Source organism: Streptomyces alfalfae, from assembly GCF_004127445.1.
Lineage (GTDB): Bacteria > Actinomycetota > Actinomycetes > Streptomycetales > Streptomycetaceae > Streptomyces > Streptomyces alfalfae.
The window spans coordinates 113852-170035 of record NZ_QEXM01000038.1 but is presented as its reverse complement, the minus strand read 5'-3'; the positions used below and the strand labels follow the sequence as shown (position 1 = coordinate 170035).

49 protein-coding genes and 3 pseudogenes (2 of these 52 only partly in view) are annotated in these 56184 nt (G+C 73.1%); 27 read left to right on the top strand and 25 right to left on the bottom strand.

Annotation, left to right across the window (positions count from 1 at the left end):
• Both DCW30_RS17240 and DCW30_RS17235 read left to right on the top strand, forming a co-directional pair.
• Positions 1–594, top strand: the 3' portion of a protein-coding gene (locus DCW30_RS17240; protein ID WP_079250250.1) for an SAM-dependent methyltransferase. It extends 267 nt beyond the left edge of the window; 594 of the gene's 861 nt are visible here — the last part of the coding sequence; the start codon falls outside the window, past its left edge; the stop codon is at positions 592–594.
• A gap of 51 nt (positions 595–645) precedes the next feature.
• A complete protein-coding gene (locus tag DCW30_RS17235) occupies positions 646–1464 on the top strand; it encodes a methyltransferase domain-containing protein (protein WP_076687677.1) in 819 nt (272 codons plus the stop codon).
• Positions 1465–1480: 16 nt separating this feature from the next.
• Here DCW30_RS17235 and DCW30_RS17230 read toward each other — a convergent pair whose 3' ends face one another.
• Positions 1481–2227 carry a class I SAM-dependent methyltransferase gene (locus DCW30_RS17230; RefSeq protein WP_211825116.1) on the bottom strand — a complete coding sequence of 249 codons (747 nt, stop codon included), beginning with the start codon at positions 2225–2227 and terminating at the stop codon, positions 1481–1483.
• A 238-nt stretch (positions 2228–2465) separates the two neighbouring features.
• Here DCW30_RS17230 and DCW30_RS17225 point away from each other — a divergent pair, with 238 nt between their 5' ends.
• A complete protein-coding gene (locus tag DCW30_RS17225) occupies positions 2466–3776 on the top strand; it encodes a phthiocerol/phthiodiolone dimycocerosyl transferase family protein (protein WP_076687676.1) in 1311 nt (436 codons plus the stop codon).
• The gene (locus DCW30_RS17220) at positions 3773–5140 is read left to right on the top strand and encodes a cation:proton antiporter domain-containing protein (protein ID WP_076687675.1); all 1368 of its coding nucleotides are present in this window, start codon (positions 3773–3775) and stop codon (positions 5138–5140) included. Before DCW30_RS17225 ends, DCW30_RS17220 begins: the two co-directional genes overlap by 4 nt.
• Here the strand turns inward: DCW30_RS17220 and DCW30_RS17215 are convergent.
• Positions 5043–6559, bottom strand: a pseudogene (locus tag DCW30_RS17215) (MFS transporter). The gene DCW30_RS17220 and the pseudogene DCW30_RS17215 sit on opposite strands and share 98 nt — an antisense overlap.
• Positions 6560–6723: 164 nt before the next feature.
• Entirely contained in the window at positions 6724–7074 is a 351-nt protein-coding gene (locus DCW30_RS17210; RefSeq protein ID WP_062768770.1) for a hypothetical protein, read from the bottom strand.
• 307 nt (positions 7075–7381) lie between these two features.
• On the opposite strand from DCW30_RS17210, the gene DCW30_RS17205 reads away from it, so the two are divergent.
• Positions 7382–8566: a S1 family peptidase gene (locus tag DCW30_RS17205; RefSeq protein ID WP_076687674.1), complete on the top strand. Its 1185-nt coding sequence runs from the start codon at positions 7382–7384 to the stop codon at positions 8564–8566.
• 125 nt (positions 8567–8691) lie between these two features.
• Positions 8692–9678: a helix-turn-helix domain-containing protein gene (locus DCW30_RS17200; protein ID WP_232626584.1), complete on the top strand. Its 987-nt coding sequence runs from the start codon at positions 8692–8694 to the stop codon at positions 9676–9678.
• 32 nt (positions 9679–9710) lie between these two features.
• Here DCW30_RS17200 and DCW30_RS17195 read toward each other — a convergent pair whose 3' ends face one another.
• Positions 9711–10100, bottom strand: coding sequence for a hypothetical protein (locus tag DCW30_RS17195; protein ID WP_076687673.1), 390 nt, complete (start codon positions 10098–10100; stop codon positions 9711–9713).
• A gap of 142 nt (positions 10101–10242) precedes the next feature.
• On the opposite strand from DCW30_RS17195, the gene DCW30_RS17190 reads away from it, so the two are divergent.
• The 5 genes from DCW30_RS17190 to DCW30_RS17170 all read left to right on the top strand — a co-directional run bounded on the left by DCW30_RS17190 (position 10243) and on the right by DCW30_RS17170 (position 18137).
• Positions 10243–11097, top strand: coding sequence for an alpha/beta fold hydrolase (locus tag DCW30_RS17190; protein ID WP_076687672.1), 855 nt, complete (start codon positions 10243–10245; stop codon positions 11095–11097).
• A 364-nt stretch (positions 11098–11461) separates the two neighbouring features.
• Positions 11462–15424, top strand: a complete 3963-nt coding sequence (locus DCW30_RS17185) for a non-ribosomal peptide synthetase (RefSeq protein WP_076687671.1) — start codon at positions 11462–11464, stop codon at positions 15422–15424.
• A 157-nt stretch (positions 15425–15581) separates the two neighbouring features.
• The gene (locus DCW30_RS17180) at positions 15582–15752 is read left to right on the top strand and encodes a hypothetical protein (RefSeq protein ID WP_062768788.1); all 171 of its coding nucleotides are present in this window, start codon (positions 15582–15584) and stop codon (positions 15750–15752) included.
• Between the two features lie 147 nt (positions 15753–15899).
• Positions 15900–16850: an RNA polymerase sigma factor SigJ gene (gene sigJ / locus DCW30_RS17175; protein WP_076687670.1), complete on the top strand. Its 951-nt coding sequence runs from the start codon at positions 15900–15902 to the stop codon at positions 16848–16850.
• Positions 16851–16952: 102 nt separating this feature from the next.
• Positions 16953–18137 (top strand): NAD(P)/FAD-dependent oxidoreductase, encoded by a 1185-nt coding sequence (locus DCW30_RS17170; RefSeq protein WP_076687669.1) that lies wholly within the window; start codon positions 16953–16955, stop codon positions 18135–18137.
• 37 nt (positions 18138–18174) lie between these two features.
• Here DCW30_RS17170 and DCW30_RS17165 read toward each other — a convergent pair whose 3' ends face one another.
• Positions 18175–18540, bottom strand: coding sequence for a darcynin family protein (locus tag DCW30_RS17165; RefSeq protein WP_062768797.1), 366 nt, complete (start codon positions 18538–18540; stop codon positions 18175–18177).
• Positions 18541–18730: 190 nt separating this feature from the next.
• Here DCW30_RS17165 and DCW30_RS17160 point away from each other — a divergent pair, with 190 nt between their 5' ends.
• Positions 18731–19723 carry a LysR family transcriptional regulator gene (locus tag DCW30_RS17160; protein WP_103557553.1) on the top strand — a complete coding sequence of 331 codons (993 nt, stop codon included), beginning with the start codon at positions 18731–18733 and terminating at the stop codon, positions 19721–19723.
• On the opposite strand, the gene DCW30_RS17155 is transcribed toward DCW30_RS17160, so the two are convergent.
• The 3 genes from DCW30_RS17155 to DCW30_RS17145 form a co-directional block, all read right to left on the bottom strand.
• Positions 19695–20087: a VOC family protein gene (locus tag DCW30_RS17155; protein ID WP_076687667.1), complete on the bottom strand. Its 393-nt coding sequence runs from the start codon at positions 20085–20087 to the stop codon at positions 19695–19697. The genes DCW30_RS17160 and DCW30_RS17155 overlap by 29 nt on opposite strands.
• Positions 20084–20386 (bottom strand): ArsR/SmtB family transcription factor, encoded by a 303-nt coding sequence (locus DCW30_RS17150; protein ID WP_076687666.1) that lies wholly within the window; start codon positions 20384–20386, stop codon positions 20084–20086. The genes DCW30_RS17155 and DCW30_RS17150 overlap by 4 nt, the downstream gene beginning before the upstream one ends.
• 111 nt (positions 20387–20497) lie before the next feature.
• Complete coding sequence (locus DCW30_RS17145; protein ID WP_237283474.1) at positions 20498–21178, bottom strand: formylglycine-generating enzyme family protein; 681 nt, start codon at positions 21176–21178, stop codon at positions 20498–20500.
• A gap of 214 nt (positions 21179–21392) precedes the next feature.
• Between DCW30_RS17145 and DCW30_RS17140 the strand changes: the two genes are divergently transcribed.
• Positions 21393–22265 carry a glycoside hydrolase family 16 protein gene (locus DCW30_RS17140; protein WP_076687665.1) on the top strand — a complete coding sequence of 291 codons (873 nt, stop codon included), beginning with the start codon at positions 21393–21395 and terminating at the stop codon, positions 22263–22265.
• A 98-nt stretch (positions 22266–22363) separates the two neighbouring features.
• Here DCW30_RS17140 and DCW30_RS17135 read toward each other — a convergent pair whose 3' ends face one another.
• Entirely contained in the window at positions 22364–22927 is a 564-nt protein-coding gene (locus DCW30_RS17135) for a tellurite resistance TerB family protein (protein ID WP_076687664.1), read from the bottom strand.
• A 193-nt stretch (positions 22928–23120) separates the two neighbouring features.
• Here DCW30_RS17135 and DCW30_RS17130 point away from each other — a divergent pair, with 193 nt between their 5' ends.
• The gene (locus DCW30_RS17130; protein ID WP_062768813.1) at positions 23121–23678 is read left to right on the top strand and encodes a PadR family transcriptional regulator; all 558 of its coding nucleotides are present in this window, start codon (positions 23121–23123) and stop codon (positions 23676–23678) included.
• A gap of 75 nt (positions 23679–23753) precedes the next feature.
• A pseudogene (locus tag DCW30_RS17125) lies at positions 23754–25475 on the top strand (acyl-CoA dehydrogenase family protein).
• 13 nt (positions 25476–25488) lie between these two features.
• Here the strand turns inward: DCW30_RS17125 and DCW30_RS17120 are convergent.
• Positions 25489–28173 carry a discoidin domain-containing protein gene (locus DCW30_RS17120; RefSeq protein WP_076687662.1) on the bottom strand — a complete coding sequence of 895 codons (2685 nt, stop codon included), beginning with the start codon at positions 28171–28173 and terminating at the stop codon, positions 25489–25491.
• Positions 28174–28325: 152 nt separating this feature from the next.
• On the bottom strand, positions 28326–29084 hold the full coding sequence (locus tag DCW30_RS37055) for an HPP family protein (RefSeq protein WP_237283473.1): 759 nt from the start codon (positions 29082–29084) through the stop codon (positions 28326–28328).
• 307 nt (positions 29085–29391) lie between these two features.
• Between DCW30_RS37055 and DCW30_RS17110 the strand changes: the two genes are divergently transcribed.
• The 4 genes and pseudogenes from DCW30_RS17110 (at position 29392) to ligD (ending at position 33509) form a co-directional block, all read left to right on the top strand.
• Complete coding sequence (locus tag DCW30_RS17110; RefSeq protein WP_123985636.1) at positions 29392–29670, top strand: hypothetical protein; 279 nt, start codon at positions 29392–29394, stop codon at positions 29668–29670.
• Positions 29671–29926: 256 nt separating this feature from the next.
• Complete coding sequence (locus DCW30_RS17105; protein ID WP_076687660.1) at positions 29927–31588, top strand: ABC-F family ATP-binding cassette domain-containing protein; 1662 nt, start codon at positions 29927–29929, stop codon at positions 31586–31588.
• A 153-nt stretch (positions 31589–31741) separates the two neighbouring features.
• Positions 31742–32518, top strand: coding sequence for a DNA polymerase ligase N-terminal domain-containing protein (locus tag DCW30_RS17100; protein ID WP_076687659.1), 777 nt, complete (start codon positions 31742–31744; stop codon positions 32516–32518).
• Positions 32515–33509: pseudogene (gene ligD, locus DCW30_RS17095) on the top strand (non-homologous end-joining DNA ligase). The gene DCW30_RS17100 and the pseudogene ligD overlap by 4 nt, the downstream one beginning before the upstream one ends.
• A gap of 229 nt (positions 33510–33738) precedes the next feature.
• Here the strand turns inward: ligD and DCW30_RS17090 are convergent.
• The 3 genes from DCW30_RS17090 to DCW30_RS17080 form a co-directional block, all read right to left on the bottom strand.
• Positions 33739–34719: a hydroxyacid dehydrogenase gene (locus tag DCW30_RS17090; protein WP_076689696.1), complete on the bottom strand. Its 981-nt coding sequence runs from the start codon at positions 34717–34719 to the stop codon at positions 33739–33741.
• An 86-nt stretch (positions 34720–34805) separates the two neighbouring features.
• On the bottom strand, positions 34806–35144 hold the full coding sequence (locus DCW30_RS17085; protein WP_129299902.1) for an ABC transporter permease family protein: 339 nt from the start codon (positions 35142–35144) through the stop codon (positions 34806–34808).
• Between the two features lie 166 nt (positions 35145–35310).
• On the bottom strand, positions 35311–36201 hold the full coding sequence (locus DCW30_RS17080) for an alpha/beta fold hydrolase (RefSeq protein WP_076687657.1): 891 nt from the start codon (positions 36199–36201) through the stop codon (positions 35311–35313).
• Between the two features lie 118 nt (positions 36202–36319).
• On the opposite strand from DCW30_RS17080, the gene DCW30_RS17075 reads away from it, so the two are divergent.
• Positions 36320–38254, top strand: a complete 1935-nt coding sequence (locus DCW30_RS17075; RefSeq protein ID WP_076687656.1) for an AfsR/SARP family transcriptional regulator — start codon at positions 36320–36322, stop codon at positions 38252–38254.
• A 542-nt stretch (positions 38255–38796) separates the two neighbouring features.
• On the opposite strand, the gene DCW30_RS17070 is transcribed toward DCW30_RS17075, so the two are convergent.
• Together DCW30_RS17070 and DCW30_RS17065 are read right to left on the bottom strand one after the other, a co-directional pair.
• On the bottom strand, positions 38797–39528 hold the full coding sequence (locus DCW30_RS17070; protein ID WP_062768847.1) for a DUF7873 family protein: 732 nt from the start codon (positions 39526–39528) through the stop codon (positions 38797–38799).
• Positions 39529–39790: 262 nt separating this feature from the next.
• The gene (locus DCW30_RS17065; RefSeq protein ID WP_242543538.1) at positions 39791–40450 is read right to left on the bottom strand and encodes an ATP-dependent endonuclease; all 660 of its coding nucleotides are present in this window, start codon (positions 40448–40450) and stop codon (positions 39791–39793) included.
• A gap of 78 nt (positions 40451–40528) precedes the next feature.
• Here DCW30_RS17065 and DCW30_RS17060 point away from each other — a divergent pair, with 78 nt between their 5' ends.
• The 3 genes from DCW30_RS17060 (at position 40529) to DCW30_RS17050 (ending at position 44304) form a co-directional block, all read left to right on the top strand.
• A complete protein-coding gene (locus DCW30_RS17060) occupies positions 40529–41158 on the top strand; it encodes an alpha-ketoglutarate-dependent dioxygenase AlkB (RefSeq protein ID WP_076687654.1) in 630 nt (209 codons plus the stop codon).
• Positions 41159–41293: 135 nt separating this feature from the next.
• A complete protein-coding gene (locus DCW30_RS17055; RefSeq protein ID WP_076687653.1) occupies positions 41294–42022 on the top strand; it encodes an ANTAR domain-containing protein in 729 nt (242 codons plus the stop codon).
• A 149-nt stretch (positions 42023–42171) separates the two neighbouring features.
• Positions 42172–44304, top strand: a complete 2133-nt coding sequence (locus DCW30_RS17050) for a SpoIIE family protein phosphatase (RefSeq protein ID WP_076687652.1) — start codon at positions 42172–42174, stop codon at positions 44302–44304.
• 24 nt (positions 44305–44328) lie between these two features.
• Here DCW30_RS17050 and DCW30_RS17045 read toward each other — a convergent pair whose 3' ends face one another.
• Entirely contained in the window at positions 44329–44832 is a 504-nt protein-coding gene (locus tag DCW30_RS17045; protein ID WP_076687651.1) for a MarR family winged helix-turn-helix transcriptional regulator, read from the bottom strand.
• A 116-nt stretch (positions 44833–44948) separates the two neighbouring features.
• On the opposite strand from DCW30_RS17045, the gene DCW30_RS17040 reads away from it, so the two are divergent.
• On the top strand, positions 44949–45371 hold the full coding sequence (locus DCW30_RS17040; protein ID WP_076687650.1) for a RidA family protein: 423 nt from the start codon (positions 44949–44951) through the stop codon (positions 45369–45371).
• Between the two features lie 84 nt (positions 45372–45455).
• Here DCW30_RS17040 and DCW30_RS17035 read toward each other — a convergent pair whose 3' ends face one another.
• Positions 45456–45908, bottom strand: coding sequence for a MarR family winged helix-turn-helix transcriptional regulator (locus tag DCW30_RS17035; RefSeq protein WP_076687649.1), 453 nt, complete (start codon positions 45906–45908; stop codon positions 45456–45458).
• 172 nt (positions 45909–46080) lie between these two features.
• Between DCW30_RS17035 and DCW30_RS17025 the strand changes: the two genes are divergently transcribed.
• Complete coding sequence (locus DCW30_RS17025) at positions 46081–47538, top strand: MFS transporter (RefSeq protein ID WP_076687648.1); 1458 nt, start codon at positions 46081–46083, stop codon at positions 47536–47538.
• Between the two features lie 76 nt (positions 47539–47614).
• Here the strand turns inward: DCW30_RS17025 and DCW30_RS17020 are convergent, their stop codons facing one another.
• The 4 genes from DCW30_RS17020 to DCW30_RS17005 all read right to left on the bottom strand — a co-directional run bounded on the left by DCW30_RS17020 (position 47615) and on the right by DCW30_RS17005 (position 50817).
• A complete protein-coding gene (locus DCW30_RS17020; protein WP_076687647.1) occupies positions 47615–48010 on the bottom strand; it encodes a VOC family protein in 396 nt (131 codons plus the stop codon).
• Entirely contained in the window at positions 48004–48738 is a 735-nt protein-coding gene (locus DCW30_RS17015) for a hypothetical protein (protein ID WP_076687646.1), read from the bottom strand. The genes DCW30_RS17020 and DCW30_RS17015 overlap by 7 nt, the downstream gene beginning before the upstream one ends.
• Positions 48735–49283, bottom strand: coding sequence for a DUF1360 domain-containing protein (locus tag DCW30_RS17010; protein WP_076687645.1), 549 nt, complete (start codon positions 49281–49283; stop codon positions 48735–48737). Before DCW30_RS17010 ends, DCW30_RS17015 begins: the two co-directional genes overlap by 4 nt.
• 121 nt (positions 49284–49404) lie before the next feature.
• Positions 49405–50817, bottom strand: coding sequence for an aminopeptidase P family protein (locus DCW30_RS17005; protein ID WP_076687644.1), 1413 nt, complete (start codon positions 50815–50817; stop codon positions 49405–49407).
• A gap of 182 nt (positions 50818–50999) precedes the next feature.
• Between DCW30_RS17005 and DCW30_RS17000 the strand changes: the two genes are divergently transcribed.
• On the top strand, positions 51000–51983 hold the full coding sequence (locus tag DCW30_RS17000) for a helix-turn-helix domain-containing protein (protein WP_076687643.1): 984 nt from the start codon (positions 51000–51002) through the stop codon (positions 51981–51983).
• A 54-nt stretch (positions 51984–52037) separates the two neighbouring features.
• Here DCW30_RS17000 and DCW30_RS16995 read toward each other — a convergent pair whose 3' ends face one another.
• Both DCW30_RS16995 and DCW30_RS16990 read right to left on the bottom strand, forming a co-directional pair.
• On the bottom strand, positions 52038–52292 hold the full coding sequence (locus DCW30_RS16995; protein WP_079106991.1) for a DUF6332 family protein: 255 nt from the start codon (positions 52290–52292) through the stop codon (positions 52038–52040).
• 36 nt (positions 52293–52328) lie between these two features.
• Positions 52329–53240, bottom strand: coding sequence for a restriction endonuclease (locus DCW30_RS16990; protein ID WP_076687642.1), 912 nt, complete (start codon positions 53238–53240; stop codon positions 52329–52331).
• Between the two features lie 406 nt (positions 53241–53646).
• Between DCW30_RS16990 and DCW30_RS16985 the strand changes: the two genes are divergently transcribed.
• Entirely contained in the window at positions 53647–55026 is a 1380-nt protein-coding gene (locus DCW30_RS16985) for a DEAD/DEAH box helicase (RefSeq protein WP_076687641.1), read from the top strand.
• Between the two features lie 31 nt (positions 55027–55057).
• Here DCW30_RS16985 and DCW30_RS16980 read toward each other — a convergent pair whose 3' ends face one another.
• Positions 55058–56184 carry the 3' portion of an MDR family MFS transporter gene (locus DCW30_RS16980; protein ID WP_079250247.1) on the bottom strand. Its footprint extends 250 nt past the window's final position, so only the last 1127 of its 1377 coding nucleotides appear in the window; its start codon lies off the right edge, out of view — the gene reads right to left on this strand; the stop codon is at positions 55058–55060.

The following is a 56184-nucleotide window of genomic DNA, read 5'->3' as shown; positions in this document are numbered from 1 at the left end:
CGGCAGTACCTCGACATCGGTTCGGGACTGCCCACCGCGGGCAACACCCATCAGATCGCCCGACAGGCCGCGCCCGGAGCACGCGTCGTGTACGTCGACAACGACCCGCGCGCCGTGGCCTACGCCCGCTCCCTCCTCGCCCCCACCGACCCGGAATCCGTCACCTGCCTCCTCGCCGATCTGCGGGAGCCCGACGCGCTCCTGACCGCCGCGTCGCGGACGCTCGACCTGTCGTCACCCGTCGCCCTCGTCCTCAGCGGCATCCTCGGCCATGTGTCCGCCTACGAGGAGGCGTGCGGGATCGTCGCGCGGCTGATGGCCGCGCTGCCCTCCGGCAGCTGCCTGCTCTCCCACGACGTGAGCGACACCGCCGGTGACTGGCGCACCATCCAGGCGCGGCACAACTCCACCGCCGACCTCGCCTACCGCCTGCGCACACCCGAGCAGATCGCCGGCTACTTCCAGGGCCTGCGCCTGGTCGACCCGGGAGTCGTCCCCCTCACCGCGTGGCGGCCCGACACCGACGACCCGTACTCCCGCGAGTGGGCCGGCCTCGTGGCCGACGTCGTGGGCGGGGTCGGCCGCAAGCCCTGAAGACCCGGCCCGTTCCACCGGTTCCCCCGCCCGCACCCCCGGAGGCCCGCCATGCACGCCACCCCCACCTGGGACCCCCAGCGACACCTCGACCACCCCGACCCGCGCACCCGCCCCTTCCACGACCTCCTGGCCCGCGTCCCCGAACTGCCGCGCAGGCCCGCGCGCATCATGGACCTCGGCTGCGGCGCCGGACGCGTCACGGCTCTCCTCGCCGCGCGCTGGCCGGACGCGCACATCACCGGGATCGACAGCTCGGCCGACAGCATCGCCGCCGCCGACGCGGTCGCGGGAGAGACGGCGCAGGGCGGACGCCTCCACTTCCGCCACGGCGACATCGGCCGCTGGGCCCCGGCCGAACCCTTCGACCTCGTCATCTCCAGCGCCGCCCTCCAGTGGGTGGTCGATCACCCCGACCGCTTCGAGGCGTGGGTGAGCGCCCTGACCCCCGGGGGCGTCTTCGCCTTCCAGGTCCCCGACAACACCGCGTCCCGCGCCCACGGCGCCCTGCGGGACCTGTGCGCGAGCCCGCGCTGGCAGGAGCGCCTGGGCACCGGGGTCCTTCCCGACCACCGGGTCCACGACCCGGCCGACTACCTCGGCCGGCTCGCCTCCCTCGGCTGCGCGGTGGACGCCTGGGAGTCGACGTACGCCCATGTCCTGCCGGGCGATGATCCCTTCGCGGACTGGACCACGGGGACGGGGATGCTGCCGCTGCTGAGCGCCCTCGCGGACGAACCCGGGGCCGCGGAGGACTTCCTCGCCGCCTACCGCGAGCGCCTGGCGCAGGTGTACCCCGCCACCGCGTACGGCACGGTCTTCCGGTTCCGCCGCGTCTTCGTCGTGGCCCGCAAGGACGGTGCCGTGTGACGGCGTCCGCGGCGGTTCAGCGGCGGACCGCGTGCAGGTACCAGCCCGGTCCGACGATCCTGCCCTGGTCGTCGACCGCCACCCGCTCCCTGTCGATCGTCACGCCCAGCCGGCGGAAGTCGGCGATGTCCTCGTCGCTGAGGGCGTCGGGGACCACCGCCGTGGTCAGGCTCGTGCGCCTGACCTCCCTGATGTCCCAGTGCGCGCCGACGATGGCGCGGAGGTTGTCCTCGCTCACCACCATGGGCTGCTGCACGCCGGGGGTCCCCGCCGCCCAGCACACCAGATGCAACTGGGCGCCGGGACGGGTGACCCGGCGCAGCGCGGCGAGGTAACGGTGCCGTTCGTCGTCGCCGAGGCAGTGGTACAGCGCGCTGTCGAGGACGGTGGCGAAGCGCCGCCCCGCCAGTTCCTCCAGCCGCGTGGCGTCCGCCTCCACGAACTCCACGTCCACCCCCGCCGTCGCGGCGCGCTCCCTGGCGATCCCGAGCACGGCGGGCGAACTGTCGAACGCGGTGACCCGGCGGCCCCGCAGAGCGAGCATGATCGCGTTGTCCCCCGGCCCGCAGCCCGCGTCGAGGACCGGGTCGTGGAAGTCCACGGTCTGCTCCAGCTCGACGACCGCCGGCTGTGGCTCACCGATGTCCCAGGGCACTTTCGGATAGGGCGCCTCCGCGCCCGCCACGATCGGCTGCCCGAGGTAGAAGGCCTCGTAATCGACGTTCTCCTTGGGGAGCAGCATTTCGGCCGGCTCTTCCGCCATGGTTTTCCCTTCGATTCGGCGGTGGGACAGCGACCATCGTGCGCCCGGGACGTCGCGGCCGGTAGTCATTCCGGTGTCCTCGGCGCCATGTCTACGCGACCGCGCGGCATGGGCCCCGTGCCACCGGCTCACGTCGCGAGAGAACGCGCCATATCCCGTCGCCGCGCGGGTCGTTCGGGGGATGCGCCGCCGAGTGCGGTCACGGGAAGGTCAGCGGCATCTCGTCAAAGGTGGGGAAATGGAACGTTGCCTGTCCGGCCACGAGGCCATGATGATCGCCGGTGACATGCGCGTGGTCACCGTCTGGGAGCTGCGGGGGGACATCGACGCCCGAGCGCTCCGCGGCGCGCTCGGACACCTCGTCCGCCGCTATCCCGTCCTGGGCGGACGACTGTCCCTCCAGGGCGAGAACGCGTACGTACGCCTCACGGACGGCGAGGGCCCCGCCGTCCGGCTCGACCGGGCCACGGACCTGGGGCAGGAGCTGAACGCCGCCACGAACTGGTCCCAGGGCCCCCTGCTGCGCATGGCCCTGATCACGCGGGAGGGGACGCGTGACACACCGGGTCGGACGCACCGGCTCGTCACCACACTGCCGCGGGCCTGCGTGGACGGCACCAGCGTCATCGCCCTGCACCAGGCGTTCTGGTCCCTGTACGCCGACGTCTGCTCGGGGCGGCCGGTCACCACGGAGCCGGTCCAGCCGGTCCTGGCCCCGGCGATCGAGGAGGCGTTCCACCACAAGTACGCGCCGGACGAACTGCGGGAGTACGTGACGCGGCGGGCGGCGACCGATGCCCGTGTCCCCCCGGCCCGCCTGCCCTCGCCGGCGTCGGAGGGTCCGGGGCCGGGACCCGACATGACGTTCGGGGCCGCCCGCGTCAGCGTGGACGCGGCCCGCACCGCCGCGCTCGTGGACATCGCCCACCGTCACGCGCTGTCCGTCAACTCCCTATTGTGTGGGCTGTTCACGGCCGCCGTACGGCCCGCGCTCACACCCGCCCGCGGGCCCGTCCCCGTGTGCTGCGGCGTGGCGGTGGACATGCGCAGGAGGGTGACGCCGCCCATTCCCGAGGAGGTGCTGCAGTCCGCGGCCTCCGGCATGCCGGTCCGGCTCGCCGTCGACGTCCCCGCGGACCCGCTCGCCCTGGGCCGCGAGCTGTCGCGGTCCGTGCGCGAGGGCCTCGCCGGGGGCGTCCCCGAACGGGAGCTGGCGGCCTTCCCGTACATGGCGCGGCAGTGCCCGCCGACCTTCTTCGTCACCAACCTCGGCAGGATCGCCGTGCCGTCCCTGCCGGACGGCCTCGTGGCCACGGGGCTCCGGGTCCTGCCGATGTCCCGCATCCCCACGCTCTTCGTGGTGGTCACCCGCTTCGGCGACGGTCTGCACATCGACCTGCCGATCAGCCGCGCCTGGTACACCGACGCACAGGTCGACGACCTCGCGTCGCGGACGCACGGCGTCGTCGACGAGGTCGTCGCGGCGCACGCCACCCCGGCCGCCGGACCGCCTGCGGCAGGTGCCGGAGGCCGCGGGGCGACGCCATGACCACTGCGGCGCTGCATTCACCCGCCACGGCGGCCGACCTGACGTTCGCCATGGTCGGCGTCGGCCTGGCCGTCATGCTGCTGACCTGTGCCGCGCTGAAACGGCTCGCGCGGCCACTGCGCCAGCCGGCCGTCATGGCCGAGATCGCGGCGGGCATCGCCCTCGGCCCGAGCCTGCTCGGGCTGCTGCCCGGCGACCCCGACCGGATCCTGTTCCCCGAGGAGACCCGACCGCTGCTGTCCGCCGTCGCCCAGGTGGGCCTGCTGCTGTTCATGTTCCTCCTCGGCTGGCACACCGACCCCGTGCTGCTGCGCACCAGCGCCCGTCACGCGGCGTCGGTCTCGCTGTGCGCCCTCACCCTGTCCTTCGGATGCGGCGTCGCGCTGGCCGCCGTCCTCTACGGCCACCACCCGCCGCCCGCCGGGGAGCACATCGGCTTCGGGGTGTTCGCGCTGTTCCTCGGCACGGCGCTGGCCATCACCGCGTTCCCCGTGCTCGCCAGGATCCTCGACGAGAAGGGGCTCACGGGCACCCCCGTCGGGAGCGTCGCGCTGGCCGCCGCCGCCGCGGACGACGTGCTGGCCTGGTGCCTGCTCGCCCTGTGCACCGCACTCGCCACGGCGGGCCACCCCTCGGAAGCCGCGCAGACCCTCGTCCTCGCGGTCGCCTTCGTGTGCCTGCTCGCCGTGCTCGTACGGCCGTTGCTCGCGGTGGCCGTGCGCCGGGCGGCCGCTCGCGGATCGCGGGGAGAGCTGCTGGCCGTCGTCACCGCGGGGCTCTTCCTCTGCTCGTACGCCACGACCTGGATCGGCATCCACGCGATCTTCGGCGCGTTCGCCTTCGGTGTCATCATGCCGCGTGAGTCCGCCGACGCCCTGACGGCGTCGGTGCGGTCCTCGCTGGAGCAGTCGTCCGCGCTCCTGCTGCCCGTCTTCTTCGTCGTCACCGGCATCCACGTGGACCTCGGGGCGCTCACCGGGCGCGGCTGGCTCGAACTGGCCGCCATGGTGGCGCTGGCCTGCGCGGGCAAGCTGGTGGGCACGGCGGTCCCCGCGCTCCTCGGGGGGATGGGCCGGCGGGACACGGTGACGCTCAGCCTGCTGATGAACACCCGCGGGCTGACCGAGATCGTGGTGCTCTCCGCCGGCCGGAGTCTCGGCGTCATCGACGGGCGGATCTTCACCATGGGCGTGCTGATGGCGCTGATCACGACCGTGCCCGGCGGCTTCGTACGGGACGGCCGCGGCACTCCGCGGACCTCGGGCCCTACGAAGGACCGGCCTCGCGGACCGGTGTCCGACGGTGGCCGTCGCCGCCCTCGTCCGCCGACCGCACGGCGGTGGTACGGGGCCGGTGGTCGATGAGCGCGGCGGCGGCCACGCCCACCACCGCGAGGATGCCCGCCGCGCACCACATGGCCGTGGAGTAGCCGTGGACCGTCGCGCGCGCCGTGGCCGTAAGGGCGGTGGCGGGGTCGAGGGGAGGGTGCTCGCGCAGGTGGGCGGCGGTGGCGGTGGCGGCGACGGTGTTGAGCAGGGCGGTGCCGACGGCGCAGCCGATCTGCTGGGCGGTGGTGACCATGGCCGAGGCGACACCGGCGTCGCGCGGCGTGACGGCGTGGGTCGCCAGACCGACGGCGGGCATCAGGACGGTGCCGAGGCCGAGGCCCATGACGAACATGCCGGGCAGGACGACGGTGGTGTAGGAGCCGGTCGGGGTGATCTGGGCGAGGACGACGAGCCCCGAGGCCCCGACCAGGAACCCCGCCGTGATCAGCGGCCGGGCCGGAACGAGCGGCGCCAGACGGGTGCCGATCAGGGTCGCGCCGATCATGATGCCGACGGTCAGCGGCAGAAAGGCCGCTCCGCACACCAACGGGCTGAAGCCCAGGTCGCGTTGGAGGTAGAAGGTGAGGAAGAGGAACAGCCCGAACATGCCGACGAAGACGACGGCGAGACAGAGGTAGGCGCCGCCCCGGTTGCGGTCGAGGACCATGCGCAGCGGCAGCAGCGGTTCCGGCACCCGGGCTTCGAGCACGACGAACACGGCGAGGAGCACGACGGCGCCGCCCAGCAGGGACAGGGTCACCGGCGCGGCCAGCCGTCCGACTCCGCCCTGGTCAGGCCGTAGACGAGGCACACCAGGCCGCCGGTGGCGAGGACGGCGCCCGGGAGGTCGAGGCGGCGGCCACGGCGGCCGGGCCCCCGCTCGTCGGCGACGTAGCGGACCCCCAGGGCGGCGACGGCCGAGAAGGCGATGTTGATGAGCAGGGTCCAGCGCCAGGTCAGGTACTCCGTCAGGACGCCGCCGAGCAGCAGCCCGATGGCCGCTCCGGCGCCCGCGATGGCCCCGTAGACGCCGAACGCCTTGGCGCGCTCGTCGGCCCGGGTGAACATCACCGACAGCAGGGACAGCGCGGCCGGCGCCAACAGCGCGGCGAAGGCGCCCTGGACGGCACGGGACCCCATGAGCATGGCGGTGTTCACGGCCGCGCCGCCCACGGCGGAGGCGGCGGCGAATCCGACGGCGCCCAGGAGGAAGGCGTGCCTGCGGTTCCACAGGTCCGCGACGCGCCCGCCGAACAGGAGGAGTCCGCCGAACGCGAGGGCGTAGGCGGTGACCACCCACTGCCGGTCGGCGTCCGAGAAGTGCAGATCCTGCTGGGCGGAGGGAAGGGCGATGTTCACGATGGTGCCGTCGAGCACGACCATCAGCTCGGCGAGACAGATGAACACCAGGGCTTTCCACCGCCGGGGATCGGGCTCGGCTGCCACGGAGACCATGCGGTTCCGCCTTTCCGGGGTGACGGGAACAGACCTGCGGAACCCGGCGGAGAGTCGTGCCCGCCCTGTTGCCGCTCGCGGTCCTGCCCACCCGGCCGCTCGACGAGACGTGTCCGGCCGCCGCTTCCCCAGAACGAGTGACGGAGAGTCACCCGCCCCCCTGGTCAGTCGCCCTGCGCCCAGGCGGCCACCGGAAGCGACAGGTAGACGCCGAAGTCGTCGAGGCCGGTCGCGGTGCGGATGTCCTCGTGCAGGCGGTCCACCCGCTCCTGCCGGTCGGCGGCCCTGCTCTCGAAGTACTTGGACCGCACCTCGATCACCACGTCGAGCCCGCAGCGGTCGAGCGGCCCCAGACCGCGGAAGCGGATCTCGACGTCTCCCGGCTGGAGATCTCCGTCGTACGGTTCCTCGGGGCATTCCACGGCGACGGACACGAGGTGCGGCAGCACCGAACCCAGTTCCCGGAGCTTCGATTCGGGGACGTCCGGGGCGTGGGTGACTTCTACGAGTGGCATGGGGTCACCCTACGAATACCGTCGGCGTCCGCGCCACGGACGGTCGGCGCCACGGGAGCGCGCCTCGGCGAGCGGCCCTTCGCGGTAAACAGATTCAAAGGAACTCTGTTAAAAACCTCCCCGGTCGCGAACCTTGATGAGCCTCCGGCCGATGGGCGAAAGTCGGGGCGCGGCGAAGCCCCCACTTTCGCCGCCAGGCAAAGGCCCGCCTTCACGGGAAACGCACCCACATCCCCGTCCCTGGAACATCGCTGTCCCGGGACGCAGGAATGACGTGGCCGCTGCCTGCTACCGGAAGGAAACAAGAGTGCGTATTTCGCATAAGTCCGCCCTGATCGCCGCTGCCGGAGCCCTGCTCTCGGTCACCGCCGTGACCGCCCAGGCCCAGGCGAGCGAGGCCGCCCCGAAGTACCAGCCGGAGATGGTGCGGGCGCTCGCCGATTCGCTCGGCGTCAGCGAGAAGGCCGCCGCGGAACGGCTCGACGAGCAGGACGCGCAGCAGAGACGGCTCGCGGGGCTGGCCGAGGACGGCATATCCGGCGACGGCGCCTTCTTCACCGCCGGCGGCGAGCTGACCGTCAACGCCGGTGACGCCGCCGAGGCCAGGAAGATCGAGAAGAGCGGTCTCGACGCCCGGGTCCCCGCCCGCGGCCAGGCCGAGCTGGAGAAGATCAAGGCGAAGCTGGACACCCTCGCCGCCAAGCGCGTCCCCGGCGGCGTCTCCTCGTGGCGCGTCGACCTCGCGTCGGACACGGTCACGGTCGAGGTCAACAGCGGGCGGGGGGCGGCCACCAAGGCGTTCCTGGCCGAGGCGGCGAAGCACGGCAAGGCCGTCAAGATCGTCAAGGGCCAGGAGAAGCTCACCCCGCAGGCCGTGATCTACCCGGGCAGCCGGATGACCTACAACGGCTACCTGTGTTCCGTGGGTTACGGCGCCCACGACAGGAACGGCAAGCAGTTCCTGGTCACCGCGGGCCACTGCGTGGAGGACCTGCCCGTCCTGTCGTACAACAACGTGCGCTTCGCCAAGGCCACGCACACCCGGTTCGCGGTCGGCACGCGCAGCGTAGACATGGGCGTCGCGGCCGTCGACTCCGGCAACTCCATCGCCACCAGCGTCGGCACCTGGGGCAACAGCAGCCCGGTCGCCGTCCAGGGCAGCCGCAGGGCCGCGTCGGGCGCCGCGCTCTGCAAGTCCGGCCAGACCACCGGCTGGACCTGCGGCACGGTCCGCTCGTACAACGTCAGCGTGACCTACACCGACCAGAACGGCGGCCCCGACACCGTCGTCTCCGGCCTCGCCAGCTCCACGGTCTGCACCGAGGGCGGCGACAGCGGTGGCGCCTACATCTCCGGCAACCAGGCGCAGGGCATGACCTCCGGCGGCCCCATCGGCCAGCAGTGCTCCGGGGTGAACTCGGGCGGTTCCTCCTACTTCCAGCCGCTCGATGACGCGCTCAACTACTACGGCCTGACACTGAACACCAACTGACCCCTTTCGTCCCGGGTCACAGGGGCCGTCCACCGGTTACGGTGAACGGCCCCTGCTCGGCGTATGGGTGCGGGCAGACCGGCCCGCCGTGGAACGGCGCCCATACGCCCCCATCGAGAGAAATCATGACGAACGACCTTTTCGCCTCGGGCCCGAACGGGCTCGACGGCCGCGGAGACCACCACGACCTCAGCAGCGCCGGCCTGCGGGGCCTCGACCCGCGTGACCCGGAGGCGACCTTCGCCGACGTCCTGCGCCGGGCGCTGCGGCAGCGCGGCCTCTCCCTGGAGCGGATATGCGACCGCCTCCACGCGCAGGGGATCAGCGTCAGCCCCGCCACGCTCAGCCACTGGCAGCGGGGCCGCAGCCAGCCCGAGCGGCCCCAGTCGCTGCGGGCCATCGACGCCTTGGAGCCGATGCTCGGACTGCTGCCGGGCACCCTGCGCTCCCTGCTGGGACCGCACCGGCCCCGCGGCCGGGCGCTGCCGCACGACCCGGCCGCCGTCCGCGGTGTCTACGGCGAGAGGTCCGACCTCGAACAGGCCCTGGGCGAGGCGTTCCCCTACTTCAACTCCGACACCCAGGCCCTGGTCACCCACGAGACGGTGACGCTGGACGAGCACCGTGCCATCCGTGAGATCACGGTGACGACCGTGCTGCGGGCCGTCCGGGACGGCGCCCGGCAGCTCACCGTGGTCCACTTCCTCGACGCGCCGCCGGACGACGCCGTCGACGTCGTCGTGCGCTCGGGCGAGCTGGCCGACCGGCGCTTCCTGCCCGAACTGCGCAGCGTGCTCGCGGACATCTCCTTCGGCCGCCCGCTGGCCCGCAACGACACTGCGGTGGTCGAGTACACCGTTCACGTCGGCCCGTCGCTCACGACCTCCTACTGCCACGAGCGCCGCATCCGCGAATCCCTCCGGACCTACCTGCTGCACGTGCGCTTCCACCCGCTGGCCACTCCGGCGAGCTGCCACTACTTCTACCGCGAACGCCTCGACGGCGAGGCCCGGCAGCGCCACCGCGTGCTCCTGGACACGTCCCACACCGCCCACCTGCTCCCCGCCAAGTGCCCGCCGGGCGTCTATGGACTCGAATGGCAGTGGGACTGACCTTCACGAGGGGCCCGCGACCGACCCGGCCGTCAGGAGTGGCGCGCGGACGCCGCCTCCAGCAGCGTCCAGCCGTCGATCTCCGTCGCCCGCCGGTCGTCCGGCCACCGGCCGCCGGCCAGCGCCTCGTCGAGCAGGGCCCGCACGGCGCCCGGTTCGTGCAGGTTCAGGGAGCCGCCACGGACGAACCCCACGTCGCCGGAACCGAACGGAGCGCCGCCGGGCACATAGCGGCCGGGGGCCTCGGCGAAGACGATGCGCAGCGGGCCGCCGGAACCGTCCGCCTGCGGATAAAGCGTCAGGGTCTCCCGGCAGTCCTCGGACCGGCCGCTTGCACCCAGGCGATGGTGGTGGCGGAGCGTCCACAGATACGTCCGCCCGTCGGCGACGAGCCGGCGGGGCTTTCGCGATTTCCGGGGCACGGCGCCAAGCGTACGCGGCCGGACCCGCCCGGCGCCGTCTCCCGACCGCCCTCACCGCCTGGCGGCACATGGTTCCTGATGGCCCCGACGATGATCGTAAACCGGTGTTCGAACGCGTACGGGCGCTCTACAGTGACCCCCGATGACACTCCTACACACCCATGATTTTGGGGGCGACGGCCCCCAGTTGGTCCTCCTGCACGGTTTCTCGCGGTCGGTCGCCGACTGGGACACCGCATCCGCCCTCCTCACCCCCGACCACCGGGTCCTCGGCCTCGACCTCCCCGGACACGGCCGCTCCCCCGACATCTCCCCTTGGACCCTGTCCACGGCGGTACGGCTCATCGCGGACACCCTCGACGCGCACGGCGTGTCCGAGGCCGTCGTGGTGGGCCACTCGCTCGGCGGGCTGACCGCGGTCGAGTTCGCCCGTGCGTACCCGGCCCGCACCCGTGCCGCCGTGAACCTGGACGGCTTCTGGTGGGGCCCCGAAGAGCCGGGCGCGGCACGCGTGAACGAGGGGCTGTCGGCGGTGGCCGGGGCCGTCGCGCCCGCCGGGCACATCGAACAGAAGGTCGCCGACGTCGTACGGCTCGGCGTCCCCGCCGACCTCGCGGAGACCGCCGCCCGTGCCGCCGCCCGCCCGCTGCCGGACCGCACGTGGCAGACGCTGCCGGAACGGGCGGCGGCGCTGCAGCTCTTCGACGAACTCCGGAGGGTCGGCGCGCTCGGCGTCACCGGGTGGCTCACCGGTATCGAACCTCCGCTGCTCCTGGCCCAGGCGGGCCGGCAGCTGCCGCCCGCGCCCGGCATGGAGTGGTTCAGCGAGTTCACCGACCGGTTCGCGCGAGGGGTCACCGAGGAGCTGGCCGCGCTCACCCGCGCCCGGCCCACCGTCACGGTCGCCCGGGTCGAGGCCACCCACATCATGCACATGGAGGTGCCGGAGGCGGTGGCGAAGCTGGTGGCCGAGTACGTGCGGGGGCTGCCGGACTGACGCGACCGCCGCGCGCGACCGTGGCGGGCGCGGCGGAAAACCGGGCGGGGCGGACATGCTGTCCCGCCCCGCCCCCTTTCCCTCCCTTTTCCGTCCCTTTTCCGTCCCGCCCCGGCGCGTCTCCCCTGCGCGCCGCACCGCCGTCGACACCGTCCGGAAAGGCCGCCTTCCGTAAGCAGGTTGCCTGATAACCGACACTTCGCCGAGTGCGGCTCGTTGCCCTCTATGGCACATGACCGGATGACCGCCCCGTGCCGAGGGGCGGCGGTGTGAGCGTGCCGAGAGCCGGCGCGAGCGGGCGGTGGCCCTGGCCGTGAGGGAAGTTGACGCGAGAATGGACAGTAGGTTCGACGGTGGCCGCGGGATGCCGCTGAGCGCTGCGCAGACGGGCATGTGGTTCGCCCAGGCCCTTGATCCACGGAGCCCCGCTTTCCGGGCGGCCGAAGTGGTGGAGATCCAGGGCCCGGTGGACGCGGGCGTACTGGAGCGGGCGCTGCGCGAGGCCCTCACCGACGCGGAGGGGCTGCGCGCGCGGTTCGTGACCGACGACGGCGGTGAGGTGCGGCAGATCGTCGAGCCGCTGCGCGACTGGCGGTTGCCGGAAATCGACCTGCGGGGCGAGGACGACCCCACCGCGGCCGCGTACGCGTGGATGCGGGCGGAGCTCGACCGGCCCGTCGACCTCGGCCGCACGCCCACGGCGGTCTTCACGGCCCTCCGGACGGCAGAGGACCGGTGCCTGCTGTACCTCGCCATGCACCACATCACCCTGGACGGCTACGGCGCGGCCCTGTTCATCCAGCGGATCGCCGAGGTCTACACCGCCCTGGACGCCGGGGAGCCCGTGCCGCCGCGCCGCATGGGCACCCTGAGCCAGGTGCTCGCGGACGAGGCCGATTACCACGCCTCGGAGCGGTTCGCGCGCGACCGGGAGTACTGGGCGGCGGAGCTGGCCGACTGGCCGTCCCGGCCGGACTCCGCGCACGAGGTGCCGGACATCCCGCGCGGCTTCGTCCGCGCCACCGGCCACCTCGACGCCGCGGCGACCGACGGGCTGCGGGCCCGGGCCCGCGGAGCGCGTACGGGTCTCGCGACGGCGGCGATGACGGCCCTGTCCCTGTACGTGCACCGGTTCAGCGGCCGCGACCAGGTGACGCTGGACCTGACGGTGACCGGACGCGGCGCGGCGGCGCGCGACGTGCCGACGATGCTCGCCAACATCCTGCCCCTGCGCGTGCGGGTCGACGAGCGAAGCACCCTGGACGACCTGCTGCGCCACACCGTCGACAAGGCCAAGGGAGTGCTGCGCCACCAGCGTTACCCCTACGGGTACATGGCGCGCGAGCTGAAGATCGCCCGGCGTCCCGAGGGCTTCGCGGACGACTGGGGCATCAACATCATGACCCACGACAAGGAGTTGTCCTTCGGCGCGTACGCGGCGGTGCTGCACAACCTCTCCAACGGACCTGTCACGGGTCTGGGCGTGAACGTCTACGACCGGCCCGCCGACGGCTCGCTGCGCATCGACTTCCAGGCCGACCCCGCGCTGTACTCCGCCGCCGACGTCACCGCCCACCACCGGCGCTTCATGGCCCTGCTGCGGACGCTGTCACGGGCCGAACCGCTGGTGCCCCTCAAGGACATCGAGGTCCTGCCCGCCGAGGAGCGCGCCCGCCTGCTGAGCGCGGCGAAGGGCGACGAACACCCCGTCCCCGCCACGACGCTGCCGGAGCTGTTCGAGGCCCATGCCCGCCGAACGCCGGCCGAGACGGCCCTGGTCTGCGGCGGGACGGAGCTGACCTTCGGGGAACTCAACGCCCGCGCCAACCGCCTCGCGCACCTGCTGCTCGCGCGGGGCGCCGCCCCCGAGACGTACGTGGCGGTGCTGCTGCCCCGTACGGCCGACTACGTGGTCGCCCTGCTCGCCGTCCTCAAGACGGGCGCGGCCTGCGTCCCGCTGGACCCGGGGCACCCGGCGGAGCGCATCCGCGCGATGGTGGCCGACGCCCGCCCGCTGTACGTGATCACCGCCTCCGCCGAGGCCCCGCGGCTCGCCCGCGCCACGCCCGCGGTGGTGCTCGACGACGAGGCGACGGTCCTCGGTCTCGGACGCCGGCCGGAGACCGACCCCCGGGCCCCGCACCAGCCGTCGGCCTCGGGGGCGGGACATCCCGCGTACGTCAGTTTCACCTCGGGCACCTCGGGGCGGCCCAAGGGGGTGGTCGTCGAGCACCGCCAGCTGACCAACCTCTTCTTCGACCACGAGCGCGACCTGATCGCGCCGGGCGTCGCCGCGGCGGGGCGCCGGCTGCGGGCCGCGCTCACCGCCTCGTTCTCGTTCGACACGGCGTGGGTGGGGCTGCTCTTCCTGGCCGCCGGTCAGGAACTGCACCTCATCGAGGAGCCGGTGCGGCTCGACCCCGCCGCCCTCGTCGCCGGCGTCCGCGAGCGGCGCGTCGACTTCCTCGACCTCACGCCCTCGTTCCTCCGCCGGCTCCTCGCCGCCGGCCTGGTCGACGGTGAGGGCCACCATCCGCGGATGGTGATGGTCGGCGGCGAGGCCATCGACGCCGACCTGTGGCAGCGGCTGCGGTCCTGCCCCTCGACCGTCTTCCACAACTACTACGGGCCCACCGAATGCACCGTGGACGCGGTGTACCGCCGCATCGGGAAGGACGCGGAGCGCCCGGTCATCGGGCGTCCCGGCCACAACGTGCGGGCCTACGTGCTCGATCGCGCGCTGCGGCCCGTCCCGGCGACGGTGCCGGGTGAGCTGTATCTGGCCGGCGCACAGGTCACCCGGGGCTATCTCGGGAGGCCCGACCTGACCGCCGAGCGGTTCGTCGCCGACCCCTTCGGCGCGGCCGGGTCCCGCATGTACCGCACCGGTGATCTGGTGCGCCTGACGCACGAGGGCGATCTCGAGTACCTCGGCCGCAACGACCAGCAGGTCAAGGTGCGGGGCGTGCGCGTCGAACTGCCGGAGATCGAGGCCGTCCTCGCCGGTCATCCCGACATCGCCCACGCCGCCGTGACCGTGCACGAGACGGGTCATGGCGCCCGCGCCACGCAGACCCTGACGGCGCACGTCGTGGCCGCCGAGAGCCTCGCCGCCGGCGCCGGCGCCCCGCTGGAAGCCGTCGACCTGCGGTCCTGGGCCTCGGCCCGGCTCCCCTCCCCCATGGTGCCCTCCCGGTTCGTCGTGCACCGGGCGCTGCCGCTGACCGTCCAGGGCAAACTGGACCGCGCCGCCCTCGCCGCCGCGACGGCTCCCGTGGCCCCGGTCGGCGGCCGGCCGGCGGGGAGCCCGCTGGAAAAGGAGCTGTGCGGCATCTTCTGCGACGTGCTCGACGTGCCGGACGTCAGCGTCGACGACGACTTCTTCGCCCTGGGCGGCCACTCGCTGCTCGCCGCGCAGCTCACCGCCCGTGTCCGCGCCGACCTGGGGACCGAGCTGCCGCTCGGCGCGCTGTACCAGGCGCCCACGGTCCTCTCCCTGGCCAGGCTCCTGGAGGCCGACACTCAGCGGGACGCCTTCGAGGTCCTACTGCCGCTGCGCACCACCGGCGCCCGCCCGCCGCTGTTCTGCGTGCACCCGGCGGGCGGCCTCGGCTGGTGCTACGCGACCCTGCCGCCGCATCTGCCGGCAGACGTCCCGGTGTACGCGATCCAGGCCCGCGGGCTGCGCGGCACCGAACAGCCCGCGGCGTCCTTCCGCGAGATGATCACCGACTACACCCGGCACATCCGCTCGGTCCAGCGCAGCGGCCCCTACCACCTGCTCGGCTGGTCCCTCGGCGGAGCGCTGGCCCATGCGATCGCGGTCCAGCTGCAGAGAGAGGGCGAGCGGGTGGACCTGCTGGCCATGCTCGACGCCCAGCCCATCGACCCCTCGGACCGGCTGCGCGTCGAGCAGGACTCACGGCGCACCACGGACCTCCTCCTCGAAGCCGCCGGGCAGCTGCCCCGCCGGGGCGGCTCCGGGCGGGACGCCCTGCCCTCCGAGGCGCTTCGGGCGTCGTACGCCGAGCACGCGCTCGACGAGACCCACCTCAAGGCGGCCACGGCGCTGATCAGCCACCACGCCACCCTGCTGCCAACCTTCACCGAGGGTGTCTTCGACGGCGACCTGGTCTACTTCCACGCCACCCGCGGGAAGCCCGACACCGCCCCCACGGGCCGCGCCTGGCAGCCCTGGGTCACCGGCCGCATCACGTCCCACGACACCGCCTGCACCCACCACGCCATGACCCAGGCGGAGAACATCGCCCTGACCGGCACCGTCCTCACCGACCGCCTGCTGCCCCGCCCCCGCCGCGACGCGTGACAGTGACGCCCGGGAATTCATCACCCCCCGCATGACCTGCGCCGATGCGGGCACACCACAGTGCGGTCACGTTCCCTGCGACGCATGAAAGAAACGCGACTTTTGTGTGTTTGTAAAGTGGAGTTAAGAGCAAACGTTGGCCAGGAGGTTGATACACATGGTTCCCCTGCTTCTGGTTCTTCTGCTGGCCCTGATCCTCTTCGGCGCGGGTTTCGCGCTGAAGGCGCTGTGGTGGATCGCCGTCATCGTGCTGGTGGTGTGGCTGCTCGGCTTCATCATCCGGCCCGCCGCGAGCGGTGGCCGCAAGGGCCGCTGGTACCGGTGGTGAGTCGCGCCGTGAGCTGAACACGGCACGAAGCGCGGCAGCACCCCGACTTCTCGTAGGGTGCGCGCCGAAGGGGTGGGCCCGGCCCGGGACGGCCGGGCCCACCCCTTTTCCCTGGGCGGGTTCCTTGGGCGAGTTAGGATCCCGGGCATGGCTGCGACCCTGCGTGACATCGACCGCTTCGAGGCCGCGAGGCCGCGTCTGCAGGCCATCGCCTACCGCCTCCTCGGGTCCGCCTGCGACGCCGAGGACGCCGTGCAGGACACATTCCTGCGCTGGCAGGCGGCCGACGCCGACCGCGTCGAAGTGCCCGAGGCCTGGCTGACCAAGGTCCTCACCAACCTCTGCCTCAACCAGCTCGCCTCCGCCCGCGCCCGGCGCGAGACCTACGTGGGCCAGTGGCTGCCCGAGCCGCTGCTCGCCGGGGACCCGATGCTCGGCCCCGCCGACACCGCGGAGCAGCGCGAGTCGGTCTCGTACGCCGTGCTCACGCTCATGGAGCGCCTCTCCCCCGCCGAGCGGGCCGTGTACGTGCTGCGTGAGGCCTTCGGTCACACCCACCGCGAGATCGCGGAGATCCTCGACATCACCGAGGCCGCCAGCCAGCAGATCGCGCACCGCGCCAGGAAGCACATCCAGGCGGGCCGGGCGCGCGCCGAGGTCGACGAGGCCGCCGCCCGGCGGGTGATCGAGGAGTTCCTCGCCGCCGCCTCCAGCGGCAGGACCGAGCCGCTGGTGCGGCTGCTCACCGAGGACGCCATCGCGGTCGGCGACGGCGGCGGCAAGGTTCCCGCCCGCGCCAAGGCGTTCGAGGGCGCCGTCGCGGTCGCCCGGTTCATGCGGGGCCTGTTCCTGCCCGGCAAGGCCAAGCGGGACCTCGCAGGCGGCTCGCCCGAGGTGTACACCACGGTCGCCAACGGCGCCCCGGCCCTGGTGGCGGTCGTCGACGGCCGGGTCATCGCCGTCATGTGCCCGGAGATCACCGACGCGGGCATCTGCGCCTTCCGCAGCCAGCTCAACCCCGACAAGCTCGACCGCGCGACCCGGCAGTGGGCCACCACCGGCCATGACCACGGGACACCCCTGGTGCTCACCTTCTGACACGCCCGGGCCCGGTGTGAGCCGAGTCACACCGGCTTCCTGTCAGGAAATCGCGGGCTGTCCGGTTCAGGTGGCGAACCCGCGTGAGACAGGAGCCAGGAAATGCAGCACCGCATCATCGTCCTCGGAGCCGGCTACACCGGAGCGTTCGTCGCCGGACGCCTCGCCAGGCGGCTGCGCCGCGAGGACGTCACCCTCACCCTCGTCGACGCCGAGCCCGACTTCGTCGAGCGCGTACGGATGCACCAGCTGGCGGTCGGCCAGGATCTCAGGCCCCGGCCCTACAGCGAGATGTTCGCGGGCACGGGCGTCGTCCTGAAGGTCGCGAAGGTCACCGGCATCGACGTCGACGGCAGGACCGTCTCCGTGCTCGGCGCGGACGGCGCCGAGGAGCTGGCGTACGACAGCCTCGTGTACGCCCTCGGCAGCGGCTGGAACACCCGGGGCGTCCCCGGCGCCGCCGAGCACGCCCACGACATCGCCGGCCGCCCGGGGGCGCTGCGGCTGCGCGAACGCCTCGCCGCGCTCGACTCCGGGCGGCCCGTGGTCGTCGTGGGCGGTGGGCTCACGGGGATCGAGGCGGCGACCGAGTTCGCCGAGGCCCGCCCCGACCTCGATGTCGCCCTCGTCGCGCGCGGCGGGCTCGGCGACTGGCTGTCGCCCGCGGGCCGCCGCCATCTGCGGAAGGTCTGCGGCAGGCTCGGCATCACGGTGCACGAGCACAGGACGGTGACCGCCGTGGCGGCCGACCGGGTCACCACGGCCGAGGGCGACGCCATCCCGGCGGCGGTCACCGTGTGGACGGCCGGATTCGCGGTCCACCCCCTCGCCGGGGCCACCGCCCTGGACGTCACCGGCACGGGTCAGATCGTGGTCGACGGCACCATGCGCTCCGTCTCGCACCCGGACGTGTACGCCGTCGGTGACGCGGCCATGGTGAGGGGCCCCGGCGGCACACCGCTCCGGATGTCGTGCGCCTCGGGCACCCCCACCGCCTGGCAGGCGGCCGACTCCCTCGCGGCACGCCTGACCGGCGGAAAGCTCCCGAACGTCCCGCTGCGCTACTTCAACCAGTGCGTGTCGCTGGGCCGCGGGGACGGTGTCATCCAGTACGTCACCGCCGACGACCGCGCCCGCCGCGCCGCCCTGACGGGCCGGTTCGCCGCCCTGTACAAGGAGATGATCTGCAGGGCCGCGGCCTGGAGCGTGGCCAACCCGACCTTCGGCATGCCGGTCCGGCGCCGGGCCGCGCTGCGGGACGCGGTCGGGGCCTCGGTCCCCGGGTGACCGAGGGGCGGCGGCGCGCCCCTCGGTGTCGCCGGTGTCAGGTGCTGATGGTGGTGACGGCGTCGAGGCCGTAGGTGCGGGCGTAGCCGTTCTCGGTGCCCACGAGGAGGTCCACGACCTCGAAGTAGCGGTCCCAGAAGGGCGTTTCGCGCAGCACGTCGACGAGGAGCTGGTAGGCGGCGTGGTCGTCCGCCTCCCAGACCCAGACGTCGGTGACGCGGGTGGAGTAGAACTCCGTGTCGTAGAAGCGCGACCGCACACCGGTGGTCCCGGCCTTGACTGCGGGGATGACCTGGGTGGCGAAGGCGTCCACCCTCTCCTCGGGCGTCATCGCGAGCCATTCCGGTGTGGTCTTGATGAGCATGAACGCGGTGACGGGCGGGGTGGTCTGCTCAGCGGGCATGGTGGCGTCTCCAGAACGTGGGTGTGAGTGGGTTCGGCGCCGAACCGCACGGGCCGCGTCGTGCGGCTCGTGTCCTCGTGCGTCATGGGTTCGTGCCGGAATCGGTACGTCACTCATCCTGCGGAGAGGCACGCCATTGCCACAATGGGAACTTCAGCACGCAATGATTGCCTGAAGTGGAATGATGCCGATGAGCAGCGAAGATCCCGTCATCGACGCCCAACTCGCGGTGGCTCTGGACGCCCTGCTGACCGAGCAGAGCGTCTCCCGCGCCGCCGCCCGGTTGCACACCTCGCCCGCCGCCATGAGCCGCACGCTCGCCCGGCTGCGCCGAACCCTCCAGGACCCGCTCCTGGTCCGGGCAGGACAGGCCATGGTCCCCACCCCCCGCGCCCAGGCCCTGCGCGAGGAGGCCGCCGCGGTCGTGCAGCGTCTGGGGGCCCTGCTGAGCCCTGGTTCGCGGGTCGATCCCGCGACCCTGCGGAGCACCTTCACCCTCCAGACGGCGGACCTGGTCGGCGCGGCGCTGGCGCCCGGGCTGCTGCGGCTGGCCCGGCAGGAGGCGCCGGGGGTCTCACTGCGCTTCAGGGCCGAGGAGTTGGAGGCCGGTCCCGGGCTGCGGGACGGGCGGATCGATCTGGAGGTCGGGGCCATCGACCACGTCGACCCCGAGACCCTGGTCGAGGAGTTGCTCACCCTGCGGATGGCGGCGGCCGTGCGGCCCGGTCACCCCCTCACCGAAGGCGCCGTGACCCCGGAGCGGCTCGCCGCAGCCGAACACGTGGCGGTCAGCCGCCGGGGCCGGTTCACCGGGCCGCTGGACACCGCTCTCGCCGAGCGCGGCCTCCGCCGGCACGTCACCGTCGTCCTGCCGAGCCACCTCGCCGCGATGGCGCTCGCCGCCCGCAGCGACGCCGTGTGCCTGGTGCCCGCCACGCCCGACGGCGCCGCGTCGCCCCCGCTCACCGACGCCGCCACCGACCTCGGGCTGCGGCTCCTCGGCATTCCCCTGCCGCTGCCGCCCGTGGTCATCGGCATGGCCTTCCATCCGCGCCACGCGGCCGACGGCGGCCATCACTGGCTGCGGGGCGCCGTCCGCCGGACCCTCGTCGGCGCCCCTGACGGCAGCCGCCCCGCTGCGCCCGCGCCGTCGGCTACTGCGGCTCGGTCGCGATCTGAATGAGGTTGCCGCAGGTGTCGTCGAAGACGGCGGTGGTGACGGGGCCCATCTCCGTGGGCTCCTGGGTGAAGCCGACGCCGAGGCCGCGCAGGCGCTCGTACTCCGCGTGGACGTCGTCGACGGCGAACTGGGCGAGCGGGATGCCGTCCGCGACGAGGGCGTCCCGGTAGGTGACGGCGGCCGGATGGGCGGCGGGCTCAAGGAGGAGTTCGGTGCCTTCGGGCTCGTCCGGCGATACGACGGTCAGCCACCGGTCCTGCCCGCCCACCGGCACGTCGTGCTTCTTCACGAAGCCGAGTACGTCGGTGTAGAAGCGCTCGGCCCTGGCCTGGTCGTCGACGAAGACGCTGGTCAGATGGATTTTCATGAGGTGCTCTCCTGGGGTCCTGACGGGTCGGGCGGGGGCCAGCGCTCGGTTATCAGCCGCAGCGGGGCCGTGTTCAGGTCGTGGAACTTGTAGCGGCCCTCCCGTCTCGTCTCGACGAGCCCGGCGGCCTCCAGCACGGCCAGGTGCTGGGAGACCGCCTGGCGCGACATGCCGAGCTGGTGCTTCATGCTCAGCCGCGAGCAGATCTCGAACAGTGTCTGTCCGGATCGCTCGGCCAGCTCGTCGAGGATCGTGCGGCGGGTGGAGTCGGCCAAGGCTTTAAAGAGGTCATCGGCCACACCCTCAGCATAGGCAAGTGTACGCTTGCCTATCAAGCGGAGGAGCCGCCCGGCGTACGAGCCGGGTCAGCCGGCCGAGGCACGAGCGGGCGAGCCGACCGACACGCCGGGTCAGCCGGCCGGTGTACGCGCGACACGGAAGCCCACGTCATCGACCCGGAACGTCGGGTGGCTGCGGCGTCGCGCCGACGCCCGGCAGCTCCAGTGCTCGTCGAACCAGCCTCCGCCGCGGAGCACCCGGTACGCGCCGTAGACCTCGGCGTCGTAGATGTCCCAGCACCAGTCCCAGGTGTTGCCGAGCATGTCGTACAGACCCCACGGGTTGGGCCGCTTGCCGCCCACGTCGCGCATCCGCTCCCCGGAGTTGCCCCGGTACCAGGCGATCTCGTCGAGTGGCCCGTAGTGCGGTCCACCGGTGCCCGCGCGGCAGGCGTGCTCCCACTCGGCCTCGGTCGGCAGCCGGTAGCCGTCGGCGGCCGCGTCCCACTCGACGCGCTCGACGCCTTCCTCGCCGGGGAGGAGGTGATACGCGGGCGCGTACCCGTCACGCGCGGACAGCGCGTTGCAGAAGCGGACCGCGTCCCACCACGAGACGCTCTCGACCGGTAGCGCGTCGCCCTGGGCCGCGCTCGGGCGCACGCCCGTGACCTGGGCGTACAGCGCCTGGGTGACCGGGAAGGCCGCGAGCCGGTAGGGCGCCAGCCCCACGGTCCACCTGCGCTCGGTCCGTCGGTCCGACAGAGTGACCCGCCCTGCCGGTACGGCGACCATCTGCACTGCGTTCGCGATCATGACCCGATGATCGCAGCAGGAGCCGTGCCCATCCTGGCCATCTTGGTCCGCACCAAGTCCTTGACGTGGCAGGTGATGCTCCCTTAAATCAAGTACTGAACGAACAGCCGGAGTTGATCGCCCGCCGCGTTCAGTTTTCAACATCGGTTTGTCATGCGCATGGCTCGACAGGTACGGCACCCCCACCTTCTCGCCCCCCACGTGAAGCGATGTGATGACAGTGCACACCTCTTGGCGCCGCCGTGCGGCGCTCACCACGGTCGCCCTGGCCTGCTGCGCCTCGGCCCTGGCCGGGCTCCCCGCCGGGGCCCAGGCGGCTCCCCTCTCCCCCGCCGCCTCCGCCGCGGTCACCACCTTCTCCGACGATTTCAACGGGCCCGCCGGGTCCGCGGTCGATGGCGGCAAGTGGCAGATCGAGACGGGCGACAACGTCAACAACCACGAGCGGCAGTACTACACGTCGGGCAACAAGAACGCCGCCCTGGACGGCCAGGGCAACCTGGTCATCACCGCCCGCAAGGAGAACCCCGAGAACTACCAGTGCTGGTACGGGCGTTGTGCGTACACGTCGGCCCGGCTCAACACTTCCGGCACGTTCACGCAGGCGTACGGGCATGTCGAGGCCCGTATGAAGGTGCCGCGCGGGCAGGGCATGTGGCCCGCGTTCTGGATGCTCGGCGCCGACATCGGCAGCGTGGGCTGGCCGAACAGCGGCGAGATCGACGTGATGGAGAACGTCGGCTTCGAACCAGGCACCGTCCACGGCACGCTGCACGGTCCCGGATACTCCGGCTCAGGCGGCATCGGCGCGGGCTACACGCTGCCCGGCGGCGAGGCGTTCGCCGACAAGTTCCACACGTTCGCGGTGGACTGGTCGCCGAACAAGGTCACCTGGTCGGTGGACGGCAACGTCTACCAGACCCGCACCCCCGCCGACCTCAACGGCAACCGGTGGGTCTTCGACAAGCCCTTCTTTCTGATCCTCAACCTCGCGGTCGGCGGCTACTGGCCCGGCGACCCCGACGGCAGCACTCCCTTCCCGAACCAGCTCGTCGTGGACTACGTCCGGGTGACCACCAACGACTGAGCCCGACCCGCGAACCGGCCCGCCTCACGCGACGCCGGTTCGCCCCGGCCTCCGGCATCGCCGGGGCCGCCCCGTCCGGCGGCCCCGGCCGATGACGTCTAGAGGCCGAACTCCTGCGGCGAGACGTTGAGCGCCATGCACGCCTCCCGCAGGACCTGCTCCTCGGCCGGGGCGATGTAACCGTCCGCGCCGGCGACGACGAAGCCGGTCTGGACGACCGCCTTCGCCTCCATCGGCTTCTTCGCCGCCTTGGCGATCTCCTGCATGACCTCGGTCTTGCCCTGCTGGAAGTTGAACGACAGCTGGTCGACGTGCTTGTTGAACCGCTGCCGGAGCTGCTCGGGCGGGAAGTTCTGCAGGACGTCGTTCTGCAGGATCAGGGACTCCACGTGCTGGCGCTCGGCCGGGTCGACCGAGCCGTCCGCGGCCGCGACCAGGGCGCACATGGCCATGCTGGCGTCGCGGTAGGCGCCGCTCTTCAGCTCCGTCTTGAGGGAGGCGAGCTGGGTCTTGAGCACGCCCACGAGCTGCGCCTTCGATCCTCCGCCGCTCCCGGAACCGGACCCCGGCCCCGGACGCCCATGGCCGCCGGAGCTCCGTCCGCCCTGTGATTGCTGCTGCAGACCCTTGGCCTGGTCCTTGATCCGGTCCCACATCGCCATGCGTGCCCCTCGGCTACCCGTTTACCTGTCCGCGCGTAACCGCGCGTCCTCCTGCCAACGCCCTCCGGCTCTTTGAAGTTCCTTGACCAACGCGATTCCCGTACCGGGCGAACACCCGTACGGCCGGGTGAGCCGTGTCTCACCCGGTCCGTGCCACTTGTCCATGCAACTCGTTGCATAGCAGGATCGCGCTATGGCGCTAGAGCACGCGATCCTCGTCTCACTGCTCGAACAGCCCGGGTCCGGCTACGAGCTGGCCCGGCGGTTCGAGCGGTCCATCGGCTACTTCTGGGCCGCCACCCACCAGCAGATCTACCGCGTGCTCAAACGCATGGAGAGCGACGGCTGGATCGACGCGCGCGCCGTGGCGCAGCAGGCACGGCCGGACAAGAAGGAGTACTCGGTGGCCGCCGCGGGGCGCGACGCCCTCTCGCGGTGGCTGGACGAGCCCATCGAGCCCGAGAGCGTCCGCCACGAGCTGGCCGTGAAGATCCGCGGCGCGGCCTTCGGTGATCCGGCCGCGCTGATCCGCGAGGTCGAGCGGTACCGCGAGGCGCACACCGAACGCCTCACCCGCTATCTCGCGGGCGAGCGGCGCGACTTCCCCCCGGTCGAGACGGCCGGGGCGCCGGACGCCGGGCGGGAGTTGCAGCACGTCGTGCTGCGCGGCGGCATCGCGTACGAGCGGATGACGCTCGCCTGGCTCGACGACGTGCTCGCGACCCTGCACCGGCTGGCCTCGCGAGCCTGAGCGCCTCACCCCCGCGGTCCCAGCACCCGCACCCGACCCTCACCCCCCCTGCCCGGAAAGGCGAACCGAACCCCCATGGCCGACGCGCTGCTGTTCCACCCGCACACCTACGACCCGACCCACTTCGACCCCGAGACCCGCAGGCTGCTGCGCGCGACCGTGGACTGGTTCGAGAGCCGCGGCAAGCGCCGACTGATCCAGGACTACCGCGAGCGTGCCTGGCTCGCCGACTTCCTGGAGTTCGCGGGCAAGGAGGGGCTTTTCGCCATCTTCCTGACCCCGGCCGCCGCGGCGGAGGGGCAGCCGGACAAGCGCTGGGACACCGCGCGGATCGCGGCCCTGAACGAGATCTTCGGCTTCTACGGGCTCGACTACTGGTACGCCTGGCAGGTCACCATCCTCGGCCTCGGCCCGGTCTGGCAGAGCGAGAACGCCGCGGCCCGCGAGCGTGCCGCGGAACTGCTGTCGCAGGGCGAGGTGTTCGCCTTCGGCCTGTCGGAGAAGGCGCACGGCGCCGACATCTACTCCACCGACATGCTGCTCGAACCCGCCCCCGACGGCGGCTTCCTGGCCAGCGGCTCAAAGTACTACATCGGCAACGGCAACGCCGCCGGACTGGTCTCCGTCTTCGGCCGCCGCACCGACGTCGAGGGTCCCGAGGGGTACGTCTTCTTCGCCGCCGACTCGCGCCACCCGGCGTACCACCTGGTGAAGAACGTCGTCGACTCGTCCAAGTACGTCAGCGAGTTCCGCCTCGACGCCTACCCCGTCGCCGCCGACGACGTGCTGCACACCGGCCGCGCCGCCTTCGACGCCGCGCTCAACACGGTGAACGTGGGCAAGTTCAACCTCTGCACCGCCTCCATCGGCATCTGCGAGCACGCGATGTACGAGGCCGTCACCCACGCCCACCAGCGCATCCTCTACGGCCGCCCGGTCACCGCCTTCCCGCACGTGCGCCGGGAGCTGACCGACGCCTAGGTGCGCCTCGTCGGCATGAAGCTCTTCAGCGACCGCGCCGTGGACTACTTCCGCTCCGCCGGTCCCGACGACCGCCGTTACCTCCTCTTCAACCCCATGACGAAGATGAAGGTGACCACCGAGGGCGAGAAGGTCATCGACCTGATGTGGGACGTCATCGCAGCCAAGGGCTTCGAGAAGGACAACTACTTCGCCCAGGCCGCCGTGGAGATCCGCTCACTGCCGAAGCTGGAGGGCACCGTCCACGTCAACCTCGCCCTCATCCTGAAGTTCATGCGCAACCACCTGCTCGACCCGGCCGAGTACGCGCCCGTGCCCACCCGCGCCGAGGCCGGTGACGACGCCTTCCTCTTCGCACAGGGCCCCGCCCGCGGTCTCGGCTCGGTGCGCTTCCACGACTGGCGTCCCGCCTTCGACGCGTACGCCGACGTCCCCAACGTCGCCCGCTTCCGCGAACAGGCCGACGCGCTCTGCGAGTTCGTCACCACCGCCGCGCCCGACGAGGAGCAGAGCCGTGACCTCGACCTCCTCCTCTCCGTCGGCCAGCTCTTCGCGCTGGTCGTGCACGGGCAACTCATTTTGGAGCAGGCGCGCCTGACCGGCCTCGACCAGGACGTGCTCGACGAGCTCTTCGCCGTCCTCGTACGCGACTTCTCCGCGCACGCCGTCGAGCTGCACGGCAAGGGCTCCGCGACGGCGACGCAGCAGAGCTGGGCGCTGGGCGCGGTGCGGCGCCCCGTCGTCGACGAGGCCCGCACCGCGCGGGTCTGGGAGACCGTGGAGTCGCTCGCGGGCTCCTACGAGATGGCTCCCTGACGAGGGTGAGCGTCTACCGTGTGACGGTCAGCTCCCTGACGCCCGCCGGCTTCTCGGCGTCGGCGGAGCGGACCGTCACACGGACGTAGCGGGCCACTCCCCCGCCCTCGCGGGCGCTCCGCCAGTGCCGGCCGTCCAGGGACGTCCGCACGTCGTACGAGGCCGGCCGCACGTCGGTCCAGCGCGGGGTGATCCCGGAGATCCGCGCGGGACTGCCGAGGTCCGCCGTCAGGTCCGCGCGCCGGGTGCCGGGCACCCAGGCGGTGGCGGCGCTGCCGTCGAGGGCGGCGTCCGCGTACTGCCCCGGCTGCTCCGACGTCGCCGTCGCCGTGCGGCACCTGGCGAGGTTGTCGGTGGGCTCCAGGTCCGGGCGGCGGGTCTTGAGGTGCGCGGGCGCGCCCCGGCCGACGATCTGCCGGCCCTGCGGCGACTCGATCGCGAACGGCTCACCCCGGGTGAGCCGCACGCTCGTGTCGTGGGCGCCGACGGTGATGTCGTACGTACGCCCCTGCCAGCGCAGCCCCGTGAGCTTCACGCCGCGGGAGAGCTGGGGCGGCAGCATCGGGTCGAGCCGCAGGTGGTCCTCCCGCAGCCGCTGCCCGGTCAGTCCGTGGGTGAACACCTGGAGGAAGCCCCCCTGGCCGGTCGTGAAGTTCTGGGCGGGCGAACCCGACAGGGGGTCGGAGGCACCGGCCTTGTCGCCGCGCGCCTCGGAGAACAGCTCGAACGGGCCACGGGCGAAGGGGCGGATGGACCGCGTCAGGTAGGTGTACGTGGAGCAGCCGGCCTCGCCGTTGGCCGCGGCGTCGATGGCGTGCACCGAGTCGGTCATGGCGGGTCCGTCGGGGTCGGTGCGCTCGGCGTAGTAGTCGAGGGTGTTGGTGGCGGCCTGCTTCGACATCGGCCACTCCAGCGGGTACATCAGGAGCACGGTGTCCGCCTGTTTGATGACGGAGCCCTGGTAGCCGTCGTACTGCTGGAAGACCTGTTTTTCCTCGTCGTAGGGGATGCGCAGCTTGTCGGCGACGGTGTTCCAGCCGGCGGGCGGCTTCTCGCCCAGGAGGCGGGCGACGCGGGTGGCGGTGCGCAGGGTGGTGGCGGCGCCCGCGTTGGTGAAGACGCCGTCGTCGACGCCGTTGCTGTACTCGTCGGGACCCGCGACGTTCTTGATGGAGTAGCTGCCGTCGGCGTTCTCCGTGGCGCGGTGGGCCCAGAACTCCGCGATGCCCCGGATCACCGGCCAGCCGCGGGTGCGCAGCCAGTGGGTGTCCTTGGTGGCGAGGTAGTACTGCCAGGCGGCCAGGGCGATGTCGCTCTGCAGGTGGTTCTGGGTGCGGCAGTGGGGCGGGTCCACGCTGTGGCACTCGGAGGCGAGGTCGCCCTTGCTCGCGCTGGTCCAGGGGTAGAACAGGCCGCGGTGTCCGAGCTTCGCGGCGTTGGCGCGGGCAGCGGCCCGCGTGCGGTAGCGGTACTCCACGACCGACTTCGCGAGGCCGGGGTGGGCGGCGAGCAGGGCCGGGTACATCCACGTCTCGGCGTCCCAGAACACCAGGCCGGCGTAGTTGTCGCTGCTCAGGCCGGTCGGCGAGATGCTGTTGGCCGAGCCCGCGCGGCTGCTGGAGAGCAGCCCGTACTGGGCCGAGCGCAGCCATGCCTGCATCCGGTCCTGTCCCGGCGCCTCGATGTCGCTGCGCCACAGCTTGCGCCAGGCGGCGGCGTGGTCGTCGAACAGCACCTCCCAGCCCTTGTCCGCGGCTCGCCGCGAGGCGGCCACGGCGTCACGTCCGGGAGAGCGGGAGGTGAGGGCGGTGTCGACGCCGATGTACTTGGCGATCTCGTAGGCACGTCCCGCGCGGACGCCGACGGAGACGGACTGCTGGGCGCTCAAGTCCCGGGCGGGCGCAGCCTTTTCTTCACTTCTTGCACGCAACCCCTGTGCGGGGCGGAGGGTTGAGGCGATGGTTCCTGCGGTCTTCGTCCCCTGGGTCCGGAATCCCACGGCCATCGTGCGCCCACCCGGCCGTGCGCCGGCGCCGGTCGGTGTCACGCGGCGGGCGCCGCGGCCGTCGATGCGGTCGGTGACGCGTGCGGTCCCGTTCCAGTGGGGCGTCATCCGCAGGCGGACGGCGCCCACATGCGGATCGGCACGGTCCGCGAGCACGTCGTACTCCAGGTCGGTGGCCCGCCCGTCGGCGGCCGTCCACCTGAGCTTGGTGCGCACCAGGCCTCGGCGCATGTCCAGGGTCTGTGAGTAGTGCGAGACGCGGGACGCCGGGGTCGCGGAGGTGAAGGTCTGCGACCCTGCTCCGCCGGTGGACACCGTCAGCGGCGTCCAGGTGGGGATGGCCGCGGCGACCTGCCGGTTCTCGGTGGTGGACCGGTTGTGCGCATAGAGCCCGGACACGAAGGACCCGTCGTAGCGCGGGGTGAAGAGCGGCCATCCGGTCTTGGCGTCGGAACTGGTGTAGCCCGTCCCGTTGGGGGCGACGCGCTGGCCGAGGTATCCATTGCCGACAAAGGCGTGGTGGCTGTCCTTCGGGTCGATACGGCGTGAGGTCAGCGTCCAGCCGCCGCCGTCCGAGGAGGCGGAACCCTCGGTCGCTGTGGTGGCGGCCGTCGCTGTCGGCGGCACCGCTGCCGCGAGCGCGCCGACCAGGACGGGTGCGATGAACCGGGCCTTGCGGGAGAGAGACCTCATGGTGCTCCGTTACGCGAACGCGGCGGGAAGGTCAGGCGACCATAAAGAGATGAACGGTCCGCGTCAATGAGTAACGCGCCGCGTTGAAGAAACTGACGAAGGCCTGGGGCGGCGGGGTCCGGAGCGAGGGGGCGGCGAGCCGAAAGGGTGACCTACCACCAATAGGCGGGATACCGCGTGCTGCTGGGGCGGGACCGCGACAGGGCCCAGCCCGCCAGGACGAGCAGCGCGGTGGAGCCCATGAGCAGCGGTACGAAGGTGGCGGGCGCCGGGGTGTTCAGGACGATGACTACGGCTGTGGCGCACGCGGGCGAGTGGGGGCACCGTGTCAGCGTCATCGCCGCGAGGCTGACACCGGCCGCCACGGCGGCTCCCCAGGGCGAGCTGCCCGCGACGGCGACCACGGCGTAACCGATGACGACGCACATCAGATGGCCGAGGATCACACTGCGCGGCTGCGCGAGCGGCAGCCGGGGGGCGCCGTGGATGATCGCGGCGGAAGCGGCGAGCGGGGGTATGAGCACCGGCTCGTGAATGACTGACCCGATGGCGACGAGCGCCAGCAGCACGGCGGTGACGGCGCCGACGCTGTGCACGGCGGCACGACGCGACGGCGGAGCGGGCGCACGACCGGCGAGGCGGGTGCGGACGCGGGGCGGGGCCGCCGGCGAGGCCGACGGGAGGGCTGGCCCTGGGGTGTCGTCGCCGGCGTCGACGGCGTCCAGGACGTGGCCGGGGTCGTCGATGACGTCAACGGTGTCGATGAAGTCAAGGGTGTCGGTGGCGTCGAGGGTGCCGACGGCGTCAAGCCTGTCGGCGGTCCCGATGACGTCAAGGGGCTCGATGGCCTCAAGGGAGTCGGCGTCCACGGAATCGATGGAGCCGATGCGGTTGATGGAGTCGATGGACAAGGCAGCGGTGGTTTTCCGGGACAGAGCCGACGGGGACCCGGCCGGCTGACGAGAAGAAGGGCAGGGAGTCGGCCCGGCCTTCCCGTGCTGTGGGCAGGGGGCCACGTCACCGGCGGTCCAGGGTCGGGATTCCGCGTACTCGACCATGATTCTATGCGGCGGACTTTTGTTGCCGCAGGTCAGGGGGGTGTGGGGCGGGGGCAGGCCCGGCGACGGCTTACGGGGCGCGAGCCCGGATCGCTCAGTGGAGGCGGGGCCCGCCTGCACGAGAGACGCGGCGGCGGACAGCGCTCCGTAGGCTGTGCCGATGACCTCTCCATGGGCCGGGCGAGCACGGCTGTTGCTGCTCGGCGTCTGCGCGTTCGCCGTGCTGGTCGGGGCCTTGGGCTGGTACGGGGCGCAGACCGTGAGTACCGACTGTCTCGTCGCCTACTCCCAGGTCACCGGTCGTGATGGCGCGAGACTTCCGGACGCGAACGGCAGGGGCTTGTCGGACCAGGAGCTGATCGACCGCGCCTACCGCCGGGCCCTCGAAACAGGCCAGTGCGACCCGCCTCGCACCCGGTGGAAGCAGTGGCTGGACTGACGGTCCCGCTCGCCCCGAAAACCCCTCCCCGCCGCCCCACTCGTCCCGAAAATCCGAACGCCTGACACGCCCCCTTGTTACGATGGCCCCATGGCAAGAGGTATCTGGTCGCAGAAGGTGCGCGTCGTCCGCTGACGGCGGCGCCTTTTCCTGCTGAGAGACACAGCGCGAGCGCTCGCCGTCCCGGTTCCGCCGGGCGGCCGATCCACGTTGCCCGGCTCCATTGCGAGCTGCGGAGTGACCTACCGTGCAACCCTTGCCTCTCGATTCCCGTCATGAAGCCTTGGCCCTGCCCCTCGACGCGGGCGGCAGTGCGCATGTCCGCGCCGAGGGCGTCGCCGTCGTCCGTGGGGGCCGGCGTGTTCTCGATGACGTCACGGTCACCGTGTCCGGGCGGTCCCGGATCGCCGTCGTCGGCGAGAACGGCCGCGGGAAGACGACCCTGCTGCACGTCCTCGCCGGACTGATCCCGCCCGACGCGGGCACCCTGCGCCGGGCCGGGACCATCGGCCTCGCCCGCCAGGAGCTGTCCGTGCGGCACGACGAGACCGTCGGCGATCTGACGTCACGGGCGCTGGCGGCCTCGCTCGCCGCCCTCCGCGCCCTCGACGACGCCGCGGATGCCCTGAGCGACGGCGACCCCGCCGCCGACGACCGGTACGCCGCCGCGCTCGACGCCGCCACCCGGCTCGACGCCTGGGACGCCGAGCGCCGCGTCGACGTCGCCCTCGAAGCGCTCGGCGCCTGCACCGACCGCGGACGCCCGCTGTCGACCCTGTCCGTCGGGCAGCGCTACCGCGTCCGTCTCGCCTGCCTGCTGGGCGCGCGGCACGACGTGCTGCTGCTGGACGAGCCGACCAACCACCTCGACGCCGACGGCCTCGGCTTCCTGACCCGCAGGCTCCGCGAGCACCCCGGCGGCCTGGCCGTCGTCAGTCATGACCGGGCGTTGCTGCGCGACGTGGCGGACCGGTTCCTCGACCTCGACCCGAGCCGTGAGGGCAGGCCCCGCCTGTACGTCGGCGGCTACGACGCCTGGCAGGTCGCCCGTCGCCGCGAACGCCTGCGCTGGGAGCAGGACCACGCGGAGCAGCAGGAGGAGCACCGGCGGCTGCAGGACGCGGTGGCGCAGGCGCGGGACCGGCTCTCCACCGGCTGGCGACCGCCGAAGGGCACCGGCAAGCACCAGCGCCAGTCCCGCGCCCCGGGCGCCGTCCAGGCCCTGCACCGGCAGCAGGAGGCGCTCGACGCGCACCGCGTCGACGTGCCGGAGCCACCGGTGCCCCTGCGCTGGCCAGAGCCGGACGTCCGGCCGGGCGCTCCGCAGCTGCGGGCGCACGGCGTCGGCGTGCCCCAGCGGCTCGCGGGACCGGTCGACGTAACCCTCGACGGCGGCGGCCGGCTGCTCGTCACCGGTCCCAACGGCGCGGGCAAGTCGACCCTGCTCGCGATCCTCGCCGGGGCGCTGGAACCCGCGTACGGGCAGGTGCGGGCGGCGGGCGGGGCCCGCGTCGCACGGATCACCCAGGAGACCGCCGAGCAGGACCCCGGGGTCACCGCCCGCGAGGTGTACGCCCGGCACGTGGGGCGGCTGGTGTCCCGCGGGACGCTCCGCGACGCCGAGGCCGTGCCGCTCGGAGCGCTCGGGCTGCTCGGCGCGGAGGCGGCGCGTACGCCGGTCGGGCGGATGTCGCAGGGGCAGCGGCGGCGTCTCGACCTGGCGCTCGCCCTGGCCGGCCGGCCCACACTGGTGCTGCTGGACGAGCCGACCAACCATCTGTCGGCGACGCTGGTCGACGAGCTGACCGACGCGCTGCGCGACACCCGCGCCGCCGTCGTCGTGGCCACCCACGACCGGCAGCTCCTGCATGACCTCGCGGACTGGCCACGCCTTGAGCTGGGCCCTGACGCCGCCTGACACACCCATCCGGTGCGGCCGTCCCGTCGGCGGACGGCGGGGCGGCCGCACCGCACGCGCGGATCATCCGGTGGCCCCACGCGCGCGTGCCGGTGACAATCACGGGTACCGGCCGGGACGAGCCAGCGAACCCCGACAGAGGAGAGCGCCGCCGTGAGCGAGAAGGGTGAGAAGGGCCAGAGAGAGGCGCGGGACGAGAAGGACGCACTGCGGACCTACCGCGGGAAGCGGGACTTCGACAAGACCCGCGAACCCAGCGGTGCGGCGGGCAGCGGAACGGGGGGTGGACCCCCCGGCGGGCCGGCCGCCCGCGAACAGGACCCGTCGGCCACCGGCGGCGCCCGTGACCGCGACCCCGTCTTCGTCGTGCAGATCCATGACGCCAGCTCCATGCACTTCGACTTCCGCCTGGAGGTCGACGGGGTCCTGAAGTCGTGGTCGGTGCCGAAGGGCCCCTCCACCGACCCCCAGGACAAGCGGCTCGCCCTGCCGACCGAGGACCACCCCATGGAGTACCGGCACTTCGAGGGTGTGATCCCGCGGGGTGAGTACGGCGGCGGGACCGTCATCGTCTGGGACCAGGGCACCTACCGGCCCACCAGCCACGACAAACGCAACCGGCCGGTGCCGTTCGCGCAGGCCCTGGAGAACGGCCACGCCACGTTCGAGCTGCACGGCGAGAAGCTGCGCGGGCCCTACGCGCTCACCCGCTTCCACGGCCGTGAGGAGAGGAGCGGCGGGTCGGGCTCGGCGTCGGGGAAGAAGCCGACGTGGCTGCTCGTACGCAAGGGGTCGGGGCACGGCGGCAGCGGCGCCGGAACGCCCGATCCCCGGCGGGCCCGATCCGCGCGCAGCGGCCGTACGCTTCGGCAGGTCGCCGAGGCGCCGGACGCGGCGACCTGGGAGCCGGAGCGCGGTGAGCGGGAGTGACCGGCCTCTTGGACACGCTGCCGCCCGAGCTGTACGGGCGCGTCCGCGAGGCGGCGCCCGGCGCCGAGCTGGCGGCCACGCCCATGCTGGCGACGCTCAGCGACCGGCGTGACTTCCCGCAGGGGTGGGTCTTCGAGCGGAAGCTGGACGGCATCCGGGTGCTCGCGGTGCGCGAGCGGGGCGAGGTGACCCTGCTGTCCCGCTCCGGACGACGGCTCGACGCCACCTACCCCGAGATCGTCGACGCCCTCGCCGCACAGGCCTGCGGGGACTTCACCGTCGACGGCGAGATCGTGGCCTACTCGCGCGGCCGGACGGACTTCGCGCTGCTCCAGCAGCGGATGGGCCTCACGCGGCCCGCCGATGTCGCGGCGAGCAAGGTGGCGGTGACGTACTACGTCTTCGACCTCCTGCGGCTGGACGGCGCGGACGTGCGGCGTCTTCCGCTGCGCCACCGCAAGTCGCTGCTGCGGCGCTCGCTCACGTTCGCGGCGCCGCTGCGCTTTTGCACCCATCGCAACGAGGGCGGCCCCGAACTGCTCGCCGAGGCGTGCCGGCGCGGCTGGGAGGGGCTGATCGCCAAGCGGGCCGACAGCGCGTACCGAAGACGCCGCTCGGAGGACTGGCTCAAGCCCAGGAGTTCGTGGTCGGCGGCTTCACCGAACCCGCGGGCACCCGCACCGGCCTCGGAGCACTGCTCATCGGCTACCACGAGGGCGGGCGGCTGCGGTACGCCGGCAAGGTGGGCACGGGGTTCGACCGGCGTACGCTGCTCGCCCTGCGGCGGGAACTCGACGCACGCGAGGTGAACTCCTCGCCGTTCGAGGGGCGTCGGCCGGAGCGGGCGGCCCGCTGGGTGCGACCGGAACTCGTCGCCGAGATCGCCTTCACGGAGTGGACCCGCGACGGCCTGCTGCGCCACCCCCGCTACCAGGGCCTGCGCGATGACAAGGACCCGCTGGACGTCGTCAGGGAGCGCCCCGAGCCGTGAGGACTGTGTCCTCCCGCTCCCAGTGGGGGTCGAGGCCGTCCCACAGCCACGGCTTCGTCCACTGGAGGATCAGGGCGATCGACACGGCTTCGACCTTGGCCTGGTGGAGCCTGTCGGGGCGCGGTGGGTGCCGAGGGCGGTGAGGAGCCGGTCGGTCGACGCGTCCCGTGCCTGCGCTCTCACCCGGTGCAGGGGGAGAGCGAGGGGGCGCGGTCGTCGGGGCGTCCGGTCATGCCTGTACCTCCAGGCCGTGCCGGGTGATCGGCGCGAGGGCGGGGAGCCCGGCAGCGTAGCGTTCCAGTTCGGTCAGGGCGAGGGCGCTCATCCTGCGGGCCTCCGAGCCGAGGGAGCCGGCGATGTGCGGGGTGAGCATCACATTGGGCAGGGTGTACAGGGGTGAGTCGGCGGGCAGTGGCTCCGGTTCGGTGACGTCGAGGACGGCGTGCAGCCCGGCCGCGCAGGCCGCTTCGAGGGCCGCGGTGTCGACAAGGCTGCCGCGGGCCGTGTTGACGAGGACGGCGTGGGGCGGGAGGGCCGCGAGTTCGGCGGCGCCGATCATGTGGCGGGTCTCGGGCAGGGCGGGCGCGTGCAGGGTCAGCACGTCGGCCCGGGGCAGGGCGTCGGCCAGGGTGGCGGGCTCACCGCCCGCGGCGACGACGTCGGCGGTGTCGGCGACCGGGTCGACGACGAGGACGCGTGCCAGGTCCAGGTCGCGCAGGAGCCGGACCAGTCGGCCGCCGATGCGGGAGAACCCGACCACGACGACCGTCCGGCCGACGCCCGTGAGTTCGCCGCGGCTTTCGACGTAGCTCCAGTCCTCGCGGAACCGCCGGGCGTCGTTGGCGAGGAAGGGCGCCTTCTTGAAGCCCCAGAGGATGGCGGCGAGGGTGAAATGGGCGACCGGTTCCGCGTTGGCGTCGGCCGCGGTGGTGACGAGGATGTCCCGGTCGAAGACAGCGTCGGTGACGTGCCCGCGGACGGAGCCCGCCGCGTGCAGGACCGCCTTCAGTCCGGGCGCCGCCGCGAGGACGTCCTCGTCCAGGCGGGGGCAGCCCCACGAGGTGAGCAGGACCTCCGCCTCGGCGAGTCTGCGCCTCGCCCCGGGGGAGGTCAGTTCGTGCGCCACGACGGGATCGCCCAGCGTCGCCGTGGCCCGGAGGCGGGTCATCTCCTCGGGGGAGAACTGCATGCTGAGCGCCCGGTCGTCCATCACCAGGAGCGTCTGGGGAAGTTTCACGGCAGGATGGCGTCCTTCGTCGTCGGGTGCGGCCGGCGACCGTCGGCCGGCGCTGTCGGTCACGTGGTGCTCCACTGGAAGATGCCGAGGTTCATCGGGAACAGTGTGGGGTCGGTGAGCATCATCAGGGGCAGGACGACGTAGTTCCAGATGGCGACGGACGGGAGCAGCACGATGATGATGAGCCCGTCGCGCATCATGGCCAGGCCGAGGGTGAAGAGGGTGCGCGCTTCACCGGCCCCGCCCGTGCGGGCCGCCTCAAGCATGTCGTCCGGCGCCGACGCCCCGGCGAAGGCGCGGGCGAGGTAGCCACCGAACGGGTTGGCGCGTACGGGGGTGGACACCGCCCAGAGGTGTCCATCGGGCGGAGCTGCGAGGCCGGCAGGCGCATCGGACATCAGGGCGGCCGCCTCAGTCGATGAGCGGGCAGTGCGTGCCGGGGCGAACACGCCGGGCGCCGCGCGTGGGGCGTCACCTGCTTCCGAGGCCTCCGTCATGCCGGGCGGCACGGCAGAGGACTGACGCAGTGTCAGCAGGGTTGCTCGGTCCGGGGGCCGCGGCCTCTCAGGCCGCGAGCAGACGGCGTATCACCGCCGTGATCTCGTCGGGGGCCTCCTCGGCCATGAAGTGTCCCGCCTCGGTGAGGTGGTGGTCGAGGCGGGGCGCCCAGGCCCGCCACACCGCCGCCGCGTCGTAGCCGAGCCGCGCTCCCCAGTCCTGCTGGACGACCGCGACGGGCATCGCGAACTGCGAGCCGGCGTCGGAGTCCGCCTGGTCCTGCACGACGTCCACGCCCGCCGACGCCCGGTAGTCGGCGACGATGGAGTCCACGGCCGCCGCGCTCGCGCGCAGGTACTCCGCGCGCACCGGCGCGGGGATCGCGCCGGGGTCCTTGGCCCAGGTGTCGAGGAACGACCCGAAGAACGCGTCCGCGCTGTTGACGATCATCGTCTCCGGCAGGCCGGGCGGCTGCGCCATGAGGAACAGGTGGAAGCCGACCGCCGCGGACACGCCGTGCAGCACGTCCCACATGTCCAGGGTCGGTACGACGTCGAGGATGCCCAGGTGGGTGATGGTCTCCGGGTGGTCGAGGCCCGCCCGGAAGGCGACCAGGGCGCCTCGGTCGTGGCCCACCAGGGCGAAGTGGTCGTGCCCGAGCTCCGCCATCAGGGCCACGATGTCGGCGGCCATGGTCCGCTTCGCGTAGACGTCGTCGTCCGTGGCCCGCGGCTTGTCGCTCGCGCCGTAACCACGCAGGTCGGGGCAGACGACCAGGTGGTCGTCGGCCAGCCGCCGCGCCACGTGGCGCCACATCAGGTGCGTCTGGGGGAAGCCGTGCAGCAGCACGACCGGGGCGCCGCCGCCGCCGACCGCGGCGGACAGCTCGACGCCGCCGACGCCGGGCAGGCGTACGTAGGCGAAGTCGGGGATGGTGGGTGCGGGGGTGTGGGTCACCGCGGTTCCTCTCGTCGTGGCGGATTCGCCTGGCTGACGCGGTCACGGTGCACGAGGCGGATCAGCAGCCGATGAGCGCGGTTCGCCGGAGCGGGGGCCGTGCCCCGAGGATGGGGGCATGCGAATGGACGTACTGGGCGCCGTGCGGGCGTGGCACGACGACGGCAGCGCGATCGACCTGGGCGGACCCCGGCATCGCGAGGTGCTCGCGCGGCTGGCCGCCGCCGAGGGGCGGCTCGTCACCGCCGACACGCTCGTCGCCGATCTGTGGGCCGAGCCGGGTGCCGGTTCCCTGGGCGCGCTGCGGACGTTCGTCGCCGCGCTGCGCCGTGCCGTCGAACCCGGCAGGGCGCCCCGCACCCCGCCCCGGCTGCTCGTCACGGAAGGCCCCGGGTACGCGCTGCGCCTGCCGCGCGAGGCGATGGACGCCCGGCGTTTCGAGGACGCCCTGGCCGCGGCCCGCCGTCCCCCGCACGACGTCACCGCCCTCGGCGACGCGCTCGCCGCGTGGTGCGGGCCCGCCTACGCCGACTTCCCCGACGCCCCGTGGGCCCAGCGGGAGCGCGCGCGCCTGGAGGAGCTGCGCCTGCAGGGTGTCGAGCTGCGGGCGGGTGTCCTCCTCGACGCCGGGGCGGGCGCCGAGCTGGTGGCGGCACTCCGCGAGCACGTCGCCGAGCATCCGTGGCGCGAGCCGGCCTGGGGCCTCCTCGCCCGCGCCCTGTACCGCGACGGGCGCCGGGCCGACGCGCTCGCCACCCTCCGCCGGGCCCGCGCCATGCTCGTGGCGCAGCTCGGCCTCGACCCGGGCCCCGAGCTGCGGCGCCTGGAGAGCGCCCTGCTCGACGGGTCGGCGTCCGTCGAGGCGGGGCCGCGCCCCTGGCCCGGCGCCGGCGCCCCGCTGGGGCCGCGCACGACCGTCAGCCTGGCCCGCACCCTCGCCATCGCCGGCGGCGACGCCCTGGTCTCCGCGCGCCGTGACCGCCTCACCGCCATCCGGGCGGCGGAGCGCACGGGGGACGTCGCGCTGACCGCGCGGGTGATCGGCGCGTACGACGTACCGGCGATCTGGAGCCGGTCCGACGACCCCGAGCAGTCCCGCGCGGTGGTGGAGGCGGCCGGGCGCACCCTCGCCGCGCTCGGACCCGACGGCCCACCCGGTCTGCGGGCCCGCCTCCTGGCGACCGTCGCGGTCGAGAGCCGCAGCGGGGACGTGTCCGGCACCGGCGGGACGACCGCCGCCGCGGCGGCGCGCGAAGCCGAGGCGCTGGCCAGGGGGCTCGATGATCCCGCCCTGCTGGCCTTCGCGCTCAACGGCGTCTTCCTGCAGTCGTTCGCCCGGCCCGGCCTCGCCGGCGAGCGCGACGCCGTCGGCGCCGAGCTCGTCGCCCTGGCCGCCCGGCACGAGGTGCCGACCTTCGGCATCCTCGGGCGGCTCGCACGGCTCCAGTCCGCGTCCGCCCTCAGCCGTCTCACGGCCGGTGAGGCCCATGCCGTCGCCGCGGAGGAGCTGGCCGCCGCGCACGAGTCCCCGCTCGTCGCCGTGCTCACCGCGTGGTTCAGGGCCCGGGTGCTCGCCGCCCGCAGCGCCGAACCCGGCGGCCCCTCCCCCGCCGAGGCCGCCGCGGCCTACCGGGCCGCCGACGCCTCCCTCGCGGAAGCGGGCATGCCCGGCCTCCACCGCGGTCTGCTTCCGCTCGCCCTGCTCGGGCTCCGGCTGCTGCACGGCAGGCCCGCGCCCACCGGCCCCCGCCTCGACTGGGGTCCGCACCTGCCGTGGGCGCGGCCCCTCGTCCTCCTCGCCGGGGGCGACGTGGACGGCGCCCGCGCCGCCCTCGCCGCCCAGCCCGAACCGCCGCGTGACCACCTCCAGGAGGCCCTGTGGTGCCTCACGGCCCATGCCGCGGCGCGCCTCGGCGAGCCCGAGGCCGCCGCGCGGGCCGCCGCCGCCCTGCGCCCGGCCCGCGCGGAGGACGCCGGAGGCGCGAGCGGCATGCTCACCCTGGGCCCGGTGCGGCGCTACCTCGACGAGGCCGGAGCGGTCGGCGGATCCTAGTCGTGGTCCTCGGGAATCCGCCCCACCGCCGGCTTCTGCTGGGCCGGCCACGGCAGTTCACCCTGGCCGACTCGAACCGTCCCCCGTCGCGGCCTGACCCACTCGACCCGGTGAGCCTTCCTGGTCACAGCACGAGCCGCAGCCGGAACGTGACGGAGCCCGGGAGCATGTCCAGCTCCCGGGCTCCAGCTTGCCACCCATTTGCGCACACCGGCGGCGTTGAAGAACCGCGGGTCATGTTGAGATCGACGTGTTCTGCCTTTGAACTACAGCGCCACGAGAGAGGCGCCGGGGGGACTTGAACCCCCATCCGTCGATGTTCGCCCACGCTCGGTCGATCCGGTGTTCGGCGGCGAATACTGAGACTGGAGCGAGAATCTGAGTTTCATGGGGCCGCCTCTGCCAGGCTTGGGCCACCCCCGCACGTGGTGCGGGGAGAGGGATTCGAACCCCCAACTGACACCCCTTCATCAGCTTCAACATCAGTTTCAGCTTGCGCTCATCGCGCACCCTCCGCTCGCGACGGAGGGCGTATGTGGGGGCTACCGGAAGAGGTAGCCGAATACCGCGTCGCCGACCCGCTGGTCGGTGACCTCGGTGTTGTTCGCCTCCTCGCGGGCGAACTTGACGGACTGCTGGAGCTTCTCGACGCGGTCGAGGAGTTCGTTGACCCGCCGGGCGGGCAGCGCGCCGGAGAACTTCACCGTGGTCCAGTAACCGACCGGGACGTCCTCGTAGTACACCTCGACCTGCGCCGGGTGCTTCTCCGTGGCCTCGGCCTTCACGTGGTTGCGCGGAACCTTCTTCGTGCGGATGGTCCGCACCGGCTCCGTCTTCCACGAGTCCGTCGAGGGGTCCAGGTTCCACGACTCGGAGGCGTCGAGCACCGGCAGCTTGCGCACGAAGGTGTGCAGGTCGGTGAGTTGCTTCTCCAGGAACAACAGGTACGGGACGGGCACCTGGGGCAACAGCACCGTGCCGTCGACCACCACGTCCGCGGCCGCGGACCGGTTCGCCCAGTCCTTCGTCGCGGTCACGTCGAAGAGCCGCGTCAGCGTCCCGGCGGTCGTCCGCAGAGCGTCCTCGGCCTTGATCTGCACCCGCGTGGACTCGGGCGGCAGTTGCTCGCCCTCTTCGTCCTTGGGCTGGTAGGTCCGGGAGATGCCTGCCAGCAGGGCGGGCTTCTGCACGTCCTGGTGAGCCTGGGTGAGCTCCTGGAGAGCCTTGGACTTGACGCCCTTTTCGACTGCGATGATCTGATTCAGCTTCGGCACACGGCGAACCTAACAACTCCGCGCCGCGCGCACATCCGATTAAATGCCCGGCCGAGAGGGCGGGGCGGCGAGTGTGAGCCCGGACCGGGAAGCGAGGGTCACCGACCGTGAGGCGGCGGCCCGGTCGGCGGCCCGTGCGGCGCGTCGCACGGCGGAGGGCCGCGGCTCCTGCCGGGGACGTGCCCCGGTGGTCCGGCAACGCGTCGAAGCACGGCGTCGGCCGTCACGACACGGTGCACCTTCGCGGTCACCGCACCAGGTCTCAGACGTGGGCGAGCAGGCCGTCCAGTGGGCGGGGCACGCGGTCGAGGTCGAGGTGTTCCACGAAGGCGCGCGCGTAGAGCGCCTTGCGGCCGCTCCTGGTGCCCATGAATCGCCGCAGTTGCTGCGGGAGGCCGCGTTCGCGCTGCGCGGGCTGCTTCTGGAAGGTGCGGAAGGAGCGCAGGTCTCCCTGTTCGCCGAGGATGTCGACGACGGCTTCGGCGCGCAGGCTGCGGATCAGTTCGTCCTCCAGGTCCGCGTCGCACACGAAGAAGCCGAGCCGCTCCAGATCGGCGCGGGTGTGCTGCGGGCCGGACCCCGTCCGCTCGAGGACGCGCCGGAAGTGGTGCGCCTCCCCCGCGTCGCACAGTCCCGCCACCGGGACGTCGAGCCCCGCGGGTCCGCACAGGGCGAGGAATCTCCCGATGCTCATGGCGCCGCCCAGTGGGAGGATCGAGACGCCCTCCGTGTCGAGGCTCCGGCCGCGGCGTTCCGCCAGCGCCTCCAGGGCCACGAGGTCGCTGTCCCCCTCGACGAGGACGACTCTGCGCACACCGGCGTCGGCCGCCCGCGCCCGCGCCGCTTCGGCGGCGGACGCGCCGCCTTCCCCGCCGGCGGCCCACGCCACGGCGGCCCTTCGAAAACTCGTCGTCGCCTTCACCCGGCCAATATCGCAGCGCTGTCGCCCGTCCGGCATGCGAATTAGCTCGTACGTTCGATTGCACGTTACGCTGGTCCCATGGCAACGCACCAGCTCCAGGGATCGCTCTTCGACCAGAGCGACGACGTGCACCTGCGCCCGCTGACCGAGGTCCGCAGGACGGCACTCGGCGACGGTGCGTGGATCGACCTGCTGCCGGGCTGGCTCAGCGGCGCCCACGTGCTGTTCGAACGGCTGGCGGTGGACGTCCCGTGGAAGGCCGAACGCCGGCAGATGTACGAGAGGGTCGTGGACGTGCCGCGCCTGCTGGCCTTCTACGGCGACGGCGAGCCGCTGCCGCACCCCGTCCTCGACGAGGCGCGCCAGGCGCTCTCCGACCACTACGCCGAGGAGCTCGGCGAGGCCTTCACGACGGCGGGCCTGTGCCACTACCGCGACGGACGCGACAGCGTGGCCTGGCACGGCGACCGCATCGGCCGGGGCGCCCGCGAGAACACCATGGTCGCCATCCTCTCCGTGGGGGCGCCGCGTGATCTGCTGCTCCGGCCCCTCCGCGGGGGCGAGGGCATCCGCCGTCCGCTCGGCCACGGCGATCTGATCGTCATGGGCGGCTCCTGCCAGCGCACCTGGGAGCACGCCATCCCCAAGTCGACGCGGGTGGCCGGGGGCCGCATCAGCATCCAGTTCCGGCCACACGGAGTGCGCTGACCAGCGCATACGCGAGCAAGCGCGCTTCATGCGCAGATTTTTGGTCAATACTTGTCCGCCCCTGGCCAACGGGTGCGTGCGGCAACCACCGCGACTATCGTCGAGGTCGGTCTGGCTCGGCGGGAGGTCCGCACTGTGACCCTGCAGGGGGAGGAACTCGCCGCGCTCTTCGCCCGGCTGATGAGGGTGGCCAGTCAGGAACCCCTCGACACACGGGTGCTGCTGGCGACATGCGCGGAGAGCGGTCGACGCGTGTACGGCGCACGGGGCGCGATCGTGCAGTACGCACCGCTCAGCTGCCCGGACATCTCCACCGAGGGCACCGGCAGCGCCCTGCGCACCTTGGCGGCGGACGCCGTCGCGTGGAAGGAAGGGCCGGGGTGTGATGCCCGCTCCTCGGGCGCGGCCCTGATCGACGTGGACGTCACCACGCGTCCGGCCCGGGTGCGCTGGCCTTCCTGGGCGCCCCGCGCGCTGGCGCTCGGCTTCGGCCGGGTGACCGCACTGCCCCTCAAGAGCACGGACGACCTCGCCTTCGGCGCCCTGGTCCTGCTGGGTCCGCCCGAAGCGACCATGGACGAGAAGGCTCTCGCGTCGGCCCGCTGCCTGGCGGAGACGGCCGCCCACGCTCTCGCCCTGCAACGGCAGGCGTTCGAGAGCCGCGTCCTGGCCGCCCAGTTGCAGACGGCGCTGAGCAGCCGGGTCGTCATCGAACAGGCCAAGGGCATGCTCGCGGTCCGGCAGGGCCTCACCCTCGACGACGCCTTCGGCTGCCTGCGCCGCCACGCCCGCACCCATCGCCGCAAGGTGACGGACCTGGCACGCGAGGTCACCGAGGGCCGCGACGACATCCCGCCCCGCTGACCGAGCCGTCGGCGCGGGCCCGGGCGGTCCCTGCTCCGTCGCCCTGCCTCCGCCGCGTCCCCGGCGTACTGTCGAGAGATGAGTGACGGGTGACTCACCGTCGCAGCCGCCCCAGGGCCGCTGCCCGGTCGGCTGGAGGACATCGCGCGATGCTCGGTCACGGCGCTGACCCCGGGGGTGCCGCTCCGCTGGACGCGGCGCTGGCCGACACCGTACGCCGTACGGGAGCCTCCGCCGGGGGCGTCTATCTCCTGGACGAGAGCGCGCCCGTGCTCGGCCTCGTGGTGCTCTCCGGGATGCCGGAGGAGGTGGCGTGGCCATGGCGGCGAGTGCCGCTCAACGCGGGCGTCCCGGTGAGCGAGGCGGTGCGCGAGGACCGCCTGGTGTGGGTGGGGTCGCAGGACGACATGGCCCGCGTCTATCCGCGCGCCGCGGCCAGCCTGCCGTACCGGTTCGCGCTCGCGGCGGCCCCGCTGCCGGGCGGGGCGCGGTGCCTGGGCGCGCTGTTCCTGCTGTGGCCCGCGAGTCACCCCGTCGAGGCCACCCGCCGCGAGCGGGGGCACATCAGCTCGGCCGCGCGGCGCATCGCCCGGATCATCGGCGACGCCCCCGCTCTGCCGCCGGTGCCCGAGCACCCGCGGCACATCCCGGTCGCCGTGGCCGGCCGTCCGCGCGGCGGTCAGCGGCTGCGGGCCGCCGCCGACTACGTCGACCGGCTGCCCGAGGCGGCCATCGGGCTCGACCTCGAAGGCCGGATCACCTATCTGGCCCCGGCCGCGGCGGCACTGCTCGGGATGGACGCCGGCCGGCTGCTCGGCACCCGGCCCTGGCAGTCGCTGCCCTGGATGGACAACACGGTCGTGGAGGACCACTACCGCACCGCAGTCATCAGCCGCGACCCGGTCACCTTCACCACCCTGCGGCCCCCGGACACCTGGCTGCGCTTCCAGCTCTACCCGGACGCCAGCGGCATCAGCGCCCGCGTCACCCGCGTCCGGTCACCGGAGGGCGGCGTGCCCGAGTCCTCCGGCACGTACGCGGCGCGCGGCCTGGTCTCCGCGCCGCCCACCCCCTCGGGGCGGCTGTACCAGCTGGTCCACCTGGCCGCCGCCCTCACCGAGACGGTGGCCGTACGCGACGTCGTCGACCTGGTGGCCGACCAGGTCCTGCCCGCCTTCGGCGCCGACGGACTCGTGCTCTCCGCCGCCGACGCGGGGCGGCTGAGGATCACCGGGCACCACGGGTACGACCAGGCGACGATCGACCGGCTCGACGGTCTCCCCCTGGACACCGACATCACACCCGCCGGGGAGGTGCTGGCCAGCGGGGTCCCCTCCTTCTTCACCAGCCCCGCCGAGCTGGCGCGCCGCTTCCCCGACGCGCCGCGGATCAGCGCCAAGCAGGCCTGGGCCTTCCTGCCGCTGGTCGTCTCCGGCCGGCCCGTCGGCTGCTGCATCCTCTCGTACGACCGGCCCCATGACTTCAGCGCGGACGAGCGCGCCGTCCTCACCTCACTGGCCGGCCTCGTCGCCCAGGCCCTGGACCGGGCCCGGCTGTACGACACCACGCGCGACCTCGCGCACGGCCTCCAGCAGGCCCTGCTGCCGCGCAGTCTGCCCGCGCTGCCGGGCCTGGACGCCGCCGCCCGCTATCTGCCGGCCAGCCGCGGCATGGACATCGGCGGTGACTTCTACGACGTCATCCGCATCGACGCCACCACCGCCGCGGCCGTGATCGGCGACGTCCAGGGCCACAACGTCTCCGCCGCCGCCCTCATGGGCCAGGTGCGCACCGCCATCCACGCCACCGTGGGCGCCCCGCCCGGCCAGGTCCTCGCCCGCACCAACCGGGTCCTGTCGGAACTGGAGACGGACCTGCTGGTCTCGTGTCTCTACGCGCACATCGACCTGGTGCGCCAGGAGGCCGTCATGGCGAGCGCGGGCCACCCGCCGCCGCTCCTGCACCACCCCGGCCGGCCGCCGGGCGTCATGGAGATCGAACCCGGCCCCCTGCTCGGCGTCGAGACCGTCTCCCGCTACCCCACCACCGTGCTGCCGCTGCCCCCGGGGACGACCTTCGCCCTGTACACCGACGGCCTTGTCGAGATCCCGGGCGCCGACCCCGACCGGGCCGCCCTGGGGCTCTCCAACTGCCTCGCGGAGTACAGCGGGCAGGACCTCGACCACCTCATCGACGTCCTGCTGCGCCACGCCCGGCCCACCCCGCACTACACCGACGACATCGCCGTGCTCCTGCTGCGCACGGCTCCGCCGCCGGCATGAACGGCCGGCGGCGGGCGATCCGCGTCAGGACGACAGGTCGTTCGGCCGCACCCGCAGCTTCGCCGCGATGCGGGCCAGTGCCCTGCGGTCGGCCGCGGTGAGCGGGGTGAGCACGAGGTCGCGCACCGCTCGGACATGGGTGGGCGCGGCGTCGACGACCACCTCGTAGCCCTCGTCGGTGAGGGCGGCCAGGGTGTACCGGCCGTCGTCGGGGTCGGGGGAACGCTCGACCCAGCCGCGCTGCTCGAACCGCTTCACGACGTTCGACAGGCGTGAGAGGGAGCCGCCGGCGAGGTAGGCCAGCTCGCTCATCCGCAGGCGGCGCTCCGGGGCCTCCGAGATATGGCTGAGGGTGAGGTACTCGAAGAGGGAGATCCCGCTCCGCTGTTGCAGCGGCGCTTCCAGCTTGCCCGGCAGCAGCAGGATCAGCGAGACGAGTCCGGTCCAGGCCTCCTTCTCGTCCGCGTCCAGCCACAGTGCGTCGTCGGATGCGTCCTGACCTGGGTTCGAGTCGGCGGATTTGGCCATGGGGCCACCTTATCGAACATCGAGGACTTCACGCTTGAAGTGAAATAGCGTAGGGTTCACTTCAAGCGTGAAGTGCTTTTACTTCACGTGTGGACCCTCAGCGCATAGGGAGCGCCATGAACGAGCCCCAGTTCTTCGTCACGCCCGGGTACGGCGACACACTGCACGCCCAGTTGCACTACAGCCAGGCCGTCCGCGTGGGCGACCGCGTCGAGATCTCGGGACAGGGAGGCTGGGACGAGGAGTTCACCTTCCCCGCGTCCCTGGAGGACGAGATCGTCCGGGCCTTCGACAACGTGGAGAGGACCCTCGCCACGGCCGGCGCGGGCTGGCAGGACGTCATCGGTGTGGACTCGTACCACATCCCCGACTCCCCCGACTTCATCGGCGAGCTGCCCACCCGCGTCATGGTGGAGCAGATGCGCAAGCGCATGGGTGAGCGCGCGCCCATCTGGACGCAGATCGGTGTTCCGGCGCTCGGGGCGCCGGGGATGCGGGTGGAGATCCGGGTGACCGCCGTCGTGGGCCACCAGGACTGACCCTCCCGCCCTCATTTCCGCGCCGGCCGGCCGTGGCGGTCCTCCGCCACGGCCGGCCGGCGTTTCACACGGGGCGTACGGAGGTCAGGAGCGCGGCCAGGGCTGGCCGCTCAGCCGCTCCACGCTCGCGTTGAACCGCTGGAGGTAGCGGGCGAAGGTCTCCACGTCGTCGGCCGGCCAGTCCTCGAAGACGCAGTCCAGTTCCTTGATGTGCGCCTCGCGCTCGACGTCCAGACGCCGCGCACCCTCCTCGGTGAGCCGGAACTTGCGGGCCATGCCGCCCTCCGGGTCGGGGATGCGTTCGAGCAGTCCGGCCCGCGCCGCGCCCGCCGTCTGCCGGTTGAGCGTGGAGGCGTCGAGCATGAACGCCTCACTGAGCTGCCCGATCGTCATCGGCCCCTGCATCCGGATGCGGCTGAGCAGGATGTACGTGCTGCGCTCCAGGCGGCCCTGCCGCTGGCGCAGCTTGGCGCTGCTCAACTGGTGCCGCCCCAGCACCATGTGCTCGAACTCGACCAGGTGCGATGGCTTGTCCATGTACGTGCGTCCTCCTACGGCGACCGTATCGCACCCCCCGACGGCGCAGGCGCGCCCGCCCGACGCCCCGCCGACCAGGCGTGTGCCCATTGCACGTCATATGCCCTATGCACAGAGTATGTATAGTGCACATCGTTGCCCACGTGGAACGAGAATCGAGGAGCCCCCCTTTATGGAAGCCCAGCAGTCGGGCGGCAGGACCGGCGCCATAGTCGCCACCCTGGCGCTCGCCGGTACGGTCGCCGCGATCATGCAGACGCTGGTGACGCCGCTCATCGCCGAGCTGCCGCGGATCCTGGACACGTCGTCCTCGAACGCCGCGTGGGTCATCACCGTGACCCTGCTCGTCGCGGGCGTCTGCGTGCCCGTCACCGGACGCCTGGGCGACCTGGTGGGCAAGCGCCGCATGATGCTGGTCTGCGTCGTGCCGCTGATCATCGGCTCGGTGGTCTGCGCGCTCTCCTCGTCCGTCGTCCCGATGATCGTCGGACGCGGACTGCAGGGCATGGGCATGGGCATGGTGCCGCTCGGCATCGCGCTCCTGCGGGACGTCGTGGCCGTCGAGAAGCTCAGCTCCTCCATCGCGCTCGTCAGCGCCTCGATGGGCATCGGCGGCGCCATCGGCCTGCCGATCGCCGCCGCCGTCGCGCAGTACGCCGACTGGCGCGTGCTGTTCTGGGGCTCGGCCGTCCTCGCGCTGGCCATCGGCGTCCTGATCTTCGCCGTCTTGCCGGACGTCCCGGCCGCCGCGAAGGGCCAGCGCTTCGACGCCCCCGGCGCGGTCGGGCTCGCCATCGGGCTGGTCTCGCTGCTCCTCGCGATCTCCAAGGGCGCCGACTGGGGCTGGGCCTCCGGCACCACGCTCGGCCTGTTCGCCCTGGCCGCCGTGGCGCTGGTCGTCTGGGGCTTGTGGGAGATGCGCACCCGCGACCCGCTCATCGACCTGCGCACCACCGTCCGGCCGCGAGTGCTGCTGACCAACGCCGCGTCCGTCCTCATCGGCGTCGGCATGTACGCCTTCATGCTGATCGCGCCGCAGCTCCTGCAGTTCCCCGAGGCCACCGGGTACGGCCTCGGCCAGTCGATGCTGGCGGCCGGTCTGTGGATCGCGCCCGGCGGCGTCATGATGATGCTCATCTCACCGCTGGGCGGAAAGCTGATCAACACGCGCGGCCCGAAGGTCGCGCTGGTCTGCGGCGCCCTCGTGATCGCCGTCGGATACGGGGCCGCGCTGCCGCTCATGGGCACCGCCTGGGGCATCATGGTCGCCGGCATCGTGATCAACAGCGGTGTCGCCCTCGCCTACGGCGCCATGCCCGCGCTCATCATGAGCTCGGTGCCCGTCGCGGAGACGGCGGCGGCCAACGGCTTCAACACCCTGATGCGCTCGCTCGGCACCACGATCGGCTCCGCCGTCATCGGCGTCGTCCTCGCCCAGATGACCATCGGCATGGGCGGCGTCACGATCCCCTCCGAGGACGGCTTCCGCACCGGTCTGGTGATCGGCTGCGGTGTCGCCCTCCTGTCGGCGGCCGTCGCGGCCCTCATCCCCGCGATGCGCGAGGCCGGCGGCGACCAGGCCGCCGACGAGGAGCCGGCCGCGGCCGACCAGGCGGCGGCCCGGGCCTGACCCGCACCGAGAAGCGCGACGGCGCGCGGCGCGCTCCGGCCTCCGGGCCGGGCGCGCCGCGCGCCGTCCTCCTCGGTCACTGCGTCGGCCGGCCCCCGCTGGGCGCGTGGCTCAGATCGACGACGCAGAAGAGGTTGCCGTCCGGGTCGGCGAGAACGACGAAGTCCGGGTCGGGCGGATACAGGTCCCACTCCACGGCCCGCGCGCCGAGCCCGATGAGCCGCCGGACCTCCACCTGCTGCTCCTGTGCCGAGTCCGTGAAGAGGTCCAGGTGCAGCCGCGGGCGCGCCTCGGCGGGCGAGTCGCTGCGCATCAGCGCGAGGGCCCGGCCCGACCCGTCGGCGTGGTCGAGCGTGCGCCAGGTGTCGCTCTCCCACTCCTGTGTGGCCATCAGGTCCAGGGCCGCCGTCCAGAAGGTCACGGCCCGGGAGACGTCCGTGACGCCGATGACGGGGATGCCGAGTCTCAGCATGCGGGTGTCCTCGTTCCTTCGGTGGTGTGCCTGCCGGCCCGGGAGGCGGCGTACGCGGCCTCCCGCACTGTGCTGAACCCGGCCGTGGGGCGCAGGCCCGGCAGGCAGTGCAGATAGGGGTCGTAGGAGAGGGTCTCGCCCGGCGGCAGGTCGAGCGGCGTCCCGGTCGTGAGCGTGCCGAGGTGCCACCACGCCCCGCCGGGCAGCGCGGCACACAGGTGGAACGTCAGCGGCGCCCGCTCCAGCGCCGTCCGCAGCGCGGGCAGACCGCTGGGCACATGGGGCGAGGCCCCGGAGGGGTGGGCGATCAGGAGCCCCCGGCGTCTGCCGATGTGATACGGGAGGAGCGTCGAGTACGGGCCGCCCGTCGCGTTCAGGCGCGGCAGCGGCAGGCGCCTGCTCACCCGGCCGCCGCCACTGCTGGTCAGCAGCAGGTCCAGGGGCCGTCCGGGACCCCCGGCATCGTCGACGCGCAGGGCGAGGCCCAGCGCGTCCGGCAGCCGTCCGGGCAGCCCGGCGCCCCGTGACCAGCGCAGCCTGACCCGGTGGTCACCGGGCTGGTCGAGCCAGGGCTCGCCCCAGGCGCCGCCGGCCGGGTGCACGGCGAGGGTCGCCTCGGCGCACACCCCGCGGGGGTGCAGCGCCGGCGCCCGGCGTCGGCGGGCGGCGGTTCGGGCCGCCCGCGCCACCAGCCCGGCGCCCGCGGCGACGGGCCGGGGCACGCTCATTCAGCGTTCTTCTGTACGAGGCAGTCGTACCCGAGCTGCATCGCGTCGGCGGCCGCGAGCGCCGTCAGGCCGCCCGTGACGGCCCGCGTGGGACCCGGCCACAGCAGGCGCGCGCCCGTGATGGTGGTCGTCAGCCAGACGCTCAGGCAGAACGGGCAGGTGACGAGCTCCCCCACGGTCGACCTCACGTGGCCGCCGCGAGGGCTCTCGCTGACCTCCGCCGGTCCCGTCGCCGACTCGTAGCGCGTGAACGGCGCCCGCATCGGGCTGGTGACCGACCCCTTGCTGAGCAGCCGGCTCAACCGGAACGTGGCGGCCGCCGCGCACACGATGTCCCACGGCTCGGGGCGCTCGGGGAGCTTCGCCCCGCGCAGGCCGACTGCCACGCCCCACGCGGCCGTGTAGACGCCGAACGCGGCCACGGCGCCCGCGTGCCCGCCGAGGTGGCGCCGCTCGCCCGGGGAGTAGGCCTTGCTCAGGCGGCGCAGGACCCCCTTCGCCCGCTCCCCGCGGGTGCCTTCCTCGCGCTCTTCGTCGTGCTCCACAGTCGCCTCCGCTGGTTCGTCGCCGGTTGTCCCACCCGTCGTGGGACAACAGGTAACCGTTCGGCACCAGCGGAAACGCCCCGGCACGGCATCCAGGTCCCGCACGGGGTGAAAGGACCGGTCAGCCGGCGAAGCGGGCCATCCACGCCTCGACGTCGTCCGCCGACCGGGGCAGTCCCGCCGACAGGTTCTCGTGGCCGTCGGCGGTGACCAGCAGGTCGTCCTCGATGCGGACGCCGATGCCGCGCCACTCCTCGGGGACGGTCAGGTCGTCCGGCTGGAAGTACAGGCCGGGCTCGACGGTCAGCACCATGCCGGGCTCGAGCGCCGCGTCGACGTACTCCTCGTTCCGCGCCTGCGCGCAGTCGTGGACGTCGAGGCCGAGCATGTGCCCGGTGCCCGCCATGGTGAAGCGGCGCTGCAGTCCGAGTTCGTACGCGCGCTCGGCAGGGCCCTCGATGAAGCCCCACTCCACCAGGCGCGCCGCCAGATGGCGCTGGGACGCCTCGTGGAAGTCGCGGTAGGCCGCCCCCGGCTTCACGGCGGCCATGCCGGCCTCCTGCGCCTCGTACACCGCCTCGTACACCGTGCGCTGTACGGGGGTGAACGTGCCGCTGATGGGGAGGGTGCGCGTGACGTCCGCGGTGTAGAGCGTGCGCGCCTCCACGCCGGCGTCGAGGAGGAGCAGCTCGCCCGGGCGCACCGGGCCGTCGTTCTCCGTCCAGTGCATGATCGTGGCGTGGTCGCCCGCCGCGCAGATCGAGCCGTAGCCGACGGCGTTGCCCTCCAGCCGCGCGCGGCGGAAGAACGTGCCCTCGATCCACCGCTCGGACGTCGCGACCGCCCGGGAGAGGTCGCCGACGACGTCGGTGAAGCCGCGCACGGTGGCGTCCACGGCCTTGCGGAGTTCGCCGATCTCCCAGTCGTCCTTGACCAGGCGCAGATCGCTCAGCGCCTCCTCCAGCTCGTCGTCGCGCTCCTCGTCGGAGGTGACGGCGGCCTCCAGGGCGGGGTCGACGCCGCGCACGATCCGGGTCGGCCCGTCGAAGCCGGCGGCCAGGTCGGCCGCCGCCGTGCGGACGTCGCGGCAGGGCAGTCCGAGCACGAGCTGCGCCTCGGCGAGCGAGCGACGCCTGCCCATCCACAGCTCCGCCGTGGGGCCCGTCCAGAACTCGTCGTCGTCCCTGCTGTCCCGCGGGAGCTGGTAGCAGTAGGCGTCGTGGCCGCCGTCCGCGCGCGGGTGGAGGACGAGGGCGCCGTCACGGGCCTGGTCGCCGGTCATGTGCACATAGCCGGAGTAGGCCCGGAACGGGTACGTGTCGTCGTTCGAGCGGACCTTCAGGTTGCCGGAGGGGATGACCAGGCGCTCGCCCGGGAATCGGGCGGAGAGCGCGGCGCGGCGGCGGGCCGCGTAGGGGGCCTGCTCGTCGGGGGTGAGGTCGTGCCGTTCGGTGTCCGCCCAGCCGGTCCGCATCAAGGCGGACAGTTCATCGGATATGCCCGGGTAGAGCCGGTTCTTGCGGCCTTTCGCCATGGGGTACGCCTTTCGCTGGGGCTTCGTCAGGGGTTGCCGGGTCTTCGTACGGCCTCGCCGCCGCCCCCTCGGGGCAGCTGCCGGACCGGAACGTACCCCGCCCCGCGGACGCCCGGGGCCGGATCGTGCCACTGGCACGGATCGGCCACGGCCCCGGGTCGCGCACCGCCGATAATGCCGCCATGACGAACGCGCGACTCGGCGATTCCCTGCGGCTGCTCGGGCTCGGTCCCTCCGCGGCGCGGGTCTACCTCGCCCTGCTGGAGGTGGCTCCGGCCCCGCTGAGCGCGATCGGCTCCGCCACGGGGCTCGCCGAAGCGGAACTCGGCTCCGCCTACGAGGAGTTGGTGGACGCCGGTCTCGCGGGCGGTGTCGAGCGTGGCGCGGACGCGGTGGCCCCGGTGCCGCCCGCCGCCGGTCTCGAAGTCCTCGCCCGGCGCCGGGCCGCCGAGGTCGAGGAGTCGCGCATCGCGGTGGGCGGCGCGTTCGAGTCGTTCCGGCGGCAGCGGCTCGCCGCCTACGACGACCACCTCGTCGAGGTCGTCACCGGCGACGCCGTGGGCCCCCGGATGCGCCAGGCCTGGGCCAGCGCCCGCGAGCAGATCAGGCAGTTCGAGTCGCCGCCCTACTTCCCCCTGCCCGGCGCCACGGAGGACGCGCTCGCCACGCTCGCCCGAGGCGTGACGCAGCGCGTCGTGTACTCGCGGGAGTCACTCGCGCATCCGGGCCACCTCGCCGAGGTCATCGAGCCGTGCGTCAACGCGGGTGAGCAGGCCAGGGTGCTGCCCTCGGTGCCGGTCAAACTCGTCGTCATCGACGAGGCGTACGCGCTCGTGTCCCTGTCGATCAAGGAGACCGACGTGCACAACACCATGCTGGTCGTGCAGCCGTGCGGGCTGCTCTCGGCGCTCGTCGCCCTGTTCGAACAGTACTGGGCCAACGCGCTGCCGTTCCACGGCCGCACCGCGGCTCCCGGCGGGCTGCCGCCGGCCGACCGGCGCCTGCTGTGGCTGCTCGCCGGGGGCGCCACCGACGAGGTCATCGCCAGGGAGCTGGAGGTCAGCCGCCGCACGCTCTTCCGGCGGCTCCAGGTCCTGATGGCCCGGCTCGGCGCGGCGAACCGCTTCCAGCTGGCGTTGCAGGCGCAGCGCTGCGGGTGGCTGTGAAGCGGGTGCGTCGAGGGGGATGCGGTGAGGGTGAGGGCGGCACGGCGTCCGGCGTCAGCGTCCCTCGCGGCGCCAGGCGTCGAAGCTGAGCAGGACCCGCACCAGGCGCCAGATCCCGGCGGCCACGCCCAGCACGACGCCCGCCGTCAGCGCCGCCCTGCCCGCGGGTTCCGAGGCGCCGATGAGCAGTGCCGGGACCAGCGAGAGGCCGAACACCGCCGCGGCCAGCAGAGCGGCCGTCACCAGCGCGAAGACGATCTCCACCGTCATCGCGTCCTTCTCCCACCGTGATTCGCGCCCCGCGTCCATGGGCGCAGTCTCACACGCGGCGGGCTCGCGCGGGAATCATTCGAGGGCGCCGGCCTCGACGGCCGCCCGCTCCCACGGGCTCGGCCCGGCGCCGTCGCGCCAGGCGGCCAGCTCGGCTCCGTCCACGCACACGATGCCGCACTGCTCCGCGTACTCCAGGGCGGGAGCGGTGAAGTCGCTCGTCGTGACGAGGACCGCGACATCGGCCTCGTGGACGGTGAAGCACGTGCCGCCGAAGCGCTGCAGGTCCTGTGAGCCGACCTTGTTGGCTTCGCCGTAGCGCTTGCACTGGATGACGATCCGCCGGCCGTCGGGGGTGACCGCGACGACGTCGGCCCCCAAGTCGCAGGCGCCGCCGACGACCTCGACGTCCAGGCACGCGTCGCGCACGCACAGCTCGGCTATGGCGTCCTCGAAGCCGTCGGGGTCGAGTTCGGTGTAGTCGTCCGGGTGGGCGACGACGACGGTCGTGTCCTCCGCCCCCGGCTCTCCCGGCACCGGCACGTCCGGCGCCACCCGTGTCGCGTCGGGCGCAAGGGGCTGGTCCACCGGGGCCGCCGGGGCGGGGATCACGTATGCCGCCGTGCCCGCCTCGTCCGGTGCGGCGGTCCGCGCGACCGGCGGCGCGTGCGAGCCCGCCGTCAGGTCGTCGAGGCTGTCGGAGGCCCGTTCGGCCGCCTCCTCCAGCACCTCCGTGGCGCGGCGGGCGCATCTCGCGGCGGAGAAGCGACGCCACCGGGACCGGCACAACGAGGCCGCGGCGACGGCCACCAGGAGGAGCGAGACCGCCCACAGCGGGCGGCTCTCGACGATGTGCGCGGCGGTGCGGGCCACGTACACCAGGGCGCACAGGATGACCGCGAGCAGCACGAAGAACAGGGTGGTCACCCGGAGATCGAAGCGCCGTTCGCGGCGGACGCCTCGGACCGGGCGCGTGGGTACGGTCATGCCACTCTCTCTTCCGGACGACGACTGCGGACGGCGGACCACGGACGGCGGACTACAGGCCACGGACCGCGGACGACGCGTCGGCGACACGGGCCGTCCGCGGTACGAAAATCACTCGGACTCCGAGTGCCCAAGATCAACGCCCGCAAAAGAGCGGAGCGACGGCCCCGGCGGGGTCTCCCCCGGGACGCCGGCCGCGCGGAGGTATCTGTGCGGTTCGCGGGACCCCGCCCAGGGACCACCGCTCCTGAGCGGGGCCTCTCCGGGCGCGAGAAGGCGGGCCGCCGTCTCCTGTGTTAGCGTCAACCGTTTGCACGGGTGTAGCGGCGGCGTCTTCGGGCCGTGCGGGTCCCGTCGTCGTCTACCGGGCCTTCCTCGGTACGTACCGCCTGCGGGAGGCTGCCCCATGACCGATCCGGACCGCTCCGAGAACCCCTCGGCGACGCCGCAGGCCGGTTCCTTCGCCGATCTCGGGCTGCCGCCCGCCCTGCTGCGCACGCTCGGTGAGCAGGGCGTGGAGACGCCCTTCCCGATCCAGGCGGCCACGGTGCCCGACGCCCTCGCGGGGCGGGACGTGCTGGGGCGCGGGCGCACCGGTTCCGGCAAGACGCTCGCCTTCGGGCTGCCGCTCCTCGTGCGGACGGCCGGACGGCGCGCGGAGGCCAAGCAGCCCCTCGCCCTGGTCCTGGTGCCCACCCGGGAGCTGGCCCAGCAGGTCACCGAGGCGCTGGCCCCGTATGCGGAGGCGCTGGGGCTGCGGATGGCCGCGGTCGTCGGGGGCATGTCGATCGGCCGGCAGGTCGCCGCGCTGCGCGACGGCGCCGAGATCGTCGTCGCCACGCCGGGCCGGCTGCACGACCTCATCGAGCGCAAGGCCTGCCGGCTGGGACACGTGCGCGTCACGGTTCTCGACGAGGCCGACCAGATGTGCGACATGGGTTTCCTGCCGCAGGTCACCGAGGCGCTCGACCAGGTGCGGCCGCAGGGGCAGCGGATGCTGTTCTCCGCGACCCTGGACCGTGACGTGGACGAACTCGTCTCGCGTCACCTCAAGGACCCGGTCGTGCACTCGGTCGACCCGTCCGCGGGCGCGGTGACGACGATGGAGCACCATGTGCTGGTCGTCCACGGGCCCGACCGGTACGCCGTCACCACGGAGATCGCGGCCCGCGAAGGCCGCGTCCTGCTGTTCCTCGACACCCGGCACGCGGTCGACCAGCTGACCCGGCATCTGCGCGCCAGCGGCGTGCACGCCGCCGCGCTGCACAGCGGCAAGTCGCAGCCGCAGCGCACGAAGACGCTCGCGCAGTTCAAGAACGGCCACGTCACCGTGCTGGTGGCGACGAACGTCGCCGCCCGCGGCCTGCACGTCGACGACCTCGATCTGGTCGTCAACGTCGATCCGCCCACCGACCCCAAGGACTATCTGCACCGCGCGGGCCGCACCGCCCGCGCGGGCGAGTCCGGCGCCGTCGTCACGCTGGTCCTCTCGGGGCAGCGCCGCGAGACGAGCCGCGTCATGGCCGAGGCCGGCGTCGAGGCGAAGGTCACCAAGGTGCGCTCGGGCGAGCAGGAGCTGAGTCGGATCACCGGGGCCAAGGCGCCCTCCGGCACGCCGCTCGACGGGCCCGCCGCGCCCCGGGCCAAGAACACCAACGCGCCCTTCCGCGGCCTCGGCACCAGCAAGGACGCCTCCCGCGGCGCCGGCGGCACGTCCCGCAAGTCCGGTGAGGCGCGCAAGCTCGCCGAGGCCCGCAAGGCGGCCCGCGTCCGCCGCGGCGGCTGAGCGACCGCCCGTAGGGGCCCCGGCGCGACGGTCAGTCGTCCGCGGGGGCCTTGGCGTCCGCCGGTTTCGGGGCGTCCCCGGCCGCGGCGGGGTGGCCCCGGGGCAGCGTCAGGGTGAGCACGAGCGCCAGGACGACGAGACCGGCCACCCACCAGAAGGTGTGGCTGAAGTCCGCGGGCCCCGCGCTGTCCTGCTCCCCCGCCTGGCTCGTGAGGACCACGGCGAACAGCGCGGTGCCGAGTGAACCGCCCACGCGCTGCAGGATGTTGATGGCGGTGGTGGCGCGCGGGATCGACGCCTTCGGCAGCCCGCCCTGGAAGACGGCGGCCATCAGCGGGCCGACGCAGAGCCCGACTCCCGCGCCGCGTACGGCGAGTGCGGTGAGCAGCAGCCACGTCGGCGGGTCGGACGGCAGCTGCGTGTAGACCAGGGTGCCGAGCGCCAGCAGGCCGAGGCCGCCGAGCATCGCGGGCCGCGGGCCCATCTTGTCGGCGAGCGAGCCGCCCAGGAAGAGCATCAGGAGCATGCCGATGCCCTGGGGCGCCACCTCAAGGCCGGCCTGGAGCGCGGTGTGGCCCCTGGCCTGCTGGAAGTAGAGCGGGAAGAGGTAGACCGCGCCGAAGAAGAAGCCTCCGTACACGAGCATGATCCCGGAGAGTGTCCGGAACCAGCGGGTGTTGAACAGCCGCAGGTCGATGACCGGGGGGTGCGGTGTGGTGCGGGCGTGCACCACGTAGCCCGCGAGCAGGACGGCGCCCGCCGCGACGGGGACGAGCACCGCGGTCGCGCCGTCGGCCACCCGGGAGACGCCGAAGACCAGCAGGGCGAGGCCGGGTGAGAGCAGCAGCAGGCCCTTGAGGTCGAGGCGGGCGGTGCGCTGCGGTTCGTCGCGCGGGAGCATCTTGGCGGCGAGGCCGCCCGCGACCAGGCAGATGGGCAGGTTGAGGTAGAAGATCCAGCGCCAGGTCGTCGTCTCGACGAGGACGCCGCCCAGGGTCGGGCCGATGACCGAGGCGAACTGGGTGGGGATGGTCACCAGGGCCATGATCCGGCCCACCCGGGCGGTGCCCGCGGCGCGGGCCAGGACCGCCTGCGCGATCGGCACGATCATGCCGCCGCCAAACCCCTGAAGGACCCGGGAGACAATCAGCGAAGGCG

Excerpts from the sequence above, each read along its gene's own strand:
- DCW30_RS17085 (WP_129299902.1), bottom strand. The coding sequence starts at position 35,144 with ATGTCCGATGCGCCTGCCGGCCTCGCAGCTCCGCCCGATGGACACCTC.
- DCW30_RS17200 (WP_232626584.1), top strand. The coding sequence starts at position 8,692 with ATGACGAACGACCTTTTCGCCTCGGGCCCGAACGGGCTCGACGGCCGC.
- DCW30_RS17075 (WP_076687656.1), top strand. The coding sequence starts at position 36,320 with ATGCGAATGGACGTACTGGGCGCCGTGCGGGCGTGGCACGACGACGGC.
- DCW30_RS17090 (WP_076689696.1), bottom strand. The coding sequence starts at position 34,719 with ATGGACGACCGGGCGCTCAGCATGCAGTTCTCCCCCGAGGAGATGACC.
- DCW30_RS17220 (WP_076687675.1), top strand. The coding sequence starts at position 3,773 with ATGACCACTGCGGCGCTGCATTCACCCGCCACGGCGGCCGACCTGACG.
- DCW30_RS17135 (WP_076687664.1), bottom strand. The coding sequence starts at position 22,927 with ATGGCGATGTGGGACCGGATCAAGGACCAGGCCAAGGGTCTGCAGCAG.
- DCW30_RS17155 (WP_076687667.1), bottom strand. The coding sequence starts at position 20,087 with ATGAAAATCCATCTGACCAGCGTCTTCGTCGACGACCAGGCCAGGGCC.
- DCW30_RS17045 (WP_076687651.1), bottom strand. The coding sequence starts at position 44,832 with ATGGCCAAATCCGCCGACTCGAACCCAGGTCAGGACGCATCCGACGAC.
- DCW30_RS17005 (WP_076687644.1), bottom strand. The coding sequence starts at position 50,817 with ATGGCGAAAGGCCGCAAGAACCGGCTCTACCCGGGCATATCCGATGAA.
- DCW30_RS17230 (WP_211825116.1), bottom strand. The coding sequence starts at position 2,227 with ATGGCGGAAGAGCCGGCCGAAATGCTGCTCCCCAAGGAGAACGTCGAT.
- DCW30_RS17120 (WP_076687662.1), bottom strand. The coding sequence starts at position 28,173 with ATGAGGTCTCTCTCCCGCAAGGCCCGGTTCATCGCACCCGTCCTGGTC.
- DCW30_RS17040 (WP_076687650.1), top strand. The coding sequence starts at position 44,949 with ATGAACGAGCCCCAGTTCTTCGTCACGCCCGGGTACGGCGACACACTG.
- DCW30_RS17060 (WP_076687654.1), top strand. The coding sequence starts at position 40,529 with ATGGCAACGCACCAGCTCCAGGGATCGCTCTTCGACCAGAGCGACGAC.
- DCW30_RS17190 (WP_076687672.1), top strand. The coding sequence starts at position 10,243 with ATGACACTCCTACACACCCATGATTTTGGGGGCGACGGCCCCCAGTTG.
- DCW30_RS17035 (WP_076687649.1), bottom strand. The coding sequence starts at position 45,908 with ATGGACAAGCCATCGCACCTGGTCGAGTTCGAGCACATGGTGCTGGGG.
- DCW30_RS16990 (WP_076687642.1), bottom strand. The coding sequence starts at position 53,240 with ATGACCGTACCCACGCGCCCGGTCCGAGGCGTCCGCCGCGAACGGCGC.
- DCW30_RS17210 (WP_062768770.1), bottom strand. The coding sequence starts at position 7,074 with ATGCCACTCGTAGAAGTCACCCACGCCCCGGACGTCCCCGAATCGAAG.
- DCW30_RS17160 (WP_103557553.1), top strand. The coding sequence starts at position 18,731 with ATGAGCAGCGAAGATCCCGTCATCGACGCCCAACTCGCGGTGGCTCTG.
- DCW30_RS17235 (WP_076687677.1), top strand. The coding sequence starts at position 646 with ATGCACGCCACCCCCACCTGGGACCCCCAGCGACACCTCGACCACCCC.
- DCW30_RS17020 (WP_076687647.1), bottom strand. The coding sequence starts at position 48,010 with ATGCTGAGACTCGGCATCCCCGTCATCGGCGTCACGGACGTCTCCCGG.
- sigJ (WP_076687670.1), top strand. The coding sequence starts at position 15,900 with ATGGCTGCGACCCTGCGTGACATCGACCGCTTCGAGGCCGCGAGGCCG.
- DCW30_RS16995 (WP_079106991.1), bottom strand. The coding sequence starts at position 52,292 with ATGGACGCGGGGCGCGAATCACGGTGGGAGAAGGACGCGATGACGGTG.
- DCW30_RS17025 (WP_076687648.1), top strand. The coding sequence starts at position 46,081 with ATGGAAGCCCAGCAGTCGGGCGGCAGGACCGGCGCCATAGTCGCCACC.
- DCW30_RS17225 (WP_076687676.1), top strand. The coding sequence starts at position 2,466 with ATGGAACGTTGCCTGTCCGGCCACGAGGCCATGATGATCGCCGGTGAC.
- DCW30_RS17015 (WP_076687646.1), bottom strand. The coding sequence starts at position 48,738 with ATGAGCGTGCCCCGGCCCGTCGCCGCGGGCGCCGGGCTGGTGGCGCGG.
- DCW30_RS17110 (WP_123985636.1), top strand. The coding sequence starts at position 29,392 with ATGACCTCTCCATGGGCCGGGCGAGCACGGCTGTTGCTGCTCGGCGTC.
- DCW30_RS17185 (WP_076687671.1), top strand. The coding sequence starts at position 11,462 with ATGCCGCTGAGCGCTGCGCAGACGGGCATGTGGTTCGCCCAGGCCCTT.
- DCW30_RS16985 (WP_076687641.1), top strand. The coding sequence starts at position 53,647 with ATGACCGATCCGGACCGCTCCGAGAACCCCTCGGCGACGCCGCAGGCC.
- DCW30_RS17180 (WP_062768788.1), top strand. The coding sequence starts at position 15,582 with ATGGTTCCCCTGCTTCTGGTTCTTCTGCTGGCCCTGATCCTCTTCGGC.
- DCW30_RS17000 (WP_076687643.1), top strand. The coding sequence starts at position 51,000 with ATGACGAACGCGCGACTCGGCGATTCCCTGCGGCTGCTCGGGCTCGGT.
- DCW30_RS17170 (WP_076687669.1), top strand. The coding sequence starts at position 16,953 with ATGCAGCACCGCATCATCGTCCTCGGAGCCGGCTACACCGGAGCGTTC.
- DCW30_RS17165 (WP_062768797.1), bottom strand. The coding sequence starts at position 18,540 with ATGCCCGCTGAGCAGACCACCCCGCCCGTCACCGCGTTCATGCTCATC.
- DCW30_RS17145 (WP_237283474.1), bottom strand. The coding sequence starts at position 21,178 with ATGATCGCGAACGCAGTGCAGATGGTCGCCGTACCGGCAGGGCGGGTC.
- DCW30_RS17140 (WP_076687665.1), top strand. The coding sequence starts at position 21,393 with ATGACAGTGCACACCTCTTGGCGCCGCCGTGCGGCGCTCACCACGGTC.
- DCW30_RS17050 (WP_076687652.1), top strand. The coding sequence starts at position 42,172 with ATGCTCGGTCACGGCGCTGACCCCGGGGGTGCCGCTCCGCTGGACGCG.
- DCW30_RS17130 (WP_062768813.1), top strand. The coding sequence starts at position 23,121 with ATGGCGCTAGAGCACGCGATCCTCGTCTCACTGCTCGAACAGCCCGGG.